This is a genomic window from Okeania sp. SIO2B3, assembly GCF_010672525.1.
Lineage (GTDB): Bacteria > Cyanobacteriota > Cyanobacteriia > Cyanobacteriales > Microcoleaceae > Okeania.
The window spans coordinates 1-57,671 of sequence record NZ_JAAHGH010000006.1 but is presented as its reverse complement, the minus strand read 5'-3'; the positions used below and the strand labels follow the sequence as shown (position 1 = coordinate 57,671).

At 35.0% G+C, this 57,671-nt stretch carries 40 protein-coding genes and 2 pseudogenes (1 of these 42 running past the window's edge); 23 read left to right on the top strand and 19 right to left on the bottom strand.

What is annotated here, in order from left to right; all coding sequences use genetic code 11:
* The 5 genes from F6K15_RS08135 to F6K15_RS08115 all read left to right on the top strand — a co-directional run.
* On the top strand, positions 1-116 hold part of the coding region annotated (locus tag F6K15_RS08135; protein ID WP_293059530.1) for a response regulator (this coding region is incomplete at its 5' end). 748 nt of the annotated region lie to the left of the window's left edge; 116 of 864 annotated nt are visible.
* A gap of 462 nt (positions 117-578) precedes the next feature.
* A complete protein-coding gene (locus F6K15_RS08130) occupies positions 579-5,033 on the top strand; it encodes a hybrid sensor histidine kinase/response regulator (protein ID WP_293059527.1) in 4,455 nt (1,484 codons plus the stop codon).
* A 194-nt stretch (positions 5,034-5,227) separates the two neighbouring features.
* On the top strand, positions 5,228-8,008 hold the full coding sequence (locus F6K15_RS08125) for a hybrid sensor histidine kinase/response regulator (RefSeq protein ID WP_293059524.1): 2,781 nt from the start codon (positions 5,228-5,230) through the stop codon (positions 8,006-8,008).
* An 11-nt stretch (positions 8,009-8,019) separates the two neighbouring features.
* On the top strand, positions 8,020-9,648 hold the full coding sequence (locus tag F6K15_RS08120; RefSeq protein WP_293059522.1) for a response regulator: 1,629 nt from the start codon (positions 8,020-8,022) through the stop codon (positions 9,646-9,648).
* Positions 9,649-9,862: 214 nt separating this feature from the next.
* Entirely contained in the window at positions 9,863-10,225 is a 363-nt protein-coding gene (locus F6K15_RS08115; RefSeq protein WP_293059519.1) for an STAS/SEC14 domain-containing protein, read from the top strand.
* Positions 10,226-10,484: 259 nt separating this feature from the next.
* Here F6K15_RS08115 and F6K15_RS08110 read toward each other — a convergent pair whose 3' ends face one another.
* From F6K15_RS08110 to F6K15_RS08065, 10 genes and pseudogenes are all read right to left on the bottom strand, one after another.
* Positions 10,485-11,333, bottom strand: coding sequence for an ABC transporter permease (locus F6K15_RS08110; RefSeq protein WP_293059516.1), 849 nt, complete (start codon positions 11,331-11,333; stop codon positions 10,485-10,487).
* A 261-nt stretch (positions 11,334-11,594) separates the two neighbouring features.
* On the bottom strand, positions 11,595-12,509 hold the full coding sequence (locus F6K15_RS08105) for an ABC transporter permease (RefSeq protein WP_293059514.1): 915 nt from the start codon (positions 12,507-12,509) through the stop codon (positions 11,595-11,597).
* 291 nt (positions 12,510-12,800) lie between these two features.
* The gene (locus tag F6K15_RS08100) at positions 12,801-13,919 is read right to left on the bottom strand and encodes a spermidine/putrescine ABC transporter substrate-binding protein (RefSeq protein ID WP_293059709.1); all 1,119 of its coding nucleotides are present in this window, start codon (positions 13,917-13,919) and stop codon (positions 12,801-12,803) included.
* A gap of 182 nt (positions 13,920-14,101) precedes the next feature.
* Complete coding sequence (locus tag F6K15_RS08095; RefSeq protein WP_293059707.1) at positions 14,102-15,250, bottom strand: ABC transporter ATP-binding protein; 1,149 nt, start codon at positions 15,248-15,250, stop codon at positions 14,102-14,104.
* 290 nt (positions 15,251-15,540) lie between these two features.
* Positions 15,541-16,158, bottom strand: coding sequence for a Uma2 family endonuclease (locus tag F6K15_RS08090; protein ID WP_293059511.1), 618 nt, complete (start codon positions 16,156-16,158; stop codon positions 15,541-15,543).
* 408 nt (positions 16,159-16,566) lie between these two features.
* Positions 16,567-16,689 carry a hypothetical protein gene (locus tag F6K15_RS08085; protein ID WP_293059508.1) on the bottom strand — a complete coding sequence of 41 codons (123 nt, stop codon included), beginning with the start codon at positions 16,687-16,689 and terminating at the stop codon, positions 16,567-16,569.
* A gap of 370 nt (positions 16,690-17,059) precedes the next feature.
* On the bottom strand, positions 17,060-17,821 hold the full coding sequence (locus F6K15_RS08080; protein WP_293059505.1) for a DUF4340 domain-containing protein: 762 nt from the start codon (positions 17,819-17,821) through the stop codon (positions 17,060-17,062).
* A gap of 439 nt (positions 17,822-18,260) precedes the next feature.
* The gene (locus tag F6K15_RS08075) at positions 18,261-20,003 is read right to left on the bottom strand and encodes a Gldg family protein (RefSeq protein WP_293059503.1); all 1,743 of its coding nucleotides are present in this window, start codon (positions 20,001-20,003) and stop codon (positions 18,261-18,263) included.
* A gap of 162 nt (positions 20,004-20,165) precedes the next feature.
* A pseudogene (locus F6K15_RS08070) lies at positions 20,166-20,732 on the bottom strand (Uma2 family endonuclease).
* A 238-nt stretch (positions 20,733-20,970) separates the two neighbouring features.
* The gene (locus F6K15_RS08065; protein WP_293059501.1) at positions 20,971-21,588 is read right to left on the bottom strand and encodes a hypothetical protein; all 618 of its coding nucleotides are present in this window, start codon (positions 21,586-21,588) and stop codon (positions 20,971-20,973) included.
* Between the two features lie 1,049 nt (positions 21,589-22,637).
* On the opposite strand from F6K15_RS08065, the gene F6K15_RS08060 reads away from it, so the two are divergent.
* The 5 genes from F6K15_RS08060 to F6K15_RS08040 all read left to right on the top strand — a co-directional run bounded on the left by F6K15_RS08060 (position 22,638) and on the right by F6K15_RS08040 (position 34,087).
* Positions 22,638-24,803 (top strand): hypothetical protein, encoded by a 2,166-nt coding sequence (locus tag F6K15_RS08060; RefSeq protein ID WP_293059498.1) that lies wholly within the window; start codon positions 22,638-22,640, stop codon positions 24,801-24,803.
* Positions 24,804-25,262: 459 nt separating this feature from the next.
* Positions 25,263-26,381, top strand: a complete 1,119-nt coding sequence (locus F6K15_RS08055; protein WP_293059496.1) for a hypothetical protein — start codon at positions 25,263-25,265, stop codon at positions 26,379-26,381.
* A gap of 30 nt (positions 26,382-26,411) precedes the next feature.
* Complete coding sequence (locus F6K15_RS08050; protein WP_293059493.1) at positions 26,412-29,135, top strand: hypothetical protein; 2,724 nt, start codon at positions 26,412-26,414, stop codon at positions 29,133-29,135.
* A gap of 161 nt (positions 29,136-29,296) precedes the next feature.
* Positions 29,297-32,467, top strand: coding sequence for a hypothetical protein (locus tag F6K15_RS08045; protein WP_293059490.1), 3,171 nt, complete (start codon positions 29,297-29,299; stop codon positions 32,465-32,467).
* A gap of 129 nt (positions 32,468-32,596) precedes the next feature.
* Positions 32,597-34,087: a hypothetical protein gene (locus F6K15_RS08040; RefSeq protein ID WP_293059487.1), complete on the top strand. Its 1,491-nt coding sequence runs from the start codon at positions 32,597-32,599 to the stop codon at positions 34,085-34,087.
* A 92-nt stretch (positions 34,088-34,179) separates the two neighbouring features.
* On the opposite strand, the gene F6K15_RS08035 is transcribed toward F6K15_RS08040, so the two are convergent.
* The 3 genes from F6K15_RS08035 to F6K15_RS08025 form a co-directional block, all read right to left on the bottom strand.
* Positions 34,180-34,488, bottom strand: coding sequence for a hypothetical protein (locus tag F6K15_RS08035; RefSeq protein ID WP_293059484.1), 309 nt, complete (start codon positions 34,486-34,488; stop codon positions 34,180-34,182).
* The gene (locus F6K15_RS08030; protein ID WP_287278961.1) at positions 34,460-35,260 is read right to left on the bottom strand and encodes an ABC transporter permease; all 801 of its coding nucleotides are present in this window, start codon (positions 35,258-35,260) and stop codon (positions 34,460-34,462) included. The genes F6K15_RS08035 and F6K15_RS08030 overlap by 29 nt, the downstream gene beginning before the upstream one ends.
* A gap of 593 nt (positions 35,261-35,853) precedes the next feature.
* Entirely contained in the window at positions 35,854-36,951 is a 1,098-nt protein-coding gene (locus F6K15_RS08025; protein WP_293059478.1) for an ABC transporter ATP-binding protein, read from the bottom strand.
* Between the two features lie 482 nt (positions 36,952-37,433).
* On the opposite strand from F6K15_RS08025, the gene F6K15_RS08020 reads away from it, so the two are divergent.
* From F6K15_RS08020 to F6K15_RS08005, 4 genes are all read left to right on the top strand, one after another.
* Positions 37,434-38,450 (top strand): M48 family metallopeptidase, encoded by a 1,017-nt coding sequence (locus F6K15_RS08020; RefSeq protein WP_293059476.1) that lies wholly within the window; start codon positions 37,434-37,436, stop codon positions 38,448-38,450.
* Between the two features lie 636 nt (positions 38,451-39,086).
* Positions 39,087-39,422 (top strand): photosystem II reaction center protein Psb28, encoded by a 336-nt coding sequence (gene psb28, locus F6K15_RS08015; protein WP_293059473.1) that lies wholly within the window; start codon positions 39,087-39,089, stop codon positions 39,420-39,422.
* Between the two features lie 93 nt (positions 39,423-39,515).
* Positions 39,516-40,166: a hypothetical protein gene (locus F6K15_RS08010; protein WP_293059470.1), complete on the top strand. Its 651-nt coding sequence runs from the start codon at positions 39,516-39,518 to the stop codon at positions 40,164-40,166.
* A 77-nt stretch (positions 40,167-40,243) separates the two neighbouring features.
* Complete coding sequence (locus F6K15_RS08005; protein WP_293059467.1) at positions 40,244-40,753, top strand: molybdenum cofactor biosynthesis protein B; 510 nt, start codon at positions 40,244-40,246, stop codon at positions 40,751-40,753.
* Positions 40,754-41,205: 452 nt separating this feature from the next.
* Here F6K15_RS08005 and ctpB read toward each other — a convergent pair whose 3' ends face one another.
* Positions 41,206-42,513 carry a carboxyl-terminal processing protease CtpB gene (gene ctpB, locus F6K15_RS08000; protein WP_293059464.1) on the bottom strand — a complete coding sequence of 436 codons (1,308 nt, stop codon included), beginning with the start codon at positions 42,511-42,513 and terminating at the stop codon, positions 41,206-41,208.
* Between the two features lie 454 nt (positions 42,514-42,967).
* On the opposite strand from ctpB, the gene F6K15_RS07995 reads away from it, so the two are divergent.
* The 4 genes and pseudogenes from F6K15_RS07995 to F6K15_RS07980 all read left to right on the top strand — a co-directional run bounded on the left by F6K15_RS07995 (position 42,968) and on the right by F6K15_RS07980 (position 46,169).
* The gene (locus F6K15_RS07995; protein ID WP_293059462.1) at positions 42,968-43,774 is read left to right on the top strand and encodes a hypothetical protein; all 807 of its coding nucleotides are present in this window, start codon (positions 42,968-42,970) and stop codon (positions 43,772-43,774) included.
* A 361-nt stretch (positions 43,775-44,135) separates the two neighbouring features.
* On the top strand, positions 44,136-44,900 hold the full coding sequence (locus F6K15_RS07990; protein WP_293059459.1) for a Uma2 family endonuclease: 765 nt from the start codon (positions 44,136-44,138) through the stop codon (positions 44,898-44,900).
* Between the two features lie 172 nt (positions 44,901-45,072).
* Positions 45,073-45,381 (top strand): annotated as a pseudogene (locus F6K15_RS07985) (zinc ribbon domain-containing protein); the annotation flags it as partial.
* Positions 45,267-46,169 (top strand): YdcF family protein, encoded by a 903-nt coding sequence (locus F6K15_RS07980; protein WP_293059457.1) that lies wholly within the window; start codon positions 45,267-45,269, stop codon positions 46,167-46,169. The pseudogene F6K15_RS07985 and the gene F6K15_RS07980, both read left to right, overlap by 115 nt.
* A 36-nt stretch (positions 46,170-46,205) precedes the next feature.
* On the opposite strand, the gene F6K15_RS07975 is transcribed toward F6K15_RS07980, so the two are convergent.
* Entirely contained in the window at positions 46,206-47,678 is a 1,473-nt protein-coding gene (locus tag F6K15_RS07975; protein WP_293059454.1) for an ATP-dependent DNA helicase RecQ, read from the bottom strand.
* Positions 47,679-47,933: 255 nt separating this feature from the next.
* Here F6K15_RS07975 and F6K15_RS07970 point away from each other — a divergent pair, with 255 nt between their 5' ends.
* From F6K15_RS07970 to F6K15_RS07960, 3 genes are all read left to right on the top strand, one after another.
* The gene (locus F6K15_RS07970; RefSeq protein ID WP_293059451.1) at positions 47,934-48,140 is read left to right on the top strand and encodes a hypothetical protein; all 207 of its coding nucleotides are present in this window, start codon (positions 47,934-47,936) and stop codon (positions 48,138-48,140) included.
* Between the two features lie 689 nt (positions 48,141-48,829).
* Positions 48,830-48,994, top strand: a complete 165-nt coding sequence (locus tag F6K15_RS07965; protein WP_293059449.1) for a hypothetical protein — start codon at positions 48,830-48,832, stop codon at positions 48,992-48,994.
* A 469-nt stretch (positions 48,995-49,463) separates the two neighbouring features.
* Positions 49,464-50,315, top strand: a complete 852-nt coding sequence (locus F6K15_RS07960; RefSeq protein WP_293059447.1) for an alpha/beta fold hydrolase — start codon at positions 49,464-49,466, stop codon at positions 50,313-50,315.
* 357 nt (positions 50,316-50,672) lie between these two features.
* Here the strand turns inward: F6K15_RS07960 and F6K15_RS07955 are convergent, their stop codons facing one another.
* From F6K15_RS07955 to F6K15_RS07940, 4 genes are all read right to left on the bottom strand, one after another.
* Positions 50,673-51,233: a peroxiredoxin gene (locus tag F6K15_RS07955; protein WP_293059444.1), complete on the bottom strand. Its 561-nt coding sequence runs from the start codon at positions 51,231-51,233 to the stop codon at positions 50,673-50,675.
* 813 nt (positions 51,234-52,046) lie between these two features.
* Positions 52,047-52,256, bottom strand: a complete 210-nt coding sequence (locus F6K15_RS07950; protein WP_287275840.1) for a hypothetical protein — start codon at positions 52,254-52,256, stop codon at positions 52,047-52,049.
* 71 nt (positions 52,257-52,327) lie between these two features.
* On the bottom strand, positions 52,328-53,023 hold the full coding sequence (locus tag F6K15_RS07945; RefSeq protein WP_293059433.1) for a hypothetical protein: 696 nt from the start codon (positions 53,021-53,023) through the stop codon (positions 52,328-52,330).
* A 362-nt stretch (positions 53,024-53,385) separates the two neighbouring features.
* Positions 53,386-53,934 carry a hypothetical protein gene (locus F6K15_RS07940; protein ID WP_293059430.1) on the bottom strand — a complete coding sequence of 183 codons (549 nt, stop codon included), beginning with the start codon at positions 53,932-53,934 and terminating at the stop codon, positions 53,386-53,388.
* Positions 53,935-54,404: 470 nt separating this feature from the next.
* On the opposite strand from F6K15_RS07940, the gene F6K15_RS07935 reads away from it, so the two are divergent.
* Together F6K15_RS07935 and acs are read left to right on the top strand one after the other, a co-directional pair.
* On the top strand, positions 54,405-54,722 hold the full coding sequence (locus tag F6K15_RS07935; protein ID WP_293059428.1) for a transposase: 318 nt from the start codon (positions 54,405-54,407) through the stop codon (positions 54,720-54,722).
* Between the two features lie 134 nt (positions 54,723-54,856).
* Positions 54,857-56,824 carry an acetate--CoA ligase gene (gene acs, locus F6K15_RS07930; protein ID WP_293059426.1) on the top strand — a complete coding sequence of 656 codons (1,968 nt, stop codon included), beginning with the start codon at positions 54,857-54,859 and terminating at the stop codon, positions 56,822-56,824.
* Positions 56,825-57,671: the final 847 nt, after the last annotated feature.

The following is a 57,671-nucleotide window of genomic DNA, read 5'->3' as shown; positions in this document are numbered from 1 at the left end:
AATTAATAGAACAAATTCCGGTTGAACAATCTTTATTAGCGGAAAAATTAACTAATCTGGTGGATAATTTTCAATTGAAGACTATTAGAAAATTACTTGAATCATTTGATTTTTGACCATCAATATATTAGATATCTCCAGAAAAAAAAAGGGAATAGGGAATAGGGAATAGGGAATAGGGAACCCACCCCTCGCCCCTCCCAGGAGGGGAGTAATTGATAATTTCTGTGGGATAATTGATTTTATTTTTGATTTTTGGAGATGTCTATTATGAAAAACCATGTATAAATAGGGTTTGCGCTCAAAAGTCTTATGGTTAAGGGTAGGAGACAGGAGACAGGAGACAACCCACCCCTAACCCCTCCCCCTCCCAGGAGGGGAGAAACGGGGAATTTATAGAGGAGGTAGGAGGAAGAATAATCAAGGGATTATTCTGCGCAACTATGTGCCTAAAATGCTAATTTTTTGAACCATTACGAGCTAAAAGCTTGGACTTTTTCCAACTTAAAAATGCGCTCAACCTTTATATGTAAATGCTTTTAGATTTAATCAGCAAACCCTAAATATTATGAAAAACCATGTATAAAAATCGTCTCAAAAATAATAAATATTATCAGCCAAATATAAACAATAGCAGGACTCAACTGTTTGGGAAACATCCCATTCGGATAGGGTGCATCTCATATTTACAAAAATACTTTTTTCCTATATATTGCCTATTGCCTATTGCCTGTTGCCTGTTGCCTGTTGCCTTGGGAGAAGACCGCTCCTTTCAGACTAAACAGAAAACAGTGGAAAATTTAGCTACCTTGGCAAAGAAACCAACACCACAGATACTCCGAGCAAGAGACCCAGGAAAATTTACCAAATTTAAACATATCACCAGTGAAGATGGACTTCCAGAAGATAGAGTCTGGAATGTTGTTCAAGATAATGATGGGTTTATGTGGTTTGCGATGAATGGTGGACTCATTCGCTATGATGGCAATGGAATGAAAATTTTTCAGCACGATCCTAATAACCCTAGTAGTTTGAGTAGCGATCGCACCAGAGACCTATTGATAGACCGTAGTGGTACACTCTGGATTACAACTTGGAATGCTGGACTTAATCAGTATGTACCTTCCACAGAGAGTTTTACCCACTATTATCACGATCCAGATAATCCCCACAGTCTGAGTAGCGATGCACTTCGAGCTATCCATGAAGACAGTCAGGGAAATTTATGGATTGGTACTTTGGGTGGTGGACTTAACAAACTGAATCGAAATACAAACAAATTTACTCGCTACCAACATGATTCCACAAATCCCCACAGCTTAATTAATAACGATGTGTTTAAAATCTATGAAGACAGCAAAGGTGTGCTTTGGATAGCAACTTATGGTGGTCTGGAAAGGTTTGACTATGAAACAGAAAAATTTACCCATTATCAGCACGATCCGGATAATACCTATAGTCTCAGCGACAATGTTGTACGAGGAATTTATGAAGACAGTCGCGGGAATTTATGGGTGGGTACTCAAAACGGTCTTAACATCTTAGACCGGGAAACCCAGAAATTTACTCGATATCAATACTATCCCGACAATATCAATAAGTCAGATAACAACACAGTTTTTACAGTATCAGCAGTTGAGGATGATGCTGGTTTTGTGTGGTTTGCGACTTGGGGTAATGGACTTTTCCGATTCGATCCCCAAACCAAAACCTTTACCCATTATGAACATAACTCTGGCGATCCCTATAGTCTCAGTCATGATAATACTCTTCCGCTCTACAAAGACGAAATCGGCAAATTGTGGATTCCGACAGAAAGGGGTGTGAGTATACTGGATCTTTTAGCCAAACCATTTATTCATTATCGTGCTATCCCTGGTGATGATAATAGTTTGAAACATAATGGTACCAATGCTATTTATGAAGACCGATCAGGTATTGTCTGGATTGGAGGTAGTGGTGGGTTAACAAGATTTGACCGAAATTCAGGACAATTTACCCATTATGAATACGACCCCAATAATCCCAATAGCTTAAATAACCCGACGGTTAAATCTATTTGTGAAGACCAGAAGGGAAATCTTTGGATCGGTACTATCGGGGGAGGGTTGAACAAGCTAAATCTCAAGACAAACCAATTTACTCATTACGTTCACGATCCAAGCAACCCCAACAGTCTCAGCAATAACCTCATCCATGACGTTGAGTGTGAAAGTCAAACGGGGAAAATCTGGATCGGCACCTGGGGAGGAGGTTTAAACCAATTCGATCCTGAGACAGAGAAGTTTACTCACTATACCCACGACCCGGACAACCCGAAGAGTCTGCTCAACAATCAAATTCGTGTTCTTAATGAAGACAGGGAGGGAATACTTTGGATCGGTACTTTAATCGGACTAGATAAATTTGACCCTAAAACAAAAACCTTTAGTCGCTATTATCACCGTGCGAACGATAAAAATATAATTGGATATAATCTCAGCACTGCTGCTACTATCCAAGACATATATGAGGATCAACAAGGTCAACTTTGGGTCGGTAGTAGTTCAGGATTAGGAAAATATGACGATCGCCAAGATAAATTCATCCAATATACTGCCGATCACCATGGATTACCAAGAGATTCAATTTATGGCATCTTAGAAGAAAATACCTCTAACGATGAAAAGGGAAGAGGTTTGTGGTTGAGTCATAGTAGTAAGGGACTGACGAGATTTAACCCTGAGACAGGAAGTGTTCACAATTATGATGTGAGGGATGGACTACAAAGTAATGCTTTTCTTTATAGCACTGCTCAACATAAAACTAAGGATGGTAAACTTTGGTTCGGTGGAGTAAATGGTATCACTGCTTTCTATCCAGAACAAATTCAGGATAATCCCAACATTCCGACTGTATTTATCACAGACTTTAAACTGGAAAATAAACTTGTTCCTATTGATGAAAATTCAGTTCTCAAGGAATCTATCCTCAAAACCAAACACTTAACCCTCTCCTATAAAGACCGAATCTTCTCCTTTAAATTTGCAGCATTGAATTTCCAATCACCAGAAAAAAATCGCTACAAGTACAAATTAGAGGGATTTGATCGAGACTGGAATGAAGTAAGTAGTAAAGATAATTCTGCCACCTATACCAATTTAGATCCTGGCAATTATGTATTTCGGGCGATCGCCTCGAATAATGATGGACTGTGGAACGAACAGGGTGTTTCTATCAAGATTACAATTACACCACCTTGGTGGGAAACTTTTTGGTTTAGAGCAGCAATGGCGATTTTATCTTTGGGAGTTGTACTAGGTGGGGTGTGGTGGCGTATATATGAAACGGAAAAACGTAATCGCGAACTGGAAACTGAAGTCAAAAAACGTACTGCTGAATTACAAGATTCAAATCAACAGTTAGTTATTGCCAAAGAAAAAGCGGAAGTTGCAAACCAAGCAAAAAGCAGTTTTATCGCTAATATGAGTCACGAATTACGCACTCCATTAAATGCTATTTTAGGCTTTTCGCAAATTATGATGCGTTCTCCAACCTTATCTCAAGAACAGAAGGAAAATACAACTATTATTAATAAAAGTGGCAACTATTTATTGACCTTGATTAATAATATTTTAGACTTATCTAAAATTGAAGCGGGGAAAATGACTCTCCATGGGAAAACCTTTGATTTTTATTCCTTCTTAAATGAACTAGAAGACTTATTACATATTACTGCCGAAAATAAAGGATTAACATTAATTTTTGACCGCCAGGATGATGTACCTCAATATATCTATACTGATGAAACTAAGCTCCGTCAAGTATTAATTAACTTAATCAATAATGGGATTAAATTTACCAAACAAGGAGGAGTAAGTGTAACAGTTGTGAGTCAAAAAGAATCTCCCCTTAATCCTCCCTTGGAAAGGGGGGAAAATTCTGGAAAAAATCCCTCCTTGGAAAGAGGGGAAAGTTCTGGAAAAAATCTCTCCTTAGAAAGGGGAAAAAGTTCTGGAAAAAATCTCTCCTTAGAAAGGGGAAAAAGTTCTGGAAAAAATCTCTCCTTGGAAAGGGGGGAAAGTTCTGGAAAAAATCTCTCCTTGGAAAGGGGGGAAAATTATGGAAAAGCCACAATTATTTTTGAAGTTAGAGATACAGGAGCAGGAATAGCTGAAGATGAAACTCCTAAATTATTTGAAGCATTTACTCAAACAGAAACAGGCAAAAATAGTCAAGAAGGAACAGGATTAGGATTACCCATTAGTCGTAAATTTGTACAGTTAATGGGAGGAGATATTACTGTCAAAAGTAAAGTAGGTAAAGGTACAACTTTTAGATTTGAAATTCCAGTAAATGTTGCCAATCAAACAGATATAGAAACTCAAGAAAATCCGCGTCATGTCATTGCTTTAAAACCCAATCAACCCCGTTATAAAATATTAATAGTGGATGACCGCCCCACCAATCGTTTATTATTGATTAAATTATTACAACCATTAGGATTTGAATTACAAGAATCAGAAAATGGGAAAAAAGCAATAGAAATCTGGAATGAATGGCAACCTAATTTAATTTGGATGGATATGAGAATGCCAGTGATGGATGGTTACGAAGCAACTCAAATAATCAAAGGTACAACTAAAGGAAATGCCACGGCAATTATCGCCTTAACAGCAAGTGTGTTAGAAGAAGAAAAGTCAATTATTCTATCAGCAGGATGTGATGATTTTGTCAGAAAACCTTTCCGAGAAGCAATGATTTTTGAGACGATGAAAAAGCATTTAGGAGTGGAATATATTTATGCACAAGAAAATCCAGACAAAACTACCAGTGAATTACCAAGTTTAACAGTAGAAGATTTGCAGGTAATGCCTAGTGAATGGTTAGAAGAACTGTATGATGCAGCGAAAGCTTTAGATGACGATCTGAGCTTAGAATTAATTGCACAAATTCCGGTTGAACAATCTTTATTAGCGGAAAAGTTAAGTAATTTAGTCAATGATTTTCAATTTAAGACTATTAGGCAGTTAATTGAATCATTTACTTTTTGATATTATGTCCGCTGGTATCGTTTGTGTAAAATCAAGGGTGAATATCTACAGGAAATTTACGTTTTTTCAAGCTTTTAAGCCTTCTTCCCTCTTCCTTCTTCCTTCTTCCTTACTTCACTATACAATACCGATGCTACCGGACATGATATGACAAGAAAATATAGAATTAATGAGAATAAATTTATTGATTATTTATGAATAAGACTTATCTGAAACGACTCTCGATATTAATAATTTTTAGTTTCTGTTTATTGATTTCTGCATCTAAGATTTATGCTCAAAATAATCATAGCTTAGAGAATATAAATAATCCTGTTATTTTAACAGATGAAAATACAGAATATCATTTAGGATTAAATTTAGAAATATTTGAAGATCGAACTAGAAAATTAACAATTGATGATATTACATCACCAGAAATAGAAAAAAAGTTTATCCCTAATACACAATCTATCCCAAACTTAGGATTAAAAAAATCAGCTATTTGGGTGCGTTTTCGAGTTAAAAATAATTCTAGTTCAATAGAAAAATGGAAATTAATATTAGCAGATGTCAGAATGGGAAAAATCGAGCTATATATTCCTCAAGATCGAAAAAAAGAATTTATTATCAAAAAAACAGGTAGATATTTACCTTTTAATACTAGAGAATATAATTATCGTTATTTTATCTTTAATTTACCGTTAAACTATCAACAAGAACAAACGGTTTATTTACGTTTAACTTCTAATTCAATAATTATATTTCCTTTAATAATTTCTTCTTTAGATAATTTTCTGATTAGCGATCAAGATAGTCTTATATTCTTTGGTTGGACAACAGGAATAAGTTTAATTATTTTCATCTATAGTTTATTTTTGTTTATTTCTTTAAAAGATCCCGATTATTTTTATTATAGTATCTTCAATTTTTGTTTTTGTGCTACACGAGTAACAAAACATGGTTTCTATCAACAATTTTTATTTCCTAATTTAACAAATGAATTTGAAATACATATATTATTGGTTTTTCTTAGTCTTTTATCGATCATTAAATTTTCGCATAGTTTTTTAGCAATTAAAAATAGTAATAGATTTCTACATAAGATTAATTTATTTTTGATGATTATTATCATTGTTGTGGTAATTATGAGTTATCTTTTTTTACAAACTTATATTATTATTATTAATTCTATTTTATGTATAATAGCCCCTGCTTTTGTCTTAATTAATACTATTATTAGATTGAAACAAGGTTATACTCCAGCTCGTTATTTCTTTTTAGGTTTATCTATTCCTCTCATTATTATTATTTTTATTGCTTTGACTGTAATACATGCCAATGAAAATAATGTATTAGCTGCAAAAAGTCTTGAAATTAGCTTAATTGTATCTATTTGTTTCTTTAGTTTTGCATTAGGAGATAAAATTAAATTAATCAAAAAACAAAAAGAAAAGGCTCAAACTGAAGCTATCAGTAATGCTGAATTAAACACTAAATTAATTCGAGAACAAAATGTAATTTTAGAACAAAAAGTAGCAGAAAGAACAAAAGAATTATCAATTGCTAAAGAAAAAGCGGAAGTAGCAAACAAAGCAAAAAGCTCATTTATAGCTAATATGAGTCACGAATTACGCACTCCATTAAACGCCATTTTAGGCTTTTCGCAAATTATGATGCGTTCTCCAATTCTCTCTAAAGAAGACAAGGAAAATACAACGATTATTAATAAGAGTGGCAACTATTTATTAACCTTGATTAATAATATTCTAGACTTATCTAAAATTGAAGCCGGAAAAATGACCCTCAATGCTAAAACTTTTGACTTTTATTCTTTTTTAAACGAACTAGAAGACTTATTGCATATTACCGCCGAAAATAAAGGCTTAACATTAATTTTCGACCATCAAGATGATGTACCTCAATATATTTATACTGATGAAACTAAACTGCGACAAGTATTAATCAATTTAATCAATAATGGGATTAAATTTACATCTGAAGGAGGGGTAAGTGTCACAGTTGCCAGTAAAATTTTGCCAAAAAATGGAGAAAAAAAAGCTACTAATGCCAACATTATTTTTGAAGTCAGAGATACAGGAGCAGGAGTAGCTGAAGCAGAAATGCCCAAATTATTTGAAGCATTTTCCCAAACTGAAACAGGTAAAAATAGTCAAGAAGGAACAGGATTAGGATTACCCATTAGTCGTAAATTTGTGCAGTTAATGGGAGGAGATATTACCGTCAAAAGTAAAGTAGGTAAAGGTACAACTTTTAGATTTCAAATTCAAGTAAATGTTGCCAATAAAACAGATGTAGAAATTGAACAAAACCCGCGTCATGTCATAGCTTTAAAACCCCATCAACCTCGTTATAAAATATTAATAGTGGATGACCGTCCCACCAATCGTTTATTATTGATTAAATTATTACAACCATTAGGATTTGAATTACAAGAAGCAGAAAATGGAAAACAAGCAATAGAAATTTGGTCCGAATGGCAACCTCATTTAATTTGGATGGATATGAGAATGCCAGTGATGGATGGTTACGAATCAACTCAAATAATCAAAGGCACAACTAAAGGAAATGCCACGGCAATTATCGCTTTAACAGCAAGTGTGTTAGAAGAAGAAAAGTCAATTATTCTATCAGCAGGATGTGATGATTTTGTCAGAAAACCATTTCGAGAATCAATAATTTTTGAGACAATGAAAAAACATTTAGGAGTGGAATATATTTATGCAGAAGAAACAGCCACTCAAACTCCCAGTGAATTGCCAAATTTACAAGTAGAAGATTTGCAGGTAATGCCTAGTGAATGGTTAGAAGAACTGTATGATGCAGCGAAAGCTTTAGATGACGATCTGAGCTTAGAATTAATAGAACAAATTCCGGTTGAACAATCCTTATTAGCGGAAAAGTTAAGTAATCTGGTGGATGATTTTCAATTTAAGACCATTAGACAATTAATTAAATCTCTTAAATCAGGATAAAACATAAAAATATGAATAATATATCAGAAAAAAATTCAGAAGGAACTATTTTAATCGTTGACGATCAACTTTCTAATTTGAAAATTTTAGCTACTCTTTTAAAAGATAATAATTATAAGGTAAAAAAAGCCATTGATGGAGAGAGCGCATTAATTTCTATCGAAACGGACACTCCCGATTTAATTTTACTAGATATAAAAATGCCCGATATGAATGGCTATGAAGTTTGTGAAAGCTTAAAAAATCATCCTAAAACCAAGGATATTCCCGTGATTTTTATTAGCGCTTTAAATGAAGTTTTTGATAAAGTAAAAGCATTTGAAGTAGGAGGAATAGACTATATTACTAAGCCTTTTCAAGAAGAAGAAGTTTTAGCAAGAGTTAAAAGTCAGTTAATCATTCAAAAACAGAGAAAACTATTAGAAATAGAACAGGAAAATCTTAAACAAGAAATTAAACAACGCCAAGAAACAGAGGCTATTTTATATCAATCTAGAGCATTAATTTCTGGTATTTTAAATTCTTCTCTTGACGGTATTGCAGCGATGGAAGCATTGAGGGACCGGAGAACAGGAAATATTATTGATTTTTCTTGTTTAGTTGTTAATCCAGTTATTGCTAGAGCTTTTAATCAAGAACCACAAGATTTAATTGGTAAATTAGTGTTTAAAAAGTTTTTAAATACAATTAATTATGATTTATTTACTGATTTAGTTAATGTGGTAGAAACTGGAAAGTCTTTGGAGCAGGATATTTATTATAGTGACCAAGAAGAAGGAAAATGGTATCATTTCATAGCCGTTAAATTAGGGGATGGTTTTGCTATTACAGTCAGAGATATTACAGAAAGGAAAAACTTAGAATTAACCCTTGAAGAAACTAATAAAGAATTAGAAACTTTTAGTTATAGTATAGCTCATGATTTCCGCGACCAATTAGAAACTATTGAGTCATTAATTTATTTTCTCAAAGAAGAATATGCAGATGATAATTCTAGCACTAAAAATACTCAATATTATTTTGAATTGATGTTTCAATCAACTGCTCGAACCCAGCAGATTATTACAGATTTACTCGTGTTGTCCAAAATTAAAAAAAGTCCAATAACTATTGAATTAGTGCATTTGAGTAATATAGTTCAAGAAATACTAATGAAACTTCAAATAAAAGAACCACAAAGAAAAGTTGAATTAGTAATTCAGCCTAATGTTACAGCTCCAGCAGATCAAATATTTTTAACAATGGCTTTAGAACATTTAATTGGTAATGCTTGGAAATATTCATCTAAAAAAGATGTTACTCAGATTGAATTTGGAGTTTTATCGGCAGAAAAAACAAAATTCGATTCAATCATTAATCAATGTTCTTTATATTACAAAGACAAAAGCTTATGTGTACAAAAATTAGATGTAATTTATTTTATTAAAGATAATGGAGCTGGCTTTAACATGGAAATATTCACACAATTATTTACTCCTTTTAAACGATTCCATTCAGATGATGAATTTGAAGGAACTGGTATTGGTTTGTCAATTGTGAAAAGAATTATTAATTGTCACCAAGGTTTAATTTGGTGTACTTCTCAAGTGGAACAAGGGACAACTTTTTATTTTACTCTTAATAGCAGTAGAAAAAGTTAAAAAAGATAAAGAAGGAGTCAGGAGTCAGGAGGGAAGAAAGAAGAAGAAGGAAGAGGAGAAAAAGGAGAAAGTTTTTTGGTCGCGTAAGCAGAACAGAGTTCTATCCCACATTCCGCTGTGCGTGAAGATCATTTTCAATTTCTATTGCTATAATAAAAGAAGAAAAAAACTCTACAAACTGCTCTGATATAGATTGAAATCTAGGAGGGCCATTATGATTGAAATCAGTTCCAATCAACAGGATAACGTTCTTGCCTTTACTGCTCATGGTCGAGTCACTGGAGACGACTACGAATCTGTTTTGATTCCCGCTATAGAGGCTAAGTTAAAAGAAAAACCCAAAATTCGCTTGCTTTATAATTTCGGCAGTGATTTTTCAGGGTTTGAAGCTAAAGCTTTATGGGATGATGCAAAAGTAGGTTTTCAACACCCAACTGCTTGGGAAAAAATTGCAGTTGTTTCCGATAATAAATGGGTTGTCGGAGCAACAAAAGTGTTTAGATTTATTATTCCTTGCCCTGTAAAAGTATTCGACAGTCATCAATTAGTGGGAGCCACTGAATGGATTAATTCGTAGGTTGAGCAAGTAGTGATTGGTATAGCAGAAAGAAGAAGGAACGATCAAGGGAACGAAGGAGCGAAAAATCTTGCGTTGTCTGAATTTTAAGCTTTTGATATGTCTGCGCCCTTTTCTTCTACTGCTATATATATTCATATTCAACTTCTTGGAATTTGCCCAACTTAATCTTTATTTATGTTAAGCCAAATATTTTTTTGAAGGCAAAATCTATTTTAGGGCTAATAAATCTCATATTCTTGAACTTCATATTCCTGAACTACTGACTAATTTTTTTCTCACTTCTAGTCCGCAAAAATTCTCCAACAATTGCCATCGCTCCTGAGCCTAAAATTAAAATTACACTCAGGGCATTAATATCAGGTTTTACCCCTGTACGAATCCTACTAAAAATTTCCATTGGCAAAGTTGTTGCCCCACTTCCTGAAGTAAAACTAGCTATTAAAAAATCATCCATACTTAATACAAAAGCTAACAAACATCCAGATACAATTCCTGGTATTAATTGGGGTAATAATACTTGCAAAAAAGCTTGTACTGGAGTTGCTCCCAAGTCAAGGGCAGCTTCCTCTAAATTAGGGTCTAAATCTGCTAATCTTGTGGAAACAACTAAACCCACATAAGCTAGACAAAAAACAATATGAGCTGCAATAATTGTCCATAAACTTAATCTAATTGCCAACGCTGCTAAAAAGACTAAAGTCGCAACAGCGATCGCTATATCAGGAATAATTAATGGTAAATAAGAAACACCTAAATATAAAGATTTGCCTCGAAATTTATATTTTGCTAAACCTACTGCCATTAAAGTACCAATAACTGCTGAAACAGCCACAGCACAAATAGCTACAGTTAAACTATTTTGTAAAGCATTTAAAACCCTAGTATCCTGAAAAAGCTTGACATACCATTGCAGGGTAAAGCCTTCCCATCCTGCACTATATTTAGATTTATTGAAACTATAAAAAGTCAAGACAAAAATTGGCAAGTACATAAAAAAGAACATTGAAATTGTAAATATTACCTGCCAAGAAATCTGAAATTTTGATTTAGATTTAGACATATCTATTGGGATATTATCTTCTGGATTTATTAAAGTATTTGTCATTTCAGTTATCAGTTATCAGTTATCAGTTATCAGTACCTGTTTGTGCAGCATGCCGTAGGAAAGTCAGAGGCTTGAAATAATCGACCAAGAGAAGAAAAATTTTTCCTTTGACTCAATCCTATCCGTTTCCAAGGAGAGGTAATAATTAATAATTAATAATTAATAATTAATTGTTGAATCCTACCTCCTCCCTCATTCCCCGTTCCTCCTGTCTCCTGTCTCCTGTCTCCTGTCTCCTGTCTCCTGTCTCCTCCCCAAACCCTACTTAGAAGGTTTAGCATCGCCAAATTTTAATAAAAGAGCGATCGCTATACTCACCCCAAAAATCATAACCATACTCAAAGCAGAACCAAACCCCCAATTTTGAGTTGCTCCTAAAAATTGATTATAAATTAATCGAGCAGCGGTCATACTAGAAGCACCACCCAATAATTCAGGATCAACAAAATCTCCTAAAGAACTAATAAAAACTAATAAAGAACCTGCAGCAATACCAGGTAAACTTTGAGGAACAGTCACTTTCCAAAAAGTTTGTATAGGGGTTGCTCCTAAATCTGCCGATGCTTCTAATAATCTCCGGTCTAACTTTTCTAAAGAAGCATAAAGAACAGTCACAATATAGGGTAAATAACTATAACTCATACCAATAAAAACAGCGGGAGTTCTATTCAATACTTCTAACGGTGGTAATCCAATAATTCCAATAATTGAGTTTAATACACCAGTGGGTCGTAAAATTGTAATCCAAGCATAAGAGCGTAATAAAGATGAAGTCCAAAGGGGCAAAATAAAGCCTAATAAAAGTAAATTTCGCCACCGTTTAGGTGATATTAAAGCAATCCAATAAGCTACAGGAAATCCCAATAATAAACATAAAATTGTTGTACCTGTAGCAAAATAAATTGAACGCCAAATTACTTTTAAATTAATCAGGTTAAATACTCGTAAATAATTACCAATGCCATCAGGATTTACTAAATCTCCCGGTCGAATATTTTCTACTAAACTCAGTTGGAAAATGACTAAAGTTGGCAACACTAATATCAACAGTAACCACAAACCAGCAGGACCTAATAAAGCTAGAGGGCCTAACATTTTGTTAAATATTTGACCTATACCATTTTTCGATTGATAATTAGATGAAATAATAGAAGATGATTTAGTAGGTGTAGTCATTTGAGTTATCAGTTATCAGTTATCAGTTATCAGCTCAAGTCAAAACTATTGACTGTATAAGGGTTTCAATTTTATCAATGCCCTAACATTTTTTTGTAGCACTATAAGCACTATAGAAGTTAGAAAATTTATCAACTATTGGGTTCTATATTTTTAGGAACAAGGAATTTGATTAACCTTATACTTAGGCTTTAATAACTAAAAAAAGTTCGTAGAATCATCCCACCGAGAAACTTAGGAATTTTTCTTCTTCCTTCTTCCTTCTTCCTTCCTCCTTCTTCCTTCTTTCAATTATCCACTTCTTAATTTCGTCCAGTACTCATCATAAACTTCTTCATATTCACCCAGTGGAGCTAAACTTTCACACTTTTCAATAATTGATTCTGGGGGAAATAAAGTAGGATCTTCTTTTAGCTCTTCCGATAACCTTCGATAAGCTTCACGAGAAGGTGTCGCAAAACTGAGTCTCTCCACAATTTCAGCAGCTATATCTGGCTGTAACATAAAGTTAATCCACTGATAGGCACCATCAGGGTTAGGAGCATTTGTCGGAATTACTAATGTATCCGTCCACAGAGATGAACCACTGCGGGGAGTAATATATTCTAAGTCTTCATTTTCTGGTTTAATTTCTGCAGCATCAGAAGAGTAACACATGGCAATTAACAAATCTTCGACCAAAATTTGAGAACGCCAACCATCTGTAGTAAAAGAGGCGATCGCTGGTCTAAGTATGAGTAACTCTTGGTAAGCTTCCCTGATACTTTCAACATTGGTAGAGTTGTAGGAATATCCCAGCTTTCGCAAAGCACACCCCATCACCTCGCGCACATCATTAACTAGAGTCAAGCGCTTCGATATTAAATCTTGATTTTCCCAGAGATACTCCCAGTCAGTGGGCGCAGTTGGTAACAATTTGCGATTGTAAATTAAACCAGTAGTACCCCAACTTATGGGTACACTATAGGTATTACCACGGTCATATATAGGGTCTTGAAATTCAGGGAACAGATCGTCTAAACCCAGAATTAGAGAATGGTCTAACTCTGTCAGCAAACCCAGAGATTCCATTTTTTGCACCATATAATCAGACGGATAGATGATGCTATATGCTCCACCACCTCCAGCTTGTACTCTAGCTAGCATCGACTCATTAGAGTCAAACACATCTGCAACTACTTTGATTCCTGTTTCATCGTAGAAGCGATCGAGCAAATCTTGATCTGTATAACCTGCCCAAGTATAGATATAGAGTAAATCTGAATCTCCCTGCATTCGGGGGTTAGATTTTACTTCTGCTAATCTCCAACCACAACTAGATAGAGCTGAAGCTGCGATAGTAGCTGCTGACGTTTTCAGAAATTGACGTCTAGAAGTGCCAGCATCTTGCTTGTCAACAGATGTAGCAATAACATTTCCCCGATATTTCTCGAAATTAGTTGGAGGCACTTTCAACAATTAATAATTAATAATTAATAATTAACAATTACCTCTTCTTTTCAAGGAGAGGATTAACGTTTAAGGAAATTTTTTTCTCCTTTAAAGGAGAGGGTTTAAAACTTAATTATTCGGTAATTTTTCATAGGTTTTTGTTATCTTGTCTCGCTGAGAGCTAAACAATTTTGTTTTGCCCAATAAATATAGATAGGAGTATCTGCACTGGGCAAAGTTCCTTCTGTATTGGGTTGTCTGATTGTCATGCGATCGCCTGACAACAGATTTACATGATAATACACATGAGTCCCCATATACATTACATTCATCAACCTGCCTTCAAAACAATTTTCTGATACATCTGGAGAATAAAGACTTAGCTCTATTTTCTCTGGCCGCACACTGACGACTACGGAAGCACCTGTATAAATCTCTCCATTTTTCTCTTCTTCACCAACCGTTGATTGTTGTACAACAATTTTAAGACCACGATCTGTCTTAACTACTATATTTGAATTATCAATAAATTCAACTCTACCCTGAAATAAATTCGTCTCTCCAATAAAATCTGCGACAAAAGGACTTTCAGGCCGCTCGTAAATTTCTTGAGGGGAACCTATCTGCTCTATTCTACCTTCGTGCATCACCGCAATACGGTCAGACATACTCATAGCTTCTTCTTGGTCGTGAGTTACCATCACAAATGTTACGCCTAAATCTCGATGTAAACTAGACAATTCCATTTGCATTTGTTTGCGTAGTTTCAAGTCTAGGGCACCAAGAGGTTCATCTAATAATAATACTGCGGGACGATTTACCAACGCCCTTGCTAAAGCCACCCTTTGTTGTTGCCCACCAGATATTTGATTGGGATAGCGGTCGGCAAATTTTTCCATTTTCACTAACCGTAAAGCTTGTGCAACTTTTTCTTCGGTTTCAGTTTTTCCTACACGTTTAATTTTTAGTCCAAAGGCAATATTATCTTTGACACTGAGATGATTAAATAGAGCGTAGCTTTGGAAAACAGTATTTACAGGGCGACGGTAAGGAGGAGTTTGATTCATGGATACTCCCCTAATCATTATTTCACCTGCTGATGGAGATTCAAACCCAGCAATTAAGCGTAATGTTGTAGTCTTGCCACAGCCAGAAGGGCCAAGAATACTAAAAAATTCTCCTTGACGGATATTCAGGTCCACACCTCTTACGGCTGTATGGCCTTCAAACACTTTGAATACTTTACGCAGTTCAACGTCATTTTGGGTGTCGGTTACTGTTGTTCCTATATTTAGTGCAGTTTGAGTCATGGTTGCTATGTCATAAGTGGGGAATTTACTCTGGAAATTTGGGTCTTTAATTAATTTAAGTGTAATGTTTTTCAATATTTTAGCAGTTCTGGCTATTACGCTTCATCTATTTTGAGTAAAAGTAGCTTAATTAACTAGAGGATAATACAGACATTTATTACATCTGTTAGAGGTGTAGGGTATTAAACCCAAGAGAGAAAATATCGGAACAGTTTGAAAATTTTGCTGTTGTTTGCAAACAACTTTTTAGCTGTTTGTCTAGGAGGTCAAAAATCTGATTTTCTATTTTTTTAATCTCCTACTGCAAAAATCTGTTTGGCGGTTAATTTCAACTCTGGAAATGTAGGATAAATAATTTTTTCATCTCCTCTAAATTGTTGTACTTGATATTCCCCATCAATTATCTGATAAATTGACAAAGTAGGTTTTTTTTGGTCGCCAATATAACGTTTTCCTCCTAATCCTAAATAATCAACTATCCAATATTCTGGTATTTCTAATCCCTCATAATCAATTAATTTATGACCATAATCATCGCGCCAATTTGTACTTACAACTTCAATAATTAGTTTGACTGTTTTTCCTTGAGTAATTGTGGAACTTTTTTTCCATAAAGATTCATTTTTGAAAGCAGATTTATCCAGAACAATTACATCTGGATTATAACCAGATTTATCTGTATCTATAGGTTTAACAATTGCTTGTCTGGGAATAATATAAGGAAGTTCAAGAAGTTCGATTTGTACTCCTAGTTTAAGAGCAAGAAAACCTGCTACTTGTTCGTGAGTTCCAGTAGGTTGCATTTCAAAAACAACTCCATTGTGTAATTCATAACGACCATAACCATCTGGATACCAATCTGAAAATTCATCCAAGGTCATTAATTGTGGGATAGTTTCTACAATCATATTAATCTCTTTTCTGTAATTTTATATTAGTTCTATTCTACGATATTAATTTAGCGTTAAAATTTAGCCTTAGTTTCTAGCAAATCTATTAATTTCAGGGATAAATTTAGTTATTAGACATCTCCAGAAAAGAGGGAGTAGGGAGTATGGGGAAATACAGCAAATTGCAAGTATATGAAGTAGAGATATTAATAATTAAATCCTATGAGTGCGAGCATCTTGCTCGCGTAGATGTACCTCATCAAAGTGGAATACGCTGTAATTGATTTATATAGTGCAATAATTAATTTGATTTTTTATTATTGGAGATGTCTATTCTGTGAGTAAATAATCATCAGTAGGTGAAGGAGATACGTCTGGGTTAAGAGATGATTTTTCTATTTGCATATCGTCTTTTTTTTCAGTAGATTATTCTAATTGTTCGGGAGATTTTTCTGAGGATGGTTTAGCTGTTTCTGGTGCATCTTTTTTCTCCGTGTCATTTTGGGTGTCGGTTATTGTTGTCCCAATATTTAGTGCAGTTTGAGTCATAATTGCTATGTTTTGAGTCGGGAATATGATTGGGAAATTGGGTATTGGATTCTTTAGTATTTTAAGCGTTAGCCAAATAGCCTTAACTAGCTATCCGCTTTGGAAGCAAAAAACCCAGGTAGTTACATCTGCCTGGGTTTTTTAAGTTTTACTTTTTGGATACTACAGCGCTTTTGCTGATTGATATAGCAATGAGCGCTCAGATATTTACAATGTCCAGCTCAAAGTGCAGTAAGCGAAAAGGTGTACAAAAAATAACTGAAATGACCTTTTTCTTGACTGCGGAATGCTGCATAAACATAAATTTTAATTCTCCTTCTCAGATAATAAGTTAATAACTGAATGCTGAATGCTGAATGCTGAATGCTTACTATTCTGTTAGTAAATAATCATCAGTATTTGAAGGAGATACTTCTGAGTTAGGAGATGATTTTTCTCTTGGTAAATCATCTTTTTTCTCAGTAGATTCTTCTAATTGTTCGGGAGATTTTTCTGAGGATGGTTTAGCTGTTTCTGGTTCATCTTTTTTCTCAGTAGATTCTTCTGTTTCAGCAGATGATTCTTCTGATTTTTCTTGTTTTTCCCATTCTGCAATTGGTTTAGTTAAAACATTTTTGAAATTGACAGATAATAACAAAACAGACACCTCTTTTGGTGGTTCTCCTTCAGCTTCTACTTGAGAATATATAGAATTACCATCAAAATCTGGCTTCCCTAAAAATAATCTCCTAGTTTTATCGTCTTGAAGTTTAATTTCTACAGTAATTTCTGGTTTTTCTAAACCATATTCAGATAACTGAGAAACGGGAGTATTAATAGAGCGATCGCTTTTTAATCCTGTTATTTGGTCTAACAAAAATTCTACTGTTGGTAGATCGGCTTCTTTTTCTACAGGCGCAGTTATTTTCCAAGTAGTTTCTTCGGCATTTTCATCCTTTGTTAAAGTTAATATTTCTGATTCTTGCTTGATAGTAATAGCCTGAATTTCTTCTGACTCAAAATTAAACACCTGTTTTTGTTGTTCTTGCAATTCAGCTTGTTGCTGCTTACCTCTAATTTCATAAAAATAAACAAAACCACCTAAAGCAAGTGCTGTTAATATTAATGTTAAAGTTGTTCTTTTGATTTTCATAATTTTAGGAAGTCATTTCAGTTATCAGTTATCAGTTATCAGTACCTCTAGCTGTTGGCGCAGCATGACCTAGGAAAGCGAGAGGCTTGAAATCTGAAATATTCTCTTTTTTTATCCCCTTAAAAGGGGAGGCTTTAGACCATAATTTTTCGGTAAGAAGTAGGGGGGGTAGAGGACAGTTCAACAATTAATAATTAATAATTACCTATTCTAAATTATGAGTTATAACTTCTGAATTCATTATCCTCATGGCAGTCTCTAATCATTTGTTTTGCTTTTTTAATGCTCCAAAAATATATACTTTTTAACAATTATACTGACTTCTAAATTCAGAAATCTCCGTAAAAAAAACAACTTCTGACTTCTGACTTCTGACTTCTGACTTCATTAGTAAATATCCATTACAAAAACAACTTCTGACTTCTGACTTCTGACTTCGTTAACGTCTTCGCCACCAAATAATTCCACCAATTGTAAACCCTAAAAGTGGCAAAATGACTATTGCCATCCAACTTAACAATCTAGCTCGTACTAACCTCATTGCAATACGACGGTTTGTGGTTTTTTTTGGACTAATAGAAAGTATTTTCTCTTCTGGTTTACCTAACCAAGAAACCGAGTTAAAAAAAACATCTTTATTTAGCTGTTGTTGAAACCAACCATTTGTAGCAAATTGAGAATTTCCTAACACTACTAAACGTGCTTCTTCAGATGTATTTTCTGATTTTTCTACTATTTCTGTAGGGTCAAATTCATCCGGTGGTTGACCAGGAAGTGGGGGGATAACTTCAGCTGAAGTTATCTCTTTTTGCTCTTCTAACTCTGAAGTAGAAGTTGCCACAGGTTCATTCGGTGGTTGACCAGGAAGTGGAGGAATAGGAGTAAGGTCTAATCCTATTTCATTACCTTTTTCTACAGTAGAAGAACGAGTAAAAGCTACACCTATTGATAATGGTCCAAGGCGATCGCGACCCTCATTAAACTGTAACTGACCCCTTAAATCTGTTTCGGCCCAACTTTGGTCATTAGTCCAAATTAGCGGACTTTCTACTATTCCATCCACAGTTTCACTTTCTATCGGTCGAGCGAAGGGATATAAGGAAATACCATTGCTAAAGTCTTGAGTAATAGGATGTTCTCCATAGCTGCTAACTAATACCACCCAAGGGTCAAGACCTACTAACCGACCAATACTTGGGTCATCTATTGCCAGGCGATCGTCAACTAATACTCCCCATTCTTCAAATAAATCATCTAACCCTGGGTTAGTGCTTGGGTCTAACATGATAAATACACCACCACCTCGGTCTAAATAGTCTTTTAAAGCAGTAACTTCTGCCTCTAAAAATTCTCTTTGCGGACCAGCAATAATCACAACATCTGCATCTTCAGGTACTTGAGAAATGCTTGCCAAATTTATAGATTCTACTATATATTTTTTATTTTCAAGAGCCTTAACAGCGTCTGAAAAACCTCTTTGACCTTCTTCTAATTCTCGTTCACCATGACCTTGAATAAAGTATATTTTTAAGATTCTGCCACCGAGTATTTCTTCTATATTATTAGTTAGTTTAGATTCTGTTAGTGGTTCTAGTTTTCTACTAATAATAACTTCTTTTCTTTCTCCAGTTTCGAGATGAATTTCTCCTAACTGTTGAACTCCAAATTCATTAGCTTTTCCTGGTTCTTTCTGGGGGTCTACTAACTCAAAATTAAATTTACCATTTCCTTGTCTTTGATAATTTTCTATTAGTTGAGTGTATTGAGGATTTTCCCCTCGATCGAATATCCAAAGTTTGACTGGTTGTTCGAGATTTTCTAATACTTCAATTGTTTGAGGCGATAATGTAAATTTTTGATTTTCAGTAAAGTCTATTCTAGTTTGATAACGAACTGCCAAGAAGTTGATTAACCCCAGAATTATTAGTACAGAAATCGTGGCAAAAATTGCATTTGTACCTGCTTCTGTTGCTCGTCCACCCCACCAAGTTGTAGTTGAATTTTGTTCTACAGAATAAGCTTGATAAAAAATCCACAAACCAATTATGACTATGCCAGTAGTTATTAAACTTAATGGTATTGGTTCCCAAGTTCCTGAAACAACACCTGCTGATACACCGATAATAGTTAAAATTGGTCCTAGCCAAAATATATAAGTCCAAGTACTTTTGATACTGTTCATATTATCTTTTTATCTTTTTTTCGATCTGTAAATTATCTTGAATAGGAAATTAGGAATAAGGGAGAAGTAACATTATAAATAAGTTTAGGGATTTCTGCAATGAATTATTTATACCAAATCCAGTTTAGAAAAGCTAGGAGAGAATTATTATGATTAAATTTATTAATAATCTAACATCACATTTAATCCAGGTAAAATATTTTCACTTGATAACATAATAGGCATAGTTACAATTTCTACCTCTTGATTTTGACGATAAATTTATACTTGTTTTTGTTGAGGATTAATTAACCAACCTAACAATAAACCTGATGCTAAATATTCTCTCATTTTTGCTTGTAAAGGTGAAAGTCTATCAGATTTAGACCGTAATTCAATCACAAAATCTGGGCAAATAGGAGGAAAACTTTCTCTTTCTTGTTGAGTAAGATTTTCCCATTTTTCTAAAGATACCCAAGCAACATCAGGGGAGCGGTCGCCTCCTCCTGGTAAACTAAAGATAGTGGAAGAACTAAAAACTATTCCTAACTTAGTTTGATGATTCCAGAGGCTAATATAAAAAATCAAATTAGCTTCTTTTTGACCACTTTCACCACCTAGAGGGGACATAATAATTAATTCTCTTTGAGGATTTCTTTCTAATTGTAATTCAGGATTAGCTTGACACAGTTGAACAAATTGTTCTCTAGTTAGTTTTGTAATTGGATTAAGATTTAGTACAATAATCATTTCAGTTATCAGTTATCAGTTATCAGTTATCAGTTATCAGTACCTCTGGTTGTTTGCGCAGCATTCCGCAGGAAAGCTAGAGGCTTGAAATATTGAATCGAATATTTTTTTCATCCCCTTGAAAGAGGAGGCTTGAGACCTTATTTTTTGGTCATAAGTTGAAATACTTTATAGGATTTAATGATGATTAAAATTTAATAATATATCAATTTTTATAATTTTTTATAATTAAAATATTTTAATTTTCTATTCCTTCTAAAATACCCACTAAAACTGCACCTAAATCTTTTATATCGTCTGGGATTTTAAATAAATTAATATCTTGTGTAATTTGTTTTTCGGCTTTATTTAATTTACCAAAACGCCAGATATCTCCCATTGTTACTGCGCCATATAAAATATTGTCTTCTTCGACTTCAGCTAATGCAATTAACTCGGCAGCTAGCTGAGTAAAACCTCTAGTTAAATCGTCATTTTTCGCTTCAATAACTAATAAATTATTCTGATAACGCAATAAATAATCCAAATTCCCCTTCAACCAATCATTGACTTTCAGAGGATATTCAATTCTTAACTGACAATGACAATAATAAACAATTTCCAATAAAATTGGAGAGACTAAAATTTCTCGTCTAGCAGTTTCATTACTTAAACTAACAAAGGGTAAAATCTTCTCTAGCTTATTCTGTACTTCGGATAAACTTTCTAATGTTTTTGTTGTCTTTGGCAAAGATAAACGAGATTTAACTAATGAATAGTTTAACTCTGCTAAGATTTCATCAGCTTCATAAGGTAAATCAAAGTAAGACCGAAAAGTATAAGATTGATCTTCTTGTAATATTTTTGTTTTAGGCATCGCGAGACTCCATTAATTCAGTTATCAGTTATCAGTACCTCCTGGAATAGGAAGGCTATTATCTTATTTATTGGTCAGAATAAATGGCTTCAATACCATTTTTTCGGTCGGAAATTAAGTAGGTAAGTGAAAAAAATTACCGAATAATTAAGGTTTAAAGCCTCTCCTTTAAAGGAGAAACAAGCGGTCGTTTGCTTCGCAACGCTGACGCGAAACGCGACAGCGGAACGGAGTTCTCTCTTCGCAGCTTCCCGTAGGGTGGGATGGCGAAGTCTCCTCGCCATATCCAATCGACCAAGAGAGAAAAAATTTTCCTTTGAATCAATCCTCTCCTTGAAAAGAAGAGGTAATTATTAATTATTAATTATTAATTATTAATTATTAATTATTAATTGTTGAAAACTACGTCATTGGGACTGGAACAGAGTGGAAGGTTTGCAGAGCATTCCGGAACGGAAAGCAATATCAATGGTTTTGACTACATCAAAATTTTGTTGAATAGTTAAGTTTATTTGTGCCTACCTACTTAATTTCTTTTGTCAAAAGACATCCTTACATTATTTTTTCACCCTTAGTATTATACCTTTAGTATTATACCTAATTTCTCTACTCCCTATTCTCAAAAATTTCTATCCCCACTTTGCATTAATTCTACCTGGTACAGAAATATATAAGGGGATAAGTTGAAAAAATTTTTGCTGTTGAAGTGCATATTTCTGAATTGTTATCCTGATAAATAAGTAGCAGGACAAAATTAATCTAACATTTTTAGGAGGTTAGGTATGAATAGGGGCAATAAAATTTGTAGTACCACAACTCATAGAGTGTGTTAGATTTCTAAAATTTAGACTGTGAAAGGCATTTAACCATCCGTCGTAACGCACCATTTTAGTTCTGTCGGTTTAGTGTGCATTATATCCTTGGGGTGGGGGGTTCATCAGATAATTTTTAACACCATTAATTTAACGCGGAACCCGCTCCTACTAGACTAAATTCTTCCTTCTTCCTTCTTCCTTCTTACACAAAAAAATCTCAATTAGTTAAAAATTATGCTTTTAGAAGATTTAATCAGTGAAATTATTCGCAAGCGGAAAGCTACTGCAGATATTCCTAAAAAATCTGTGGATTATTTTAATTGTCTGGAATTAAAGATAAGTAAACTTAAAGATTTACAGGAATCAATTCTTAGATTATCAACTACTTCTTCCATGGGAGTTCAACAACTTTATCAAATTGATTTTCAGACAATACTAAACCGAATTGCTCAAGAACGTAAGGTCTGGGAAAATCTCTGGCAAAGACTTAATCGCGACACAATTAATATTGGTGTTGTGGGGTTAGCACGTCAAGGTAAAAGTACCTTTCTACAAAATGTAGCTGGACTAACAGATGAAGAAGATGAAGGGATTATTCCTAGTAGCGATCGCTTGCCTTGTACTACTGTTCAAAGTAATATTTATCATTACGAAGGGGATACTTATGCTAAGGTTTATTTTCATTCTGAATCTTCTTTTATTCAGGAGATTATTACACCTTATTATCAAGAGTTAGGCTTTGAAAATATTCCGAAAAATCTCCATGAGTTTGCTAATTTGCCATTTCCTTCTCAGCCTATTAATCCTCGCCAACCTGCTCAAGCTGAGGCTATTTATGAACATTTGCGACAGGATTATTATGTTCATCTGAATAAATATTCTGATTTATTGCAGTCGGAAAAGCGTTTTATTAAGGTTCCAAAACATAAAATAAGAGAGTATGTTTCACAAAGTTATGATGCTAAAAGTCATCCACTATTTTTCAATCATTTAGCTGTAGAAAAGGTGGAAATTTTTTGCCCTTTCCCTCAAGTAGGAGTGAAAAAATTAGCCTTGGTTGATATGCCTGGTTTGGGAGATACTAGACTGGGTGATACAGAAAGAATGATTAAAGCTTTGGCGGAAGATATTGATTTTATTCTGTTGATTCGGAGACCAGGAAAAAAAGGAACGGGGGATTTTTTACGGAAGGAAGATGTGAATTTATATGATGTAGCTTCTCAAGCTTTGAAGGAGAAACTTCCTTTGAAAGAATGGGTTTTTATGTTACTAAATCAGGATGGGGAAAATGAACAGTTATCTCTGGATTTTGAGAATACTATGCCTAGGAAAGGAATCCATGTTAAACAATGTTTGAAAGCTAACTGCAAAAATTCAAATGCAGCAAATCAAGTTATGGAAAAAGTGCTTGATTATCTGACAACAAATATGAAAAACTTAGACAAACAATATATGTCTGCTGCGTCGAGAGATTTGAGGAATTTTCAAAGTTGGATAGAGGAAAAATTGGCAGCAGTAAGGCAAGCGATCGCTGGTTATGGGGATGTTGATACTGAATATGTGAAACTAAGAGAACAATTTTTACCAAAACTATACGAAAGTATTGAAGGATTTCGAGAGAAATTAAGAGCAGAACTTTCACAACTAAATGAGGAGTTTAAATCTCAGGTTAATGCAGTAATTAATAGATGTCAAAAAAAAGGAGATATTCCTGATTTTATAGATATTGAAATGTGGGCAAAGCGGGAAGGAATTGATGGAGCTTATTTCCGAGCAATACAACAAATGCGACCTGGTATATTGAAACATTTTCAGACAATGGAGGATGGTTTGAAAGAGTCTCATAATCAAACTAAGTCAGAGTTGGCAGATATATTTATCAACTTAGGAATAGGAGGTTTAGTAGAAACAGAAAATACAGATTTTTTGGAGGCTTTTGCAAAGTTATTAGCTAAAACAAACAACTTACCAAATTTAGCGAGGGGGTTTCAGTTCATTGCATCTTTTGAAATTATGTATAAAGGTTTTATGCAGTCCTATGTATGGCAAAAAATTAGTGAAGTTTTGCCTGCAGATCCGATGAAACCTATTAACACACCAGATAATATAGATAATATTTTGACTAATCTTGAACAGCGCCATCAAAATGCTATTGAAGTGTGTCAAAAAACTTTGGATAAACTAGGGGTATCTGTTAACCGGACAAAAGTTTCAATGGTAGAAGAATTTGCAGACCATATTACTCGTGCAAAAGGAGTGGAACAGGAATGGGATATTTTATTAAGTAAAAATCGAAGTCTAATTTGGTCACAATTTCAGGAGTTAGAGGAACAAAAGGAATTACAGAAACAATGGTTTGCTTTAGTAGATGAAGCTTTGTCTTGTAAAGAGCAATTATAATAGAAATATTTGGGCGTTCTATGAACGTCCATTTATAGTTTTTCTGTACTTTCAAATATGCTGGAAATTTAGATTCAAATAAAGCTACTTCAGGAGTTAGAAGAACAAAAGGAATTACAGAAACAGTGGTTTGCTCTAATAGATGAAGCTTTATTTTGTAAAGAGCAATTATAATAGAAATATTTGGGCGTTCTATCAACGTCTATTTATAGTTTTTCTGTGGTGTCAAATTGCGGGTAATTTATATTCAGGTAAAACTACTTCAGGAGTTAGAAGAACAAAAAGAATTACAGAAACAATGGTTTGCTCTAGTAGATGAAGCTTTATCTTGTAAAGAGCAATTATAATAGAAGTATTTGGGCGTTCTATAAACATCCATTTATAGTTTTTCTGTACTGTCAAATATGCTGGAAATTTAGATTCAGGTAAAGCTACTTATATACGAGGTAAATTTCGTCTATGTTTAATACAAAAGCAAACGAAACTGTCAATGAACCAGTCAATGAACCGAGTCCAAAACCACGACCAATTCCTTCACAAATTCGTTTAGGAATTTGGGGTTTTCACCACGCAGGAAAATCTGTTTATATGCTCAGGTTATATGAATATTTACTTAATGAAGGGAAGATTCAAATAACCGATTGGGATACAGAAGAATATATTAATAATGGTATGGAACTTTTGGATAGAGGAATATTTGTATCTCCTACAGCAACAGCAGGAAAAAAAAGCAAGTATTCCTACACGATCAATAATGAGGATGGAAGCAATACTGAATTAACATTTTTAGACATTGCCGGAGATATTTTAAGAGACCCTTATCATGATTTTCTTGATGAAAATAGTCAAGAGAATACTGTTGTTGACTATCTCCTTCAATGTCATGGGATTATATTTTTACTCAGTCCGTTACAGGAGGATAAACAAACTAAACCATATCATACTTTACTAATGAAACTATTTATCGCAATGCAAAGGAAAAGTGGTCGAAAACCATTAGAGCAGTATGTAGCTTTTGGCATTACTAAAATAGATCATCCAGAAGTTAATCAAAAGTTATTGCAAGAAAAATATCAGTATCCCGAACAGATGTTTCTAGAAATGTTAGGGAAAGGACCAAACGTCAAGTTACAATGGTTAAAAGGCTTTTTTCATGCACAAATAGAAAAACCTAAAGATAAATCTAAAGATAATCCTAGATTGAATATAAATCCTACTCGAGAAAATCGTTGTCAGTTATTTTATATTTCTGCTTTTGGAACCTACAAAGATAGTGATGGTAATGTAAAATCTCCTGTTATTCTCGACAAAGAAGAAAAACAAAAAAGCACAACATCCAAAGCTGAATCTGAAGAAGATCCTATATTTTCAACATACGAGCAAGACGATCCAGATCCATACGATTTTGGAAAGGAAAATATCAAGACAGAAGACATTAATCCCAACAAATATAAAATTGATACAGAAGCACCTTTCAATCCAATAAATATATTTTCCCCTATTGAATGGTTAGTAAGAGGAATAAAGAGTTGTCCACCAAATATTTCAAATACTTCTTCATCGGATTCTAATACTTAAAAGCTATTTTAGTTATGGAGATATAACCTTATGTCACAAGAGTCTAAATTTGACCAGTTTATCTATGGTAAGTTTGTTGCAGAAAAGGATAGTGAATACCGTCTAGTTTCTTATAGTGAAAATTTAAACAATAATATTTCAGAGCTGGAAGACATACATGAAAAAATTTATTACTTTTGGGGAAGTCAAAGTAGCGACTTTAATCATAAAGCTGTAGGAATTTGTAGGAATAATACTCGGATTTTGCCAAAAGAAAAACAAATTCTACTTATTCAAGCTGCTCCTGCTTTTAATAAAGATAAAGGTATCTTTTCTAGAGGTGGCAGTCGCTCATTTTTCCAGCACCGTTATATTTTTGTATCTGAAACAGAAATAACTGGATTTAACAATCAAATTTGTAGGTTGTTGGGATATCTAGGTAAGATGTCAATTCCCACCTTCAGTAATCTTAATCAACTTGATGATTCTGAGCAAAAATCTTGGCTTTTGGGCCCGGAAGATTTTGAATCTTTACTAGCAACAGAAACTACAGAGAAAAAAGTAAGGGAGACCATAGAAAAGGTCTGGAAAAAACTTAAAAATTCTGAGCAAAAGATTTTGCTTAAAGCACTAGATGTAATTTTGAATGGTAAAAGATTACTACTTACTGACCAAAACCCAAAAAAGACACGATCGCTATTATTACTTCTAGATAATCTTTTGCTTTTCCTACCTACTAATTTGCGTAACGAAATTTATTTAGCTATAGGTTCGGTTGACCCTGAATATTGCAAGTGGGCACAAATAATAGTTAAGTTAGATGGTTCTTCAATACGTTCTTTACCTGAAAATATGGTGTGGTTAGATTTTAGTAAAGAGGAGTTTGAAAAAGAGGAATATCTAGACCACGAATATGTTAAAGATTTTATTGCCCCAAACAAGGATAAATCTGAAAATTTAATTACCATATGCGGATACCTTGATAAGACTACTAAGGATGATTCTGATAATTTTGCTTGGGAATTTCAGAAAATAGATGGTTGGTTGAAGTTAAACCATCCATCACTAGATTTTATTTTTAATTACCCAGCAGAGGAACCAGACAAAATTGAAATTTTGGGCAAGTACATTCCCAGAATGGAAGAGAAGGTGCAAAGTTTTCTGGATAAGTTTGGGGAAAATTTATCTACTCCAGATAGTAAAGATTTAGAACTTTTAGAGTTTTTATGGGAAGCATTGCCAATACCTGAAAATAATGGCGACTTAATGAAGACTCTGTTATGTAAAATCTATCTTTATTTGCCAGATAAATTTTTAGAGATAGTAGAAGCAGGTAGTAAGTTTTCTGATTCTTTAGAGATTCTAATTGGAAATCAATTTATAGATTCTTTGGCAGATGAAAATCTCAGGAATGATATTTTACAGGAATTACAAAATGCTTGTTTAGAACTGATAAGAAATATTTCTCAAGGAAGCACTGAAGATTTGTATAACAAGTCTGGAGGTAGAAACACTTCATTACATACAAAGTATCTACCACCTCCGAAACCCTCTACAAAAAATTATCCAGAACTGGAAAAACTAATAATTGGTTGTGAAAAAATATTTCGTTCTGAGAAAGAGAAGTTCAAACTATGGGATTTAGCATTAGTTGGAAGAATGACGAGTGGTGATTTTAAAAGATTGTTTATCGAACGACTTTTTCCTACTTTTCATGTTCTAGAGAGAGAAACTTTTGAACAAAGTAATTTAAAGGAATGTTGGGAGAAATATTTTCATGATTCATTCGGTTCTTTGAATTTCTATTTATTGGAAAAAGACAAAGGTATTTTCCATATTCCTGAGATTGCTAATAGTTTGAAACTTAGCAATTCTGAAGTTAGTGAACTTTATATGACTTGCCTAAAGTCCCACTCACCAACTTGTGAACAAAGTTTGCCATTATTAGAATCTGCCATTGAAAAGAGCGTCAGTTTTTTAGAAGAGAAACTGAAGTTTCAGGCAAATGATTTTATGGCAGTTTATCAATGGTTTAATTCTCAATATTTTCAAGATAAATCTCCAGACAAACCAGGTAAGTTTCCAGGCAAAGTTTCAATATTCAGCAAGCTAGTTACAGATAGTAATTCTAATCGCTGGATAAGTTGGCAAGAACTTTCAAATATTCTTTACAAGGACGATATAGAACAAACGATTTTTCTAGATAAAACTATAGGAAAATATTTTCCTGTTGAGGTGCTAGAAGCATGGCTCACATTATTGGATAATCACCCGGAAAGTAAAGAGGTAGAAGCAAAATTTATGGCTAGTAAAGCTTGGTCATTGCTGAATCGTAAAACATTGAGAAAAATGCGAGAAAATCTAACAGGTACTTACCAAAAATATGTAGGCAAATTTATTCAGTTGGCAATTAAACATGAACATTTAGATTTAAGTAATGATACTCCTGTCGAGTTAATTAGTGGAGAACTGATAGAGTATATCACTGAAATCTGGCTTGAGAAGAAAAAATCAATTGATAAAAGTCTGTGGAAGTTGTTAAATTCGGAAAGAGTATTACCAAAGTTGAGCGATAAAGATTGTCTGAAGTTAATAGATGTTCACTGGCGTTTAGGTGCAGATTCATTGTCGCTATCCTTAACAAATTTATATGAGAGAGCGAAAAATTTTTCTCTAGAAGAAAAGGAGTCTTTGATGAATAGTGCAAAAGAAATAGTAAATCAGTGTGAAGACCTTCAAACCATGAAAAAAATCATACTTTATATGTTTTTATAGAAATATAAAATTGATACAAAAGCAAATTTCAACCCAATAAATATGTATTCACCTGTTGAATGGCTAATACAAGGAATTAAGGAATGTTCACCAAATATTTCTGATAATTATTCTGCAAATTTCAATACTTAAATACAATTTTAGTTTCAGAGATACATATCATGTCACAAGAGTCTAAATTTGACCAGTTTATATATGGTAAATTTGTAGGAAATGATAGTGGATACCGTGTAGTTTATTACAGTGAAAATTTAAACAATAATTCGTCAGACTTAGCAGATATAAAGATAAATTATTCTTTTTGGGGCAGCCAAAGTAGCGATCTTAATTCTCAAGCTGTAGGGATTTGTAGGAATAATACTCGGATTTTGCCCGAAAAAAAATTTATACTTATTCAAGCTAGTCCTGCTTTTAATAAAGATAAAAGTTTCTTTTTGAGCAGTGGCGATCGCTCATTTTTCCAGCACCGTTTTATTTTTGTATCTGAAACAGAAATAGCTAGATTTAATAATCAAATTTGTAGGTTGTTGGGATATCTAGCTAAGATGTCAATTCCCACCTTCAGTAATAATCAACTTGATGATTCTGAGCAAAAATCTTGGCTTTTGGGCCCGGAAGATTTTGAATCTTTACTAGCAACAGAAACTACAGAGAAAAAAGTAAGGGAGAGCATAGAAAAGGTCTGGAAAAAACTTAAAAATTCTGAGCAAAAGATTTTGCTCCAAGCGTTAGATGTAATTTTGAGTGGTAAAAGATTACTACTTACTGACCAAAACCCAAAAAAGACACGATCGCTATTATTACTTCTAGATAATCTTTTGCTTTTTCTGCCTACTAATTTGCGTAACGAAATTTCTTTAGCTCTAGGTTCGGTTGACCCTGAATATTGCAAGTGGGCACAAATAATAGTTAAGTTAGATGGTTCTTCAATACGTTCTTTACCTGAAAATATGGTGTGGTTAGATTTTAGTAAAGAGGAGTTTGATAAAGAGGAATATCTAGACCACGAATATGTGAAATATTTTATTGCTCCGAACAAGGATAAATATGAAAATTTAATCACTATATGCGAATACCTTGACCAGACTACTAAGGATGATTCTAATAATTTAGCTTGGGAATTTGAGGAAGTAGATGGTTGGTTGAAGTTAAATCATCCATCAATAGATTTTATTTTTAATTACCCAGCAGAGAAACGAGAAAAAATTGAAATCTGGCGCAAGTATATTCTTCCAATGAAAAATAAGGTGCTAAGTTTTCTCTCTGAAATGAGGGAAAATTTATCGATTCCAGATAGTCAAAATTTAGAACTTTTAGAGATATGGTGGGAAGCATTGCCAAATGCTGAAAATAATGGCGACTTAATGAAGACTCTGTTATGTAAAATCTATCGTTATTTGCCAGATAAATTTTTAGAGATAGTCAAAGCAGATAATAAATTTTTTAATTCCTTAGCAATTCTCATAGAAAATCAGTTTATAGAATTTTTTGCAAATGATGAAAATCTAATTCCTGAGATTTTACAGACATTACAAAATGCTTGCTTAAAACTGATAATAAACATTTCTCAAGAAAGCATTGAATATTTGGATAACAAGTCTGGAGGTATCAATGCTAAATTACAGATAAATAATCCAGTACTTCAGCAACACTCTACTACAAAAAACTATCCAGAATTAGAAAAACTAATAATTGGTTGTGAAAAGATATTTCGTTCTGAAAAAGAAAAATTCCAACTATGGGATTTAGCATTAGTTGGAAGAATTACGAGTGGTGATTTTAAAAGATTATTTATCGAACGACTTTTTCCTAAATTTCCTGTTATAGATGGAGAAACTTTTGAAAAAAGTAATTTAAAGAAATTTTGGCAGGAAAATTTTACTGATACATTCGGTTCTCTGAATTTCTATTTATTGGAAAAAGACAAAGGTATTTTCCATATTCCTGAGATTGCTAATGGTTTAAAACTTAGCAATTATGAAGCTAGTAAACTTTATCTGACTTGCCTAAAATCTCACTCACCAACTTATGAACAAAGTTTGCCATTATTAGAATCTGCTATTGAAAAGAGCATCAGTTTTCTAGAAGAGAGAGTAAAATTTCAGGCAGATAATTTTATGGAAGTTTATCAATGGTTTAATTCTCAATATTTTCAAGATAAATCTACAGACAAATTTACCCATGAGTCTCCATACAAATTTTCAGATAAATCTTCACAAAGCGAAGTTCCAGATAGTAGTTTGCAAGATTCTCCAAATAAATCTTCAGACAAACCAGATGAATCTCTAGATCCATTTGAATTATTTTTAACCTCAAGGGAAATTCCAGATAGTAGCTTCCAAGATTCTCCAAATAAATTTCCAGACAAATTTTCAGATAAATCTCTAGACAAATCAAATAACTCTCCAGATCCATTAGAATTATTTTTAACCTCAAGGGAAATTCCAGATAGTAGCTTCCAAGATTCTCCAAATAAATCTTCAGATAAATCAGATAACTCTCCAGACAAATTTTCAGATAAATCTCTAGACAAACCAAATAACTCTCCAGACAAAATTAAACTACTTTCAATATTAAGCAACCTAGTTATAGATAGTAATTCTAATCGCTGGATAAATTGGCAAGAACTTTCAAATGTTCTTTACGAAGACGATATAAAACAAACTATTTTTTTGGATAAAACTATCGGAGAAGCTTTTCCTGTTCAGATGCTAGAAACATGGCTCAAATTATTGGATACTCACCAGGAAAGTGAAAAGGTAAAAACAGAATTTATGGATAGTGAAGCTTGGTCATTGCTGAATCGTAAAACATTGAAAAAAATGCGAGAAAATCTAACAGGTACTTACCAGAAATATGTATGTAAATTTATTTATTGGGCAAATAAACATGAAAATTTAGATTTAAGTAATGATACTCCTGTCGAGTTAATTAGTGGAGAACTGATAGAGTACATAGCTGAAATCTGGAGTCGGCAAAAATCAATTGATGAAAATTTATGGAAGTTGTTAAATTCGGAAGAATTATTACCAAAATTGAGCAATAAAGATTGTCTGAAACTAATAGATGTTTATTGGCGTTTCAGTGGAAATTCATTGTCATTATCATTAATCAATTTGTATAAGAGATCAGAAAAATTTTCTCAGGAAGAAAAGGAGCATTTGATAAATTCTGCAAAAGAAATAGTCAGTCAGTTTCAAGACCTTCAAAGTCTGAAAAATTTTATTCGTAAATGTAGGCTTTTCTACAATAATTCAGACCTGTTAGAAATTATGCCTTACGCCGATAATACTCTGAAGAGCGAGATATCATATAATGAGGTAATACGTTGAGAAATATCTTAAATATCTTACAGAGAAATAAAATTCCAGCTTGAACTTTGTATTCTGAAGTTAATCTACAATTTTTCAAACTATCATAAGTAAATAACAACCTAATTAAATGAATAGATTATTTGTGTTATGAACAATCAAGAAAATGGATTCTGGGAATGTAGCGGAGATGAAAATAATCGCCACATTCTACAAGTAATGTCCCCAGACGAAAATGAGTGTCGTGAATGTGGCATAAAAAAACCTCACCAAAGAAGGCAACAAAAGTCACAAACAGATAGTACAAAAAATTATTCGTACTCGACAAATAATAATGGAAATAACGGAAATAATGGCAGCAATAAAACAAATTCTCAAACAGACAATCATATAAATACCGAACCAAAACCCGAAAAGGATACTAAACTGCTCATAGCGTTAATTATGCTGAACATTACCAGTGGTTTTACAACCATGTATGGAGCAGCACAAATCTTACCTTGGTATGTAGGTTGGTCTAGTGGTGCTGTTATTCAAGCATTATTATTTCTATTAACTTCAGGTTCCACTCTTAAACACGCTCGCTGGTTAAAATGGATGGCCGTAGGTTCTTTTTCTATTATTAGCGTTTATACCAGTTTCTTTGCTTATTATGATACTTTAGTGTCAGAAACACGAGAAAAAGATGGCTTAAATAGAGCCATATCTGCTCATCAAAATTTAGTGAATGAAATTTTTACTCCTATTGAAGAAAAAGCTCAACAATTAGAAGATGAAATTAGGGCGAAAAATCAAGAAATAGAAAATGAAGTAGGTGGGACAGGAGGCTCTTTTAATCCAGGGGAAGGACCTATATTTAAGCAACGAATCAGAGAAAAAAATCAACTGCAAATTAGACTCAATGGAGTGAAGCGAGTAGCTAATCAATTAAGACCTTTTTTTGAATATGAATTAGAAGGAAAAGAACCACAGGAAATTTTTGATGCAGGTCGTAAAGCTTTAGCTGAAGTCAAACCAAAATGCTTACCAACAGAACCAGAATTTGTTTGTTTGCCAGAAAAATATAAAGGTAGTTTAGACCCCCTAAATCCAAAATACAAAGAACTCCAAGCAAAGTATTTTGATCAAGATGCTAGAGTCAGAATTATTGAACCTTTTCTGAAGATTGGAAAAGGTGAAGAAGCTGGCATTGCATCAGCTTTTATGGCTCTACTTGTTGATGGTTGTATTATTTTATTAGGAATAGGAATTGAAATTCCTCCCACTTCTAAACCTAAAAATACTGCTAAAAAGACTCCTAAAACAATAACTTTACCAATAGAAGGAACAGGAACAGAATTTTTGGATAAATTATTTCAAGCAATTAATTTTAATGATGCAGAGAATGATGCAGAGATAGACAACAAACTGTTTCAAGAGAATCAAAAAAATAATACACAATACCAAAAGTTACTCCAAAGACTTTCCAATGAAACAGAATGGATTGCCAAAAATCAGAACAACCAATGGGTTATAAATGATGAAAAAAAGTTTACAGATTGGGTTATCAAAGAAGGGGAAAGGTTAATCAAAAACCAACAGGAAAATAATAGTGATAATATTACATTTTATCTGCCTGATGATGACACCACGGAATTATAAAGAAGTTGAAATATAGATTCAAGAATTAATAATTTAGAATTAATAACTTAGAATTACCTCTTCTTACTCTTCTTATAAATAAGAGGATTGGATCAGATGCTCACTCTAACTAAATTGATAAAAAGCTTCTCCCTTATACAGCGCTTTTTAGATTGATAAACCACATCTTCATAACCAAAACCCTGTAAGGGCGAATGGCCATTCGCCCCTACTATGGTCTGCTGAAATGAAAACCGCTGTAAACCTTTCTTTCCCTTCCTCCTTCTTCCTTCTTCCTTCTTCCCTCTTCCTTCTTCCTTCTTCCTTCTTCCTTCTTCCTTATAAACCTTTCTTTCCCTTCTTCCTTCTTCCCTCTTCCTTCTTCCTTCCCTATTAAGACCGCTGAAACCGTAAAGCATCAATTGATTGAGCAGTTAAAAATACTCCCAAAACAATATAACTCAACAACATAATTATACTGCTAGTATCCACAAGTCCCTGAATAATATTAGTGTAATGTGTCAGCATTGATAAATGTCTTAATGCCTCTGCTAAAGGACCACTTACATTATTTGCTACAACATCAATTACCCACAAAAATAATACTAAAGCAAAGGTAAGAATCGCAGATAAAATTGTACTATCTGTCAAAGAAGAGATAAACATTCCTAATGATAAGACTGCTCCAGCTAGTAAAATCAAACCTCCATGTCCTAACAAAAGTAACACTGGCGAAATAGGCGGTTCAGCAGCACCAATAGCAATAGCTTCTAATCCTAACAATGGCAATACCATAGAAATATAAAATGTTAATACAGCTAATAACTTTCCTGTTGCAACTGCCCAGTTTGTAATCGGAGAAGTAGCTAATAATTCCAAAGTTCCTCTTTTTCTTTCTTCCGCATATAAACTCATGGATAACATCGGCAGTAAAAATAAAGAAAGAGAACCCATAATACCCAGATAAGCCTTCAAAAATTCGTATGGTGCATCAACTGGCGGTTCAGTAATTCCTAATTGGTCTCTAGTCGCAATTTGTTGAATAATTCCATCTGGTCCTAACAAAATAGCAACTAAAAAATATCCTGCCAATAGCCAAAATATTCCTGTAATTGCATAAGCTAATGGTGATGCAAAATATCCCTGTAATTCTTTTCTGTAGATTGCCAAAATATTGCTAATTACTACTAGCATTGCTTAATATCCTTTTGATTTTTTTGTGGTCTGGAAATGATATAAAATCCGGTTGAATACTTATTATATACAGGACTTACGCATAACCGCCATATCTAGTAGGGGCGAATGGCATTCGCCCCCTACGGATAGCGTATTGTCTAAGAATTTGCGTAATTCCTGATATAGTTGAGAGTGGGGGAGTGGCTCACACGGATTATGGCACGGATACACGGATACGGAAGGAAGTGGGGGAGTGGGGGGAGATTAAATAGACATCTCTAATAATGGATAATGGATAATTGATAATGGATAATTGATAATTACCTCTCCCTAGAAGGAAGAGGATTGAATAATAGGAAAATTTTTTCTTGTTTCTCCTTTAAAGGAGAGGCTTTAAACCTTAATTATTTGGTAACTTTTAATTCCCTCTCAATTTTTCAATTGCTTTTACCTCCTCCTTATGCTTACCGAAAAATTGTGGTGGAAAGCCTCCTCTTTTAAGAGGATAAAAATAAAAAATTTTCTTTCGACTCAATCCTCTTCTTTTCAAGGATAGGTAATTATTAATTATTAATTATTAATTATTAATTATTAATTGTTGAACGATCACCTTAATTTTTCTTTTCTTCTTGACCATCTGTTTCTGTCACCTCTTGCCAAGGATCGGGAAGAGGATTGTGATTTTTATGAAGTTCAATATTTCGGTCATTATTCACTCTATTTATGACAGAATTTGCCGATACTTCAATCGATGATTTTTTAGGAATTTCACCTGTAGTTAACCCTAAGAAAACATCTTCTAAACTAGCACGAGTTCGGCGCAACTCGCATAAACTCAAACCATTTGTAACTATAGTATTAGCAATTTCTTTTCCTGGTTCCATATCTGGTTGAGATTTTATTTGTATTCTGAAGCGACTTTCATTATCTGACTTAACTTTTTCTAGAGATTGAACCCCCGGAACTTCAGCTAATAATTTTAATCCTGTTTCCATTGCCTGATTTTCTCCCTCAATTTCTACCTCATATCCCCACCCACTTGCTGATTTATTACTCATTTCTTCAGGACTACCTGTAGCGACAATTTCACCATAATTAATAATCGTCACTCGATTACAAGTCATGCTAACTTCAGGCAAAATATGAGTAGATAAAATAATTGTATGGTCATTAGCAAGACTCTTAATCAAATTCCTAACTTCAATAATTTGTCTAGGGTCAAGACCAACAGTAGGTTCATCTAATATAATTACCTGCGGGTCATGTACCAAAGCTTGAGCAATACCAACCCTTTGTTTATAACCCTTAGAAAGTTTTCTAATTAATATTTTCCGCTTATCTAATAACCCACATCTCTTCATTGCCACCTTAACTTTAGAAGAGCGATCGCCCGCAGGAACACGTTTAATTCTTGTCACAAAAAATAAAAAACTTTCCACAGTCATTTCTGGATACAAAGGCGGAATTTCTGGTAGATAACCAATCAATTGTCGTACTGCCATAGAATCTTCATGGACATCATAACCAGCAATTTTAGCCGTACCACTCGTAGCAGGCAAATATCCAGCTAATATCCGCATTGTTGTAGTTTTTCCTGCACCATTCGGACCTAAAAATCCCAATATTTCTCCTTGTTGTACAGCAAAGGATACCTCCTTAATTGCTGAGGTTGAACCATAAATTTTGCTTAACTTCTCAACTTCAATCATTATGACCTTAAATAAGCTATTAAGTCTAAACTTTTAATGATAAACTATTAATAGGTAAATTACCTCAAATCTTGGGTAAAAATATAGCTTTGCTCACTGACTATAAAATTCGATCAAATCATCATTTACCATTTTATGTAAGTGAGTTGATTCTAAATTTTTAATAACAAAACTAACTATCAATATTGTTTTAACTTTAATTATTTACCTTATTTTTAACAAAAAATTTTTATAGATGCTAACTTTACTTTAGGCACAAAAAAATTAGTGTAAGTATTTCCTGCGGAATGCTGCGCAAACAGCTATTAGCTGTCAGCTCTCATAAGGGGGTTTTAATTAATATAGACTGTTTCAGCCAGCTTTTATAGTAAGTATAAATTATGGCTCAATTAGTAAAGTTTTTATCTAAAACTAAAAGCAATAGCTGATGGCTGAATGCTTACAAATTATTTTAACTTTAACTTTGGGTGAAAATATCAATCATGTTAAAAATTAAAACTATACTAGCCACATTAGCAGTAGCCACATTTCTACTACCAAATAATCAACTATCAGTTAAGGCCAACACTACTTCCTCGGAAAATTCTACCCCAACAGAACAGACAAAAGACACCGAACAACCAAAAAATATATACGAACAGGCCAAACAAGAACTACCCGATGACCTTTACGCACTGTATCGAATCGTTGACCGTATTGCTAGAGCAAATGGACTAGACGAAAAACCTTGGCGAATCATCATATTTCCCAAATATGAAATCAATGCCTTTGCTACAGAAGTCAATCTTATTGCGATGTACAACGGCATCCTAGACCAACTTGTAGGAGATGCCTCTGCCATAGCTTGTGTAGTTGCCCACGAAATGGCACATCATACTGAAAGGCACATAGCTTTGAGCACACCAGAAAAACTTGCTTTGATCGAAAAAATTGAACAAGAGGCTCAACAAGAAGTTTTGGCAGAAAAACAGGATGCTCAAGCAGAGGCAACTGGTATGTCCATTGGAGGTACTGCAGCCAGAGTATTTGGAGGCAGAGCAGGGAGAGTTGGTGGTGCTGTTTTGGGCACTGCTAGTCGTCAACGCATTAAAGCTAGCCAAGAAAAAATAAATGAAATTGTAGCTCAGAAAAAAGAAGAGTTAGAACAAACTTTGGCTGAAGAAAGCCGTAAAAGAGAATTGGAGGCTGACGAAAAGGGGTATTTGTATTCGGCAAAGGCAGGTTTTGAACCAGAGGGTTGTTTAAGAGCAATGAATGTTTTGCTGCAAACTCCAGGTGCTGAATTTGATACTACTCATCCCGCCGTACCTAAACGTATTGAAGCCCTAAAAGATTTAATGGTCAAATCTCCAGCTACATCTCTAGCAGAAGAGGGAAAAGCCCTTGTTTCTGAAACTGAACCTTTGAGTTATGATTTGTCTAAAGATGGAAAATCTTTGAGAGTTAATTCTAGTCGCGGTGGTTCCTCTGGAGATGATATAGAACGTTTATTTGATTAGTGAAAATTATCAAATTTAATAAGGTCTATATTTATAGATATTCATAGGTTTATTTGATTACAATTATGCCTATGAAATAATTGTATTTTAGTAGTAGAACGTTGCTCACAACTTGATTAAGTGAAAATATATGAATTTTGCAGAAAAACTGAAAAATTAATAGGTAAAATAGGGATTTAGATTCAAATCAAGCTATTAACTATAGCAAGAAATAGTTGTAAAAGCTTTTCTATGCCTCGAGTTCATCATCAACATAAGTCAAAGACCAACTCGTTCCTTGATATATGATTAAATTTAGATATTAATTGGCATCTTTGTCTATATAAAATTTATGATTAATGTATCTATAAAAGACTATATTTAAAGTTAAATATCTTGATATTTATACTATTTGATTGAGTAAATATTTAAAGTTATTAAATCGGGATTTTATTAATGCCAACTTACAGAAATAGTCTGATAAATTCTTCCTCTTAATTAAGAGTTAAATTATTTATCTAAAATTATTGTTATTTAAAGTTTTTAGCCAAATCTATGTTTTTCTTGACTTTTTTTATATACTCAGTTCTGTGAAACTCGATCGGATTGTGTTTATAATAATATTTTAATGATTTCTTAAGGATTAAAAAGATACTGATGAGTGCAATTCAATTTATTCAAGGTGTTGATGAAGAAGCTATACCAGAAGTACGTCTAACCCGTTCTCGTAGCGGTAATCAGGGGACGGCCACATTTATTTTTGAGGACCCCAAGGCTTTAGGCCAGGATGTTACTGAAGATATTACAGGAATGTATATGATTGATGAAGAAGGCCAAATGACCAGTCGCGAAGTTAAGGCCAAGTTTATTAATGGTGAGCCTAAATTCCTTGAGGGACTTTATGTGATGAAATCTAGAGAAGATTGGGACCGCTTTATGCGGTTCATGGAGCGTTATGCTAAAGATCATGGTTTAGAATTTAATCAGGCTTAATTGTTTACCCAGGCCAGTAAATTTTAAGCCTGGGTTGAACAGTTAAAAGTGGAGTGCCCAAAAGACATCTATAAAAAAAGTTGACTAACGCAGATGTTCCAGCAAAAAAAATTCATCCCTGTGCTTTCTTCTGTTACTTTGATGATGTTCTACGTTTTCTTAAAAACCGGGCGTTCTCCTCTGGCAGCAGAGTGTGAAAATACCGGTAGCGTTAAAGGTGGTGATGTTATTTTTTTAAGAAGTAAGCAGAAGGAAGATGGCGAGGATATGTATATCTATATCGGAAGGTCTGACTCAGGAAATAATGAATACCCGACAACAACATTGGATTCCTCAATGGCTGTAAGATTTAAAGTTATTATTTTTGGTAATATATTTGAAAATGACTATATTGGTCTTCAGACTATAGATAAAGAGACTATAGAACAAGAAAATTGGAAAGAAAGTAGGTTGACTCGCGATCGGCTTGGAAAATTTAAAGACAGAGACCGTCTTTACTACTGGAGGGGTTCCGGTTATCGTTATGGTGCCACATATAAGGATTATGCTGATAGTACTAAATGGTTGATCGAACGAGCCTCCGATTTAAGTAAAGTTGGACCGATTCAATATAATGAGGAAGTTTACATTATTAATGGTCGTAATGGTAATATTCTAGCCCTATTTGATCCTCCTTTTTTAACAGCAAAAGAAGACAAGGAGGAGAATCCCTTTACTTGGGAATTTGTTAAATCTTGCCCTTAGTCTTAAGCTCTTAACACCTCACTATATCATCCTCTGATGGTGAAAAATTCACTTTAAAAGTCATCAGAATATTTCTTATGGATAAACAAATTCCTCATCCAACTCCTGAAAATATTTCTCTAAGTTGTGCTGTGATTACGGTTAGTGATACCCGCACTCCAGAAACAGACAAAAGTGGTCAGTTACTCCAGGAATTGTTGAAAAATGCCGAGCACTCCGTCACAGCATATATAATTATCAAAGATGAAAAATTGGAAGTTGTCAAACACCTGCAACATCTATGTCAGATAGAATTTCTAGATGCTGTAATCTTGAATGGTGGTACAGGAATAGCTCCAAGAGATACAACTTACGATGCTATTGAGAATTTATTAGAAAAAACTTTACCTGGTTTTGGGGAATTATTTCGATGGCTGAGTTATCAAGAAATTGGCTCCAGGGCGATCGCTTCTCGTGCTGTTGCTGGAACTTATCAAGGTAAATTAGTCTTTTCACTTCCAGGTTCTAGAAATGCAGTTAGACTAGGGATGGAAAAACTAATTTTACCAGAATTAGTTCACTTGAGAAGGCAGTTGCATGGAATATAAATTAAAGTATGTTCGGTTAAATAGTTATTGTATAGTTTTTGGTGGGGAGCAGGGGAGATTAAATATTGAAGTAATTATCAGACATCTCCAATGATCAAAAATAAAATTAATCACTGCACATAAATTATCAATTCTTTCCCCTACTCCCTCTTTTCTGTATATGTCTATAGAATTATCAACATATACTATATAACCGGATTCTATATTAAAGCCTCATTAGCTATAGTCTTATAATAACCTAAAATCAGGTTTTGCTGAATAACAGTATGATTGTTAGTAGTTAGTAGTCAGGATAGATACTAAACCTCTGCTTGCTTCATACAAGATAGACTAAAGAGATTGTACGATCAATATATTCCATTATTTATTATATAGATTAGTGACTATTGATTTACTTTAGTTCCAGCTCTCATAACTATTTTCAGCAACACCTAAAATCATCATTCCTAACTTCAATTTTGTTGGTCCCGCAATACTAACGGACGTAACAATATTTTATTTTTCAAGAGATTTACCGCTCTAGAATAATAAGGGTCTGATATAGTAGCGACCGCCCCTGGTTGCCTATATAAACGTCGTTTTTGAGAATCTGTCAAATTTATACTGACATCAGGAGTAACACCTTTTTTACTAATATCAGTTCCTTTAGGAGTATAATAGTGAGCAATAGTTACTGCTAAACCTGAACCATCTGATAAAGAATGTACTGACTGTACCAAAGCTTTACCAAAAGTTTGATCTCCCATAATCACAGCACGACCATTATCTTTAAGTGCCCCTGCTAAAATTTCACTAGCACTCGCTGAGTCACCATCTACCAAGACGACTATTGGTTTATCAGTTAAAGCTGAACGGTTTGCCCGCAATTCTTGCTTTTCTCCATTACGGTCAACTGTACTGACAATAGCACCTTTGTCCATTAACATCCGAGCAATATCTATACTAATGCGCAATAAACCCCCTGGGTTGCCCCGCAAATCTAAAACATAACCATCAGCATTCTGATTATCCAGATTTTCGATCGCCTTCTGCATTTGTTCTCCCGCATGGGCACTAAATTCTTGTAAATGGATATACCCAATACGTTCATTCCCTTCACGCTTAAGCTCGTAACGAACTGCTTGTAATTCTATTCTCGCCCTGGTTAAAGTTACATCAAATTCTGTTTCTCCAGAACGCATGACTTGCAGTACAACATCTGTACCCACATCACCTCGAATTAGTTTTGCTGCTGCTGATACACTCAAACTAGCAGTAGGTTTGCCATCAATTTCCAGAATTTGATCTCCTGGTAATAAACCTGCTTTCATAGCTGGAGAATTTTCTACAACGTCCACCACCGTAATTACTTTACTCAGCTCATCCTCTTTTAACTGCATTCCCACTCCAGACATTTCCCCTGATGTTTGATTTGTCAAAGTTTTGAACTGCTCTGGGTCTAGAAAACGAGTATAGGGGTCATTAAGTTGATCTAATGCTTGACGTAATGCCTCATAAGCTTGTTCGCTAGAAGTATAATTTTTCTCTAACAAAGTTTGCCTAGTCGCTTGCCAATCTGTCTGATTAAAACTACCATCAACATATTCTCGATTGACAATTTGCCATGCTTCATCCAGAACTGCTTTCGGGCTATTTTCTAAATTTGCTTCAGCAGGCTTACTCAGGTTAGGGGCCAATAAAGATAAAGCTGTGGTTGTAGCGATCGCTCCACTGTACAAAATGACTTGAAGAATGGAGTTGCGTTTTGAGGCTGATTTCATTGAATTTTTTTAGTAGTTGGACATTTATTGATATTGACGTTCCCACTAATTTATGATAATGGGATAGTATTTTTTTGAAAGAAGTCTAATATACTACAATATTAGCTGAATATATTTATTATTGTATCTATAGTGACAAGGGAATTTACTGTCTAGTCAAATTTTACCGTTACGACTATTGTCTCTAACTCTATATTTGAGAAGAGTTAAGTAATTAAAATAAATTAACTGATAATCATCTTACAGTACTTTTTAGGATGGTGAGGTACAGTTTAACTTGAAGAAGGAAAAGGGAAAATAAAGTGACTAATTTTCCTGCTTATTCCTTTCTTTCTACTTCATCTCTATTCTCTGTTGCTGAAAGGCCGATCGACTTGTAACTAAATTAAGTCGAAAACTGTTGTAATTTTGGATCTCTCGCTCGTTAGTTTTCTTGACATAAAAATTTTAAGATATGATGGAAACAAAAGCTAAAAGCTCAAATTGGCTAGGTTCATTCGTAAATCTAGCAGTTTTCATAACAGCTTTAGGAAGTATAATCACTTTACAAGTATTCTGGCCTTCAGAAAATTCTCCCTTAAAAGAGAAAATCGTTTTAGATTTGGCAGAAGCAGTAGAAGCTGAAGAAAAAGAAGCTCTACAGCTAAAATTATTGAAGGCATCTCCGACTTTTGGATTTGATAATTTGATTGCAGACTGGGTGTTTCTCAAATTTTTGCAATATTTTGGGGACGACTCTGCCAGAAATCAAACAGGCTATTCTCTGAGTGAAGATTACTTTGAGATCATCACCCGCTTAGATCCAAGATGGGTTGACACTTATCTATTTGTGTCTAACTCTTTATCTATATATGAGGGTAAACCAGAAGTCGCGGTAGAATATATGACTCGCGGTACCGATGTACTTTCTCCAGAAATAGATCCGAAAGCTTGGCAAGTATGGAGATGGAAAGGCATAGATCAATTACTGTTAGTAGGTGATATTCCTGGAGCAATTGATTCTCATGAAATGGCTGCTGAATGGGCTGAAAATACATCATATCAAGGGTTAACATCTCTGTTTAGACAAACAGCAGAATTTCTGAAGCGAGACCCCGATAGTAAATTAATCAAGTTTAATGCTTGGTTATGGGTATACGGTCAAACAATAGACCAAAAAGTACGCGATCGCGCTCAACAAGAAATTCTCAAGCTTGGAGGAAAGGTGGAAATCGATCAAAATGGAGAAATGCGTTTTGTCTTGCCAGAATCTTCTGAATAACTGTGGTGATTAATAGACATAGGTGCGAAAATAATTTAGGGAACTCCCTAAGAATTTCACTATTGTATTGTAGTGGCGCGTCAAGCTTGAAATAGTGTTTGAGGAAAATTCTCCAAACCTTAGTCATAGCAAGAATTATACTCAAAAATTTAATACATCATTTTCAGCTTGACGCGCTAGTAGGAGAAAGTTTTTCAATCAGATTCCATGAGGACTTCAAATTATATGAAATACAAAAAATTGTGCAAATATACTAATCTCCCCATCTCCCCATCTCCCCATCTATTTTTAAATAGAACCCATTTGGGATCTATAATAATATAAATACAGTCCACCCTTAGCCATAAGATAGACACTAAAAATGGTTCTACAAATAAAATCCACTAAACCAGAACCAACTGTAACTTGGAAAGCACTACCAGCAGACTTTACCTTACCAGACGACCCAGTGGAAAATTTTCAACAACCTATCCTTGCTACTGCTCTGACTGATGCTTTGGGAGCTGCATTGTTCATTCAACCTCAAATGCTCATTGGTTCAAATTTTGGATTAGTAGCTACCGTTAACAAAAAAATAGTTGTCAAAGCTCCCGATTGGTTTTATGTCCCCCAAGTACAACCAGTGGCAGAGGGAGTCATTCGCCGTAGTTACACTCCCCATCTAGAAGGCGCTCCTGTAGCTGTAGTGATGGAGTTCCTCTCAGAAACAGAATGTGGGGAACTATCAGTGCGTTCGACTCCACCTTATGGCAAACTTTATTTTTATGAACAGATCCTCAAAGTACCAACCTATGTAACTTATGACCCCTATGAAGAGAATTTAGAGGTGCGCAGTTTGCACGATGGAAAGTATCGCTTTGAGTCAGCTAATGAGAATGGACATTTTTGGATACCGGAATTAGACTTGTTCTTGGGAATTTGGCAAGGGGAAAGATTAGGACAAAATATTAGCTGGCTCAGATGGTGGGATAAGTCCGAAAATTTGTTATTGTGGAGTAGCGAACAAGCCGAACAGGAAAAACAACGGGCCGAACAGGAAAAGCAACGGGCCGAACAAGAAAAGCAACGGGCCGAAAAATTAGCTGCTAAATTACGCGATTTGGGTGTCGATCCAGATTCGCTCTGATATAGGAAATTATGTCCGATTCAATAATTATGGCGCTACGGGACAGAAGTAGGGGAGTAGGGGAGTAGGGGAGTTTGGGAGATGAGAGCATTTTTCTACCTTTTTCCCCTATTCTCTGCCTGAATTTCCTGACTTCTGAGTCCTGAGTCCTAACTTCTATGCCAAAAACACATGCCAATGGTACGGAAGTGAATTAGTAGTAGTAGATAGATTCTTTCCATCATCAAAGACTTGTTCTAACTGTGGTCATGTTCAAGACATGCCCTTGCATCTGAGAACTTATGACTGCCCCGACTGTGGCTTGTCAATAGATCGAGATTTAAACGCAAGTATAAAGAGCGACAGATGCGGTCGGCTCGACCGTGAATGCCTGTGGATGAGCAACCGCCGACGGCCTCACAAGAAGCAGGAAGTAAACCTCAAGTTGTCACGCTATGTGACGCTTTGTATAAGTTTTATAGAGCAGATAGAGATAAGCTAAAAGAACTTGCTATAATTTCTATGATAAAAAATCCAAACATTCGTGGCAATCAGAAAATCAGGAAAATATTGCTGTTGTTGCTTTTTTCTATATTTTCTAGTCTATTAGTGTTGCTAGTGGGAAATACTATTTCACTCCAGTCAGCAGCAAAATCTCCTGTGGATACTTATTTAGTTTTAGGTGGGAGTATTAAACGGGAAATTTATATTGCTCAAGTGGCAAAACAATATCCTCAGACCCCAATTTTAATTTCTGCTGGATCTAAAGACCCTTGTCTTGTGGGATTATTTCAACGGGAAAATGCTCCTGTAGAGAATATTTGGTTAGAACATTGCGCTAAATCTACTTTTGGTAACTTCTATTTTACTTTGCCAATTCTCAAGAAATGGGAAGTGGAACATATTAAACTGGTAACATCTCCTACTCATTTACCTAGAGCTAAATGGTTAGCACAGATTATTCTGGGTACTAATGGGATATGGGTAGAAACTGATATTGTTGAGGAAATAGGTGTACCTGGTAATAGAGAATCTCGTTTCAAGACTGGTTTGGATGTAATTCGTAGTTTATTTTGGGCTGTGGGAAGTAAGATAATAGAACCAAAATGTGCTGATGTGCTAAAACTCACACAGGTGAATATGACGCAATGGTGCAAGGATGGTTTTCGCTGCGAGCATCAGGCAAAATTGAAGTCTGAGTCAATTTGTCGGGGAAGAAGGAAGAAGGAAGAAGGAAGAGGGAAGAGGGAAGAGGAAGGAAGAAAGAATATTGTGCGGTTTCAGTTTTAAGCTGTTGATTTGTCCTAATCTTTTGTTTCGGCTGCTTTACCTAATATAGCGCTTTCCTCTCCGAATACAATTATCGCAGTGGCCGCAACGCATATTCTGAGCTTCCTTAGAAAAGCCAAATGCTTGTAGTAAAAACTGCCATCGACATTTGCTTGTGGTGAAATATTGATTAATTTCCTGAATACCGGAATTGTAATCTAAGGATAATATTTTGCCAGTACCAGACTTATTGATAATATAGTTAAAGGGGTCGCGCCATCTCAGTTTTCCGGAAGAGTGTAGGATAGAGAGAGCGATCGCTGCATCAGGAAATTCATCTGTTACAGCATTAATATTTCCTGTAGTTGGCAGTTGTTTGATTAATTTTTGGGCTGTTTGATATTGCGATCGCAATTTATCCACTAGAAATTTTTGTCTTTGTTTATCCTCTGGGTCTAACCAACCAGTAGGTTCGCTGACTAATGTTAAAGCTTCGGCAGGTTTCCCATCTCTACCACCTCTACCGACTTCTTGAATATATTCAGACAAAAGTGATGGTGCTTGAAAATGTATTACCCACCGCACATCTGGTTTATTTATTCCCATACCAAAGGCAGATGTACAGACTACAAAATTTATTTCTCCACCTATCCAAGCTTTCTCAATATTTCTTCTTTCTTGAGCACTTAAACCTGCATGATAAGCTATAGTTTTATAATCTTTTTGTCGTAATATTTCTGCTAAATTTTCACTGTCTTTTCTGGTTCTAACGTAAATTAAACCTGCTTGTTTTTCTCTGGTTTTGATAAATTTAAATAACTGTTGACGGCGACTTCTGGGAGTACAAATTTTTTGAATTTTTAAATATAAATTATTTCGGTAGGGGCTAAGTAAAAATGGTTGTGGGTTTTGCAGTTGTAAGGTTTTTTTAATAATATTTTGGGCTTGGGGGTCGGCAGTGGCGGTAAAGGCAGCAATAGCAATATTAGTATTTGGAGTTTTAGATTTTATTAGTGCTGAACGTACTGCTTCTAAGCGACGATAAGCAGGACGAAAAGTTTCTCCCCACTGTACTAGACAATGAGCTTCATCTAATATTAAACCGTTGATTTTTATCTGGGGTTGGCAGAGTAAATTCCAAACTTTTTTGTTAAGTAAAGTTTCTGGGGAAAGATAGAGTAATCTTAGTTTATTTTGTTGTAATGCTTGGAGGGTTTTTTGTTTTTGGGAATTGGGAATTTGGCTATGGAGAAGAGAGGCGGGAAGTGAGCGATCGCGCAATTCTTGAACTTGATTTTCCATCAGTGCCACTAAGGGAGAAATTACTAAAGTTAAGCCTGTTTTTAGTAGAGCTGGTAGTTGAAAACAGATTGATTTTCCTCCTCCAGTTGGCATGATTATTAAGGCGTCTTTTCCTTTTAATAAGCAACTAATTATTTCTCCTTGTGGTGGTCGAAAATTATCGTATCCCCAGATTTTACGGAAGGCTTCGCGGATGTTATTCCAAGTGGTTTGTTCGGAATTATTCATGGTTGAATATTGTTTTTTTCTGATGTTTGAAGTTGTAGGGTTATTGACGAAGTCAGAAGTCAGAAGTCGTAGGGGCGAATGGCCATTCGCCCCTACAGAAGTTAACCCACCCCCGCCCCTCCCAGGAGGGGAAGTAGGGGATTTGAGCTTCGCTCCAAAAATATTTCGCCATTTCCTGGCGGGGTTTTAGACCCAATTATTTTGATAATTATTAATTTCTTTCTTTCTAGGGTTTTTTATGTTGAATAAAACATCATGCGCAGGGGCGAACACCACCCAATAACATTAGACTATCAAAGTTTTTTTGGGGATGCAAGCTCTTTTTTGATTCGGCTCCGACTTTTTTTGGTGCTTCAGAAAATGATTTTTTTCCTTTGGGTGATTTTGTTGGTATTGGCGATCGCTTGGCTTTTAATTATGTTGAATAAAACATCATGCGCAGGGGCGAACACCACCAAATAACATTAGACTATCAAAGTTTTTTTGGGGATGCAAGCTCTTTTTTGATTCGGCTCCGACTTTTTTTGGTGCTCCAGAAAATGATTTTTTGCTCCTTTGGGTGATTTTGTTGGTATTGGCGATCGCTTGGCTTTTAATTATGTTGAATAAAACATCATGCGCAGGGGCGAACACCACCCAATAACATTATACTATCAAAGTTTTTTTGAAGATGCAAGCTCTTTTTTGATTCGGCTCCGACTTTTTTTGTAAGAGCTTCAGAAAATGAAAATATTTTGTGTCTGAGGTTCTTGTTAGGGGTGCTTGAATCTACTCAGTTTATTTAAAACCGAATTGAAGAAGTAGTCAGCAGTTAGTTTGGTAGTTGGTATAGCAGAAGGAAGAAATAAAAAGCAGAAAGCAAGAATAGACCTGTTGCAAAAAAGTTAATTAAATCAATTCAAGACTATGAAATAAACAATTTCAGGGTGCATCTCAATGCGTGAATAAAGCCAAAAATTTATTGCTTTTAGGCAACAGGCAACAGCTCCGGAAGGCAACAGCTCCGAAAGGGAATATATAGGAAAAAAGTATTTTTGCAAATATGAGATGCACCCCAATTTCATCTGTCTATTCCCTATTCTCTGACTTTTGCAAGAAGTCTAAAGAAAAATCTTGCGTTGTGTGAGTTTTAAGCTTTTGATATGTCAGTAATGGCGACTGCTTTAACGAAGTCAGAAGTCAGAAATCAACCCACCCCTAACCCGGAGCGTGGATGGGAAGTAGGGGATTTGAGTTTCGTTCCAAAAATATTTCGCCATTTCCCGATGGAGTGGCGCGACCCAATTATTTTGATAAATCCTCTGACTTTAAGGTAATGATTAATTATTAATTGTTGAATTAACCGTACTAATATCAATTCTCAAAAGTAATATGATACATCAATTTATTGATCGATGAGTTGTAGAGAAAAATGGCTTTTTACCTCTAGCAATTAATTTTGCTAACCAAATTTTCTCAACGCTACTTGCTATAATATTTAGGGTTTGCTGAAAAAGTATTTTAGTAGGGGTAGTAGACAGGAGACAACCGACCCCTCGCCCCTCCCCCTCCTGGTAGGGGAAAAAAGGATAAATGAGAATTAGCGAGGAGGTAGGAGTAAGAATTGTCCCTTGATTTTTCTGCCCAACTATGCGCCTAAAATACGCTCCTTTTTGAGCGTTTCAGACTGAAAATCAGGCATTTTTTAAAGGCCCCAAAAAGACTAAATTATTTATATGTCAATGCTTTTAGATTTAATCAGCAAGCCCTATTTAATTGCTCAATATTCAATCATCATATTTAATTATGCTTTATACTCGCAAAACTGTAAATTTACCTGATATTCAACTTTCTTACTTGGAGTGGCAATTAGAGGAAAATAAAGATAAAAAACAGCCACTTTTGCTATTACATGGTTTGGCAGATTTGGCTTTAGTTTGGTCAAGTTTAGGAAAGTATTTAGCGGATAAATATCATATTGTTGCACCAGATATGCGCGGTCATGGAGAAAGTGGAAAACCAGAAAGTGGGTATACTTTCGAGAAAACAATTACTGATTTAGAAGCGCTCATGGAGCATTTAAACTGGTCTTCTGCTCATATTTTAGGTCATTCTTGGACAGGAAAATTAGCTTGTATTTGGGCAAGACAAAATCGAGAAAGATTTAAAAGTATGATGTTGATAGACCCGATTTTTATTGGCAAAATGCCGGGATTAATTAAAGTTACTTTTCCTATTCTTTATCGTACTTTAGAAACCTTAAAAGGTATGGGTCCATTTGATAGTTTTGCTGAGGCAGAAACTCAGGCAAAGCAGTTAGGAAAATATGCAGGTTGGAGTGAATTGCAACAGATAGTATTTCAGGAAAGTATGGAGGAAAAAGCTGATGGTAAGTGGGGAAGTAAATTTGTGATTCCGGCGCGGGATGAAATATTTGAAGAGGTGATGCGAGTTCCTGGTTTAACAGAATATATTGATGTGCCGACTTTGTTTATTCAACCAGAAAAAGGTGTGAATAGAAGTGAGTTGCAAATTAAGCCTTATCGGAAATATTTAAGGAATTTAAAAATGGAAAAAGTTCCGGGAAATCATTGGCTATTTTTGGTGGAACCAGAAAAATTTAATCAGACTGTTGGGAATTTTTTAGATATTTTTTGAAATCTGAAAAAATTAGCAGTAAATTGAGGTAACATAGTGTCTAAATATTATGTTTGTAGTTGGGCTTTAGCCCTAAGACAAGTATTTAAAGGGCTAGAGCAAAACTACAGAGAGAAATTTTATTATATAGCTATCAGCTAGAGTCAAAACTTTTAATTGTAATTTTTTGAAGTTTTTTAGCTGTCCTAATCTTAATGTGTAGTGCTATAACTCATTATCCAAAAATAATATAACTAGGGTTAAAATCTATAATCAAATATCCTATTTTTCTTAAATATTAAATTAGTTTTGGGCATAAATAATGAGCTTTTAAAATATGTAATTGCTATGTCTGTTAAACTGATTATTGACTAGCTATTAAACGAGATTATTTCGTAACCAATCAATTACATCATCAGGATTTCTATCAGGTGGGAATACTGGATAGAAAACTTTGAGAATTTTTCCTGCTTGTGCAATTAATGTAACTCTTTTGAGTAGTTGCTTTCCTTCTATTTCAAATATTGGCAGTTTTAACGCTTGGGAAAAGTTTAAATCACTATCACTCAGAAGTTCAAAAGGTAAATGAAGTCGCTTCGCTGCTTCTATCTGATATTCAGTTTTTTGTGTGCTGATACCAAAAACTTGCACTTTTAAATCTGTTATTTCTTGGTGATGGTCTCGAAAAGCGCATGATTGAGGGGTACATCCTCTTGCTCCAGGAATTTTGTCCCATTGTTCGGGTAGTAGAATACCTGGTTGACCAGTCATGGGATAACAGTAAATAACGACGTAACCTGAAATTTCAGATAAATCTACATATCTATTATGGGTTGAAGGTAAAGTAAGTGATGGCACAAACAAACCCTGTAGGTGATTACAAGCTCCATCATCTACTGGGATAGGAAGATTTGCAGGTAATTCTGTAAAATTGCTCATAAAAATCTCCATTGTAGGTGTGACATTTTTTACATATAGCAGTAGCTATAGCTGTTAGAATGGTCTAAAGAAAGGGCGCGGACATATCAAAAGCTTAAAAATCAAACAACGCCAGATTTTTCCTTCTTCCTTCTTCCTTCTCTCCTAGATAACTAATACCAATTTGATAAATGTTTGTTACAAATGGTAGGGACGTTGTATAAGGGCGTCCGTACGAAAGAAGGAAGAGGAAAGAAGGAAGAAGGGATAAATATTGAAAAAAATGGAAAAACAATATAAATAACTATCTAAAATGAACTGGACTAGCTATTTTTAAGCATATTCGAGCAAGGTCTACCTTTTTGTAGCATTCTTTTTTCACGCTTGGTATAAAACCTTTTTCCTTCTGCTATAGAACATATCAAAAGCCTAAAACCTAGAGTGTTGGATGATTTTTCCTTCTACGTTTGAGGGATAGTATCTTCATTTTTCTGAACGATAGCTCTTCATTTCCATCACAAAATATAAAGGCGATCGATCATATAGCAGTGTAAGGAAAGGGCGCGGACATATCAAAAGCTTAAAGTTCAAACAACGCCAGTATTTCCCTCTTCCTTCTTCTTTCTTTCTTCTGTTAGACCATCTTAAATTTTTAGTTCAGTCATTGTTACTGTTTCTCCAATTATTTATAGCGAATTTCATCTCAGTCAGGTACAGTACTAGCGGGCAAGATGCCCGCAATACAAAGATTTCAACGTTAATACTTGCACCTCTTATGCGAGGAATCTGCTGTATTTTTGACTTTTGACTTTGGTCTTTTGACTTGTTAGAAGCTTATGAATTGATTGGTAACTTTTCACTTAATTCCTCTTCATTTTCACCCCATTTTTCCAGCCAATCTCCATCAATATTTTCCACGTATAAATTGACATGATTTATTCCCCAAGTTAGTCGGTCTTCTTGTAATTGTTGAGCCTCTTGGAGAGCGTGCCAAACTTTTTCTAAACGTTCTTTATTTGACAGAGTTTTGCTAATTGTTACCATGTATCCTGCCTAGTATTAAAATGCGTAGTTTGATGTGCAAGTTGAAAATGTAATAGAAATTTGCTCAATTCCTATCTAAAACAAAATTTAATATATTTAGCCTCAGTTAAATGTCTGCTGTTATGCAGAACAAGATTTACTAATTGAATAACTGAGCGGTCCTGTCCGGGATTATAACTAACAAAAATACCCCTTCTAATTTTCCATTGCTGTAGTGTATCTTTCCATTCATTATACTTATGATTACACAATTCTCCGGACATAGTAGTAATTTGAACACAGAGAGGCTTACCTGTGCTACTACTCACAATTACATCTGTTGCCATAGACAAATCTGCTATATAACGATGAACAACACACCCGTCACGACTTTTTATCTGACGAGCAACAGATTTTAGTATATCGGCATCTTCTTGATTAAATTCCCCCGATCTTAACTTTTGTTTCCATATATAGAATTTACGATCGTTTTCATTAAACCATTTTGGAAAAAGATTTTCATACCAGTACCTTACTGGTGATGGAAGATGACTTAAAAATAGTTGCCTTTCTTCATTTGTTAAGGATTGCAATTTTAACCAAAATTCTCCATCCTTAATTAATTCTAACAAAAATCCTACTAAGACTCCTTTCTGCATTAACAAGCCTGGCCTAATATCCTTAATCCAGCGTGTTACTTCATCTAACCTCTGGGCTAACGCAGGTTCAGTTGACCAGGCAAGACTGCTAAGTTGTTTCAGCTTAGGCTCGATTTCTCTTGCTTGCAATCATCCTCCTAAATCAGCTCGCCCATTCCAATCTGCGAAAACCTTTTATATAATAACTTATATTGTAGCTGTAGCGCTTGGTTATCAGTATAACAGATTGAGCATTAGGAAATCATAAATTATAGCAGTAAGTTTTTTTGGTCAGGACAATTTGTGAACTACAGCTCTCGTTACTGGGTGATTTTTTTTTCAAACTTTTACTTGTCCTACTTAAACCCATCGGAGAACATAAGCATTGCTTTTTTGTGGCTACCAATAAACTGGAACAATCCATAATGCAAGCCTTCCTATATACAGCTATTTCCGCAGCTCACTCTTGGCAAATTTGTCCCACTTTAGGTTAGTAGCTCAACAAGTCCAACTTAACAACCTGATTCTTTAGTCAAAGTTACTTCAAGTAACACAGGACCTCCACCTATATTAGGACCATTATTAATAATACGAAGCTGAACATCGGTTTCCTGAGCGACTCCAATTTCACGCTCAAAGGTAGTAAGACCCGTCGGGGGAAACTGTTCCTTAAAAAGATCGCCAAGCTCAACAGTATAGGTGTTTTCAGAATCTCCGTTTTTACCCATTTTAAAGGATAGCTTATAGAAGCCAGGGGTTAACTTAAAACTGTCTTTTGCCTCAAGGGTTGAAGTACTTAAATATCCACTCAAATCTAAGAAAAGTCCATTACCGGGATAAAAATCATATATAGTTTGACCTCCTTTTTCCCCTATGACATCGACGTTACCATCGACGATGTCCCACTTCGTCAAAGTTGTAATACCCTCTGCCAATGATGGTTCTTCATCAAAGTTATCTTGAAACAGTATAGTTGTTTCTTGCACTGCATTTGCTGGTGTAGCAATAAAAAAAATTGACACAAGTAAAGAGGACAGCAAAAGTGATATGATTTTTTTCATGTTTGTGTATCCACCTTGTATTATATAGGTATTATATAGAACAATTAAAAAAGTTGAACAAAATTTTTTCCTAAGTGAAACATAACAAAAGAATGCGAGACCGCAAACTTTGCACTCCAATAACTTTTGAGTTAATCCTATTATTAATAGGATGGACCTGTCAACTAGCAAAAGACTGTATACCTACGATCTTAACTTTTGTTTATATTATTGTAGCGTTTGATGGTTAGTATTTAGGTATAATAAAAGTTATACGTAAATATAGTCATATATAGTCAAATCATGTCAAATATCTTCGTTGATTTGTGCAAAAGAGCGCCTTTATATTTGACAAAATTTAATAACTCAAAGGCAATCTGTATTAATAGTATAATGAAATTGGCACGCTTAGTTCCAGACTAAATAATCATCAAAATTCCGCGCGTCCTCGAATCCTAATATAATTTTAACTCCTGGATTTATGAGATTAGTTGAGAGACATATCCCATACAAAAAATCATCGGTTTTATCCTGAAATTGACCGACTGTGTTTCTTGTCGAAAAATCTCTATAACTATGCTAATTACTTAGTTCGTCAGTCTTTTATATTTGAAAATACAAATATTTCCTATTACGACCTGCAAAAAACACTCTCTACTCAATCAGATTATCAAGCAATGCCAGCTAAAGTATCTCAACAAATATTGATGATTTTAGAGAAAAATTGGAAGAGTTTTTTAGCAGCGAACGAAGTTTATAAACAGAATCCATCAAAGTTTAAATCTCGTCCTCGTCTTCGGTGGATATAAAAATAAAGTAACGGGAAGAAATATAACTGAAAAATGGTGTGTGTTCAAAATCTTAACTCAACTTAAAAAAAATAAAGATTCTTAATATCATTCTAAGTCCACAATAATTATTAGCAGTAACTACAAATACAAAAATGTCACAACCGACTATTGAATCAATCCTACAAGAAAAACGCCTTTTTCCCCCACCTAAAGAATTTGCTCAAAAAGCACATATTAAAAGTATAGAAGAATATAAACAACTCTACGAAAAGGCCAAGGCTGACCCAGAAGGATTTTGGGCGGGACTAGCTGAAACAGAATTAGATTGGTTCGAGAAATGGGACAAAGTTCTTGACTGGCAGCCACCTTTTGTTAAATGGTTTGTTAATGGCAAAATTAACATTTCCTATAACTGCCTCGACCGTCATCTTACCACCTGGCGACGTAACAAAGCAGCCCTGATTTGGGAAGGAGAACCTGGAGACTCTCGCACCCTTACATACGCCCAACTACATCGGGAAGTTTGCCAGATGGCTAACGTTTTCAAACAATTGGGAGTGAAAAAAGGCGATCGCGTGGGTATCTATATGCCGATGATTCCCGAAGCAGCTATTGCCATGTTGGCCTGTGCCAGAATAGGCGCTCCTCACACTGTTGTTTTTGGGGGTTTTAGTGCCGAAGCTCTCAAAGACAGACTGGTTGATGCTGAGGCTAAGTTAGTAGTGACTGCCGATGGTGGTTGGCGAAAGGATGCCATTGTTCCCCTAAAAGAACAAGTAGACAAAGCTCTAGCAGCAGGTGCCCCCACTGTGGAAAATGTGCTAGTGGTTAAACGCACTGCCCAACAAATTCAGATGGAACCTGGGCGCGACCATTGGTGGCACGATGTCCAAAAAGGAGCTTCTGGGGAATGTCCAGCGGAACCGATGGATAGTGAAGATATGCTATTTATTCTGTACACCAGTGGAACTACTGGCAAACCTAAAGGTGTTGTACACACCACAGGTGGTTATAATCTCTATACTCATGTTACTAATAAATGGGCGTTTGACCTGCAAGATACAGATGTATATTGGTGTACTGCGGATGTAGGTTGGATTACTGGTCATAGTTATATTGTCTATGGTCCTCTTTCCAATGGTGCCACTAGCTTAATGTATGAAGGCGCACCAAGAGCTTCTAATCCTGGCTGTCTGTGGGATGTGGTAGAAAAATATGGCGTTACTATTTTTTATACTGCTCCTACTGCTATCCGAGCATTAATGAAAATGGGAGAACATCATCCCAATTCTAGAAATCTTACTTCTTTGCGGTTGTTAGGAACAGTGGGAGAACCGATCAATCCAGAAGCTTGGATTTGGTATAACCGTGTTATTGGTGGCGATCGCTGTCCGATAGTTGATACTTGGTGGCAAACTGAAACGGGTGGGTTTATGATTACTCCTTTACCTGGTGCGACTTCGACTAAACCTGGTTCGGCGACTTTGCCTTTCCCTGGCATTATTGCTGATATTGTCAATCAGGAAGGTGAGTCTGTGGATGGTAATAATGGTGGTTATTTGGTGGTGAAGCATCCTTGGCCGGGAATGATGCGGACTGTTTATGGAGATGATGACCGTTTCCGTCGTACTTATTGGGAGTATTTACGTCCGAAGAGTGGAGAGTATATTTATTTTGCTGGTGATGGTGCTCACAGAGACGAGGATGGTTATTTTTGGGTGATGGGTCGCGTTGATGATGTGATTAATGTGGCTGGTCATCGTTTGGGTACTATGGAGGTAGAGTCGGCATTGGTGTCTCACCCTGCTGTTGCTGAGGCGGCAGTTGTTGGTAAACCTGATGAGGTTAAAGGTGAAGATATTGTGGCTTTTGTGACTTTAGAAGGCGATCGCGAACCAGATGAAGCTTTGGAGAAGGAGTTGAAGCAGCACGTTGTCCAGGAGATAGGAGCGATCGCTCGTCCTGGTGATATTCGCTTTACTGAAGATTTGCCTAAAACTCGTTCTGGTAAGATTATGCGAAGGTTGTTACGGTCTCTGGCGGCGGGTCAGGAAATTGCTGGGGATACTTCAACGTTACAAGACCGGAGTGTATTAGATAAGTTACGGGGTGGAGCGTAAGGAAGTCAGAAGTCAGAAGTCAGAAGTTAGAAGTTAGAAGTTAGAAGTTAGAAGTGAGTGTGTAATTCTGAGGTCTCCTACGGCGCTTTTCTCGTGCGGAACTTCCGCACACATCGCCTCCAGAATGTAAGACACACTCAAGACAGCCAGAAGTTATATCATCTCCGGATAATTAGGGTTTGCGGAAAAAGTCTTATGGGTAAGGGTAGGAGACAACCCACCCCTAACCCCTCCCAGGAGGGGAAGACAGGAGAAATGGGAATTTAGAGGAGATAGAAGTAAGAATTGTCCCTCAATTTTTCTGTCCTCGATTTGCCCAAAATGCGCTCCTTTTTGAACGTTTTAGACTAAAACAAGCGTACTTTTTGGAAATCTCAGAAGGCTAAAACCTTTATCTGTCAATGCTTTGATAGTTAATCAGCAAACTCTAATTAGTGATAAAAAAAACTGGTGGTGGTGCATTGTAATGGTCGTGCATTGCATTATTTTTGTTACGAGGTACGGCAGTGGGAGCATCTTGCTCCTGTGCCAAGCATCCCTTGTTCCTTGTATACCATTACGCGAGCAGGACTACCAAAAAACTTTCTCTTTGTTCTTCTTTCTTCCCTCCTGACTCCTGATATCATGTCCGGTAGCATCGGTATTGTATAGCAAAGGTAGGCAACAGGCAACAGGCAACAGGCAACAGGCAACAGGCAGGAAGGCTTAAGACAAGAAAAAAACCTCACGGGGTGACAAGCGCCTCAAAAGCATTGTGGGGTAAGAGTTTAAAAGATATAATCCCTTTAAAAAATTAAATGTTTTTCTCATAATAATTATTCTCATAAAGGGTTCGCGATCGCGAAAC

What these genes read in the sequence shown, in the direction of transcription:
- F6K15_RS08005 (WP_293059467.1), top strand. Translation starts at nt 40,244, where the DNA reads ATGGATAAACAAATTCCTCATCCAACTCCTGAAAATATTTCTCTAAGT.
- F6K15_RS08110 (WP_293059516.1), bottom strand. Translation starts at nt 11,333, where the DNA reads ATGACAAATACTTTAATAAATCCAGAAGATAATATCCCAATAGATATG.
- F6K15_RS07995 (WP_293059462.1), top strand. Translation starts at nt 42,968, where the DNA reads ATGATGGAAACAAAAGCTAAAAGCTCAAATTGGCTAGGTTCATTCGTA.
- F6K15_RS08125 (WP_293059524.1), top strand. Translation starts at nt 5,228, where the DNA reads ATGAATAAGACTTATCTGAAACGACTCTCGATATTAATAATTTTTAGT.
- psb28 (WP_293059473.1), top strand. Translation starts at nt 39,087, where the DNA reads ATGAGTGCAATTCAATTTATTCAAGGTGTTGATGAAGAAGCTATACCA.
- F6K15_RS08025 (WP_293059478.1), bottom strand. Translation starts at nt 36,951, where the DNA reads ATGATTGAAGTTGAGAAGTTAAGCAAAATTTATGGTTCAACCTCAGCA.
- F6K15_RS07965 (WP_293059449.1), top strand. Translation starts at nt 48,830, where the DNA reads ATGGCGACTGCTTTAACGAAGTCAGAAGTCAGAAATCAACCCACCCCT.
- F6K15_RS08120 (WP_293059522.1), top strand. Translation starts at nt 8,020, where the DNA reads ATGAATAATATATCAGAAAAAAATTCAGAAGGAACTATTTTAATCGTT.
- F6K15_RS08030 (WP_287278961.1), bottom strand. Translation starts at nt 35,260, where the DNA reads ATGCTAGTAGTAATTAGCAATATTTTGGCAATCTACAGAAAAGAATTA.
- acs (WP_293059426.1), top strand. Translation starts at nt 54,857, where the DNA reads ATGTCACAACCGACTATTGAATCAATCCTACAAGAAAAACGCCTTTTT.
- F6K15_RS08045 (WP_293059490.1), top strand. Translation starts at nt 29,297, where the DNA reads ATGTCACAAGAGTCTAAATTTGACCAGTTTATATATGGTAAATTTGTA.
- F6K15_RS07990 (WP_293059459.1), top strand. Translation starts at nt 44,136, where the DNA reads ATGGTTCTACAAATAAAATCCACTAAACCAGAACCAACTGTAACTTGG.
- F6K15_RS08055 (WP_293059496.1), top strand. Translation starts at nt 25,263, where the DNA reads ATGTTTAATACAAAAGCAAACGAAACTGTCAATGAACCAGTCAATGAA.
- F6K15_RS08065 (WP_293059501.1), bottom strand. Translation starts at nt 21,588, where the DNA reads ATGCCTAAAACAAAAATATTACAAGAAGATCAATCTTATACTTTTCGG.
- F6K15_RS08130 (WP_293059527.1), top strand. Translation starts at nt 579, where the DNA reads ATGTATAAAAATCGTCTCAAAAATAATAAATATTATCAGCCAAATATA.
- F6K15_RS08095 (WP_293059707.1), bottom strand. Translation starts at nt 15,250, where the DNA reads ATGACTCAAACTGCACTAAATATAGGAACAACAGTAACCGACACCCAA.
- F6K15_RS08105 (WP_293059514.1), bottom strand. Translation starts at nt 12,509, where the DNA reads ATGACTACACCTACTAAATCATCTTCTATTATTTCATCTAATTATCAA.
- F6K15_RS07980 (WP_293059457.1), top strand. Translation starts at nt 45,267, where the DNA reads ATGCCTGTGGATGAGCAACCGCCGACGGCCTCACAAGAAGCAGGAAGT.
- F6K15_RS08090 (WP_293059511.1), bottom strand. Translation starts at nt 16,158, where the DNA reads ATGATTGTAGAAACTATCCCACAATTAATGACCTTGGATGAATTTTCA.
- F6K15_RS08020 (WP_293059476.1), top strand. Translation starts at nt 37,434, where the DNA reads ATGTTAAAAATTAAAACTATACTAGCCACATTAGCAGTAGCCACATTT.
- F6K15_RS08010 (WP_293059470.1), top strand. Translation starts at nt 39,516, where the DNA reads ATGTTCCAGCAAAAAAAATTCATCCCTGTGCTTTCTTCTGTTACTTTG.
- F6K15_RS07960 (WP_293059447.1), top strand. Translation starts at nt 49,464, where the DNA reads ATGCTTTATACTCGCAAAACTGTAAATTTACCTGATATTCAACTTTCT.
- F6K15_RS08060 (WP_293059498.1), top strand. Translation starts at nt 22,638, where the DNA reads ATGCTTTTAGAAGATTTAATCAGTGAAATTATTCGCAAGCGGAAAGCT.
- F6K15_RS08075 (WP_293059503.1), bottom strand. Translation starts at nt 20,003, where the DNA reads ATGAACAGTATCAAAAGTACTTGGACTTATATATTTTGGCTAGGACCA.
- F6K15_RS07940 (WP_293059430.1), bottom strand. Translation starts at nt 53,934, where the DNA reads ATGAAAAAAATCATATCACTTTTGCTGTCCTCTTTACTTGTGTCAATT.
- F6K15_RS08040 (WP_293059487.1), top strand. Translation starts at nt 32,597, where the DNA reads ATGAACAATCAAGAAAATGGATTCTGGGAATGTAGCGGAGATGAAAAT.
- F6K15_RS08085 (WP_293059508.1), bottom strand. Translation starts at nt 16,689, where the DNA reads ATGACTCAAACTGCACTAAATATTGGGACAACAATAACCGACACCCAA.
- ctpB (WP_293059464.1), bottom strand. Translation starts at nt 42,513, where the DNA reads ATGAAATCAGCCTCAAAACGCAACTCCATTCTTCAAGTCATTTTGTAC.
- F6K15_RS08080 (WP_293059505.1), bottom strand. Translation starts at nt 17,821, where the DNA reads ATGAAAATCAAAAGAACAACTTTAACATTAATATTAACAGCACTTGCT.
- F6K15_RS07950 (WP_287275840.1), bottom strand. Translation starts at nt 52,256, where the DNA reads ATGGTAACAATTAGCAAAACTCTGTCAAATAAAGAACGTTTAGAAAAA.
- F6K15_RS08115 (WP_293059519.1), top strand. Translation starts at nt 9,863, where the DNA reads ATGATTGAAATCAGTTCCAATCAACAGGATAACGTTCTTGCCTTTACT.
- F6K15_RS07975 (WP_293059454.1), bottom strand. Translation starts at nt 47,678, where the DNA reads ATGAATAATTCCGAACAAACCACTTGGAATAACATCCGCGAAGCCTTC.
- F6K15_RS08050 (WP_293059493.1), top strand. Translation starts at nt 26,412, where the DNA reads ATGTCACAAGAGTCTAAATTTGACCAGTTTATCTATGGTAAGTTTGTT.
- F6K15_RS07970 (WP_293059451.1), top strand. Translation starts at nt 47,934, where the DNA reads ATGCGCAGGGGCGAACACCACCCAATAACATTAGACTATCAAAGTTTT.
- F6K15_RS07955 (WP_293059444.1), bottom strand. Translation starts at nt 51,233, where the DNA reads ATGAGCAATTTTACAGAATTACCTGCAAATCTTCCTATCCCAGTAGAT.